Annotated in this window: 49 protein-coding genes and 2 tRNA genes (2 of these 51 running past the window's edge); 31 read left to right on the top strand and 20 right to left on the bottom strand. The window is 68.7% G+C overall.

All coding sequences use genetic code 11. The features are described from left to right. Positions 1–5,318, bottom strand: partial view of an apolipoprotein A-IV repeat region-like domain-containing protein gene (locus KHC28_RS21615; RefSeq protein WP_214010437.1) — the 5' portion only. The gene continues 784 nt to the left of window position 1, outside the view; the window shows 5,318 of its 6,102 coding nt (coding positions 1–5,318); it begins with the start codon at positions 5,316–5,318; the stop codon falls past the left edge of the window. A 358-nt stretch (positions 5,319–5,676) separates the two neighbouring features. Between KHC28_RS21615 and KHC28_RS21610 the strand changes: the two genes are divergently transcribed. Beyond that, positions 5,677–5,997: a 2Fe-2S iron-sulfur cluster-binding protein gene (locus KHC28_RS21610; protein WP_214010436.1), complete on the top strand. Its 321-nt coding sequence runs from the start codon at positions 5,677–5,679 to the stop codon at positions 5,995–5,997. A 512-nt stretch (positions 5,998–6,509) separates the two neighbouring features. Here KHC28_RS21610 and KHC28_RS21605 read toward each other — a convergent pair. Genes KHC28_RS21605 through KHC28_RS21595 form a run of 3 tightly spaced genes read right to left on the bottom strand, consistent with a single transcriptional unit; the run spans position 6,510 to position 9,542 of the window. After that, a complete protein-coding gene (locus KHC28_RS21605) occupies positions 6,510–7,559 on the bottom strand; it encodes a YcjF family protein (RefSeq protein ID WP_214010435.1) in 1,050 nt (349 codons plus the stop codon). Between the two features lie 2 nt (positions 7,560–7,561). Beyond that, complete coding sequence (locus tag KHC28_RS21600) at positions 7,562–9,025, bottom strand: YcjX family GTP-binding protein (RefSeq protein WP_214010434.1); 1,464 nt, start codon at positions 9,023–9,025, stop codon at positions 7,562–7,564. Positions 9,026–9,029: 4 nt separating this feature from the next. Beyond that, positions 9,030–9,542 carry a SixA phosphatase family protein gene (locus tag KHC28_RS21595; RefSeq protein ID WP_214010433.1) on the bottom strand — a complete coding sequence of 171 codons (513 nt, stop codon included), beginning with the start codon at positions 9,540–9,542 and terminating at the stop codon, positions 9,030–9,032. A gap of 173 nt (positions 9,543–9,715) precedes the next feature. Between KHC28_RS21595 and KHC28_RS21590 the strand changes: the two genes are divergently transcribed. Next, a complete protein-coding gene (locus tag KHC28_RS21590) occupies positions 9,716–10,579 on the top strand; it encodes a MipA/OmpV family protein (RefSeq protein ID WP_214010432.1) in 864 nt (287 codons plus the stop codon). A gap of 350 nt (positions 10,580–10,929) precedes the next feature. Beyond that, the gene (gene dksA / locus KHC28_RS21585; RefSeq protein WP_214010431.1) at positions 10,930–11,346 is read left to right on the top strand and encodes an RNA polymerase-binding protein DksA; all 417 of its coding nucleotides are present in this window, start codon (positions 10,930–10,932) and stop codon (positions 11,344–11,346) included. 81 nt (positions 11,347–11,427) lie between these two features. Here the strand turns inward: dksA and KHC28_RS21580 are convergent, their stop codons facing one another. Then, the gene (locus KHC28_RS21580; protein WP_214010430.1) at positions 11,428–12,327 is read right to left on the bottom strand and encodes a flagellar biosynthetic protein FliO; all 900 of its coding nucleotides are present in this window, start codon (positions 12,325–12,327) and stop codon (positions 11,428–11,430) included. 294 nt (positions 12,328–12,621) lie between these two features. Between KHC28_RS21580 and cckA the strand changes: the two genes are divergently transcribed. Genes cckA through KHC28_RS21565 form a run of 3 tightly spaced genes read left to right on the top strand, consistent with a single transcriptional unit; the run spans position 12,622 to position 18,451 of the window. After that, positions 12,622–15,126 carry a cell cycle histidine kinase CckA gene (gene cckA, locus KHC28_RS21575; protein ID WP_214010870.1) on the top strand — a complete coding sequence of 835 codons (2,505 nt, stop codon included), beginning with the start codon at positions 12,622–12,624 and terminating at the stop codon, positions 15,124–15,126. A gap of 32 nt (positions 15,127–15,158) precedes the next feature. Beyond that, complete coding sequence (pgi, locus tag KHC28_RS21570; RefSeq protein ID WP_214010429.1) at positions 15,159–16,805, top strand: glucose-6-phosphate isomerase; 1,647 nt, start codon at positions 15,159–15,161, stop codon at positions 16,803–16,805. A 17-nt stretch (positions 16,806–16,822) separates the two neighbouring features. Next, positions 16,823–18,451: an alpha-D-glucose phosphate-specific phosphoglucomutase gene (locus KHC28_RS21565; protein WP_214010428.1), complete on the top strand. Its 1,629-nt coding sequence runs from the start codon at positions 16,823–16,825 to the stop codon at positions 18,449–18,451. An 81-nt stretch (positions 18,452–18,532) separates the two neighbouring features. On the opposite strand, the gene KHC28_RS21560 is transcribed toward KHC28_RS21565, so the two are convergent. The 7 genes from KHC28_RS21560 to KHC28_RS21530 form a co-directional block, all read right to left on the bottom strand. Then, positions 18,533–19,081, bottom strand: coding sequence for a MarR family winged helix-turn-helix transcriptional regulator (locus KHC28_RS21560; protein WP_214010427.1), 549 nt, complete (start codon positions 19,079–19,081; stop codon positions 18,533–18,535). Between the two features lie 347 nt (positions 19,082–19,428). Further along, positions 19,429–19,917: a DNA starvation/stationary phase protection protein Dps gene (dps, locus tag KHC28_RS21555; protein WP_214010426.1), complete on the bottom strand. Its 489-nt coding sequence runs from the start codon at positions 19,915–19,917 to the stop codon at positions 19,429–19,431. A gap of 141 nt (positions 19,918–20,058) precedes the next feature. Next, on the bottom strand, positions 20,059–21,015 hold the full coding sequence (gene speB, locus KHC28_RS21550; protein ID WP_214010425.1) for an agmatinase: 957 nt from the start codon (positions 21,013–21,015) through the stop codon (positions 20,059–20,061). Continuing rightward, complete coding sequence (gene speB / locus KHC28_RS21545) at positions 21,015–21,986, bottom strand: agmatinase (protein WP_214010424.1); 972 nt, start codon at positions 21,984–21,986, stop codon at positions 21,015–21,017. Before speB (KHC28_RS21545) ends, speB (KHC28_RS21550) begins: the two co-directional genes overlap by 1 nt. Positions 21,987–22,005: 19 nt before the next feature. Continuing rightward, entirely contained in the window at positions 22,006–22,782 is a 777-nt protein-coding gene (locus KHC28_RS21540) for a creatininase (protein ID WP_214010423.1), read from the bottom strand. A 23-nt stretch (positions 22,783–22,805) separates the two neighbouring features. Further along, the gene (locus KHC28_RS21535) at positions 22,806–23,528 is read right to left on the bottom strand and encodes an SDR family NAD(P)-dependent oxidoreductase (protein WP_214010422.1); all 723 of its coding nucleotides are present in this window, start codon (positions 23,526–23,528) and stop codon (positions 22,806–22,808) included. Beyond that, positions 23,522–24,289 carry an SDR family NAD(P)-dependent oxidoreductase gene (locus KHC28_RS21530; protein WP_246565090.1) on the bottom strand — a complete coding sequence of 256 codons (768 nt, stop codon included), beginning with the start codon at positions 24,287–24,289 and terminating at the stop codon, positions 23,522–23,524. The genes KHC28_RS21535 and KHC28_RS21530 overlap by 7 nt, the downstream gene beginning before the upstream one ends. Positions 24,290–24,410: 121 nt before the next feature. Here KHC28_RS21530 and KHC28_RS21525 point away from each other — a divergent pair, with 121 nt between their 5' ends. Further along, on the top strand, positions 24,411–25,331 hold the full coding sequence (locus KHC28_RS21525) for a LysR family transcriptional regulator (protein WP_214010421.1): 921 nt from the start codon (positions 24,411–24,413) through the stop codon (positions 25,329–25,331). Positions 25,332–25,567: 236 nt separating this feature from the next. On the opposite strand, the gene KHC28_RS21520 is transcribed toward KHC28_RS21525, so the two are convergent. The 5 genes from KHC28_RS21520 to KHC28_RS21500 all read right to left on the bottom strand — a co-directional run bounded on the left by KHC28_RS21520 (position 25,568) and on the right by KHC28_RS21500 (position 30,506). Further along, on the bottom strand, positions 25,568–26,665 hold the full coding sequence (locus KHC28_RS21520) for a serine/threonine protein kinase (protein ID WP_376772778.1): 1,098 nt from the start codon (positions 26,663–26,665) through the stop codon (positions 25,568–25,570). Beyond that, positions 26,662–28,089 (bottom strand): methylenetetrahydrofolate--tRNA-(uracil(54)-C(5))-methyltransferase (FADH(2)-oxidizing) TrmFO, encoded by a 1,428-nt coding sequence (trmFO, locus tag KHC28_RS21515; RefSeq protein ID WP_214010419.1) that lies wholly within the window; start codon positions 28,087–28,089, stop codon positions 26,662–26,664. The genes KHC28_RS21520 and trmFO overlap by 4 nt, the downstream gene beginning before the upstream one ends. Positions 28,090–28,286: 197 nt before the next feature. Continuing rightward, positions 28,287–28,448, bottom strand: coding sequence for a DUF1127 domain-containing protein (locus KHC28_RS21510; RefSeq protein ID WP_214010418.1), 162 nt, complete (start codon positions 28,446–28,448; stop codon positions 28,287–28,289). 195 nt (positions 28,449–28,643) lie between these two features. Further along, on the bottom strand, positions 28,644–29,939 hold the full coding sequence (locus KHC28_RS21505) for an O-acetylhomoserine aminocarboxypropyltransferase (protein ID WP_214010417.1): 1,296 nt from the start codon (positions 29,937–29,939) through the stop codon (positions 28,644–28,646). Between the two features lie 126 nt (positions 29,940–30,065). Then, a complete protein-coding gene (locus KHC28_RS21500) occupies positions 30,066–30,506 on the bottom strand; it encodes a CoA-binding protein (RefSeq protein WP_214010416.1) in 441 nt (146 codons plus the stop codon). 204 nt (positions 30,507–30,710) lie between these two features. Between KHC28_RS21500 and KHC28_RS21495 the strand changes: the two genes are divergently transcribed. The 4 genes from KHC28_RS21495 (at position 30,711) to KHC28_RS21480 (ending at position 33,637) form a co-directional block, all read left to right on the top strand. Beyond that, positions 30,711–31,130 carry a PaaI family thioesterase gene (locus tag KHC28_RS21495; protein WP_214010868.1) on the top strand — a complete coding sequence of 140 codons (420 nt, stop codon included), beginning with the start codon at positions 30,711–30,713 and terminating at the stop codon, positions 31,128–31,130. A gap of 162 nt (positions 31,131–31,292) precedes the next feature. Further along, complete coding sequence (gene rplM / locus KHC28_RS21490; protein ID WP_214010415.1) at positions 31,293–31,754, top strand: 50S ribosomal protein L13; 462 nt, start codon at positions 31,293–31,295, stop codon at positions 31,752–31,754. A 2-nt stretch (positions 31,755–31,756) separates the two neighbouring features. Then, positions 31,757–32,233, top strand: a complete 477-nt coding sequence (gene rpsI / locus KHC28_RS21485) for a 30S ribosomal protein S9 (protein WP_214010414.1) — start codon at positions 31,757–31,759, stop codon at positions 32,231–32,233. 186 nt (positions 32,234–32,419) lie between these two features. Next, the gene (locus tag KHC28_RS21480) at positions 32,420–33,637 is read left to right on the top strand and encodes a GGDEF domain-containing protein (RefSeq protein WP_214010413.1); all 1,218 of its coding nucleotides are present in this window, start codon (positions 32,420–32,422) and stop codon (positions 33,635–33,637) included. Between the two features lie 183 nt (positions 33,638–33,820). On the opposite strand, the gene glnA is transcribed toward KHC28_RS21480, so the two are convergent. Together glnA and KHC28_RS21470 are read right to left on the bottom strand one after the other, a co-directional pair. Beyond that, positions 33,821–35,230 (bottom strand): type I glutamate--ammonia ligase, encoded by a 1,410-nt coding sequence (gene glnA / locus KHC28_RS21475; RefSeq protein WP_214010412.1) that lies wholly within the window; start codon positions 35,228–35,230, stop codon positions 33,821–33,823. Between the two features lie 78 nt (positions 35,231–35,308). Further along, positions 35,309–35,647 carry a P-II family nitrogen regulator gene (locus KHC28_RS21470; protein WP_213355983.1) on the bottom strand — a complete coding sequence of 113 codons (339 nt, stop codon included), beginning with the start codon at positions 35,645–35,647 and terminating at the stop codon, positions 35,309–35,311. Between the two features lie 282 nt (positions 35,648–35,929). Here KHC28_RS21470 and KHC28_RS21465 point away from each other — a divergent pair, with 282 nt between their 5' ends. The 20 genes from KHC28_RS21465 (at position 35,930) to KHC28_RS21370 (ending at position 56,287) form a co-directional block, all read left to right on the top strand. Beyond that, entirely contained in the window at positions 35,930–37,462 is a 1,533-nt protein-coding gene (locus tag KHC28_RS21465) for an NAD(P)H-hydrate dehydratase (protein ID WP_214010411.1), read from the top strand. A 144-nt stretch (positions 37,463–37,606) separates the two neighbouring features. Further along, positions 37,607–37,691: transfer RNA gene (locus tag KHC28_RS21460), tRNA-Leu, on the top strand. Between the two features lie 134 nt (positions 37,692–37,825). Next, on the top strand, positions 37,826–39,175 hold the full coding sequence (gene tig / locus KHC28_RS21455) for a trigger factor (protein ID WP_214010410.1): 1,350 nt from the start codon (positions 37,826–37,828) through the stop codon (positions 39,173–39,175). Between the two features lie 181 nt (positions 39,176–39,356). Continuing rightward, positions 39,357–39,989: an ATP-dependent Clp protease proteolytic subunit gene (locus tag KHC28_RS21450; RefSeq protein ID WP_214010409.1), complete on the top strand. Its 633-nt coding sequence runs from the start codon at positions 39,357–39,359 to the stop codon at positions 39,987–39,989. Positions 39,990–40,439: 450 nt separating this feature from the next. After that, positions 40,440–41,711 (top strand): ATP-dependent Clp protease ATP-binding subunit ClpX, encoded by a 1,272-nt coding sequence (clpX, locus tag KHC28_RS21445; RefSeq protein ID WP_214010408.1) that lies wholly within the window; start codon positions 40,440–40,442, stop codon positions 41,709–41,711. 387 nt (positions 41,712–42,098) lie between these two features. Further along, a complete protein-coding gene (gene lon, locus KHC28_RS21440; protein WP_214010407.1) occupies positions 42,099–44,537 on the top strand; it encodes an endopeptidase La in 2,439 nt (812 codons plus the stop codon). Between the two features lie 337 nt (positions 44,538–44,874). Beyond that, positions 44,875–45,153 (top strand): HU family DNA-binding protein, encoded by a 279-nt coding sequence (locus tag KHC28_RS21435; RefSeq protein WP_018386927.1) that lies wholly within the window; start codon positions 44,875–44,877, stop codon positions 45,151–45,153. A 487-nt stretch (positions 45,154–45,640) separates the two neighbouring features. Next, positions 45,641–45,716 (top strand) — tRNA-Val (locus KHC28_RS21430). Between the two features lie 130 nt (positions 45,717–45,846). Beyond that, complete coding sequence (locus KHC28_RS21425; protein WP_214010406.1) at positions 45,847–46,545, top strand: HAD-IA family hydrolase; 699 nt, start codon at positions 45,847–45,849, stop codon at positions 46,543–46,545. Further along, on the top strand, positions 46,542–47,264 hold the full coding sequence (locus KHC28_RS21420; RefSeq protein WP_214010405.1) for an ATP12 family chaperone protein: 723 nt from the start codon (positions 46,542–46,544) through the stop codon (positions 47,262–47,264). The genes KHC28_RS21425 and KHC28_RS21420 overlap by 4 nt, the downstream gene beginning before the upstream one ends. Positions 47,265–47,277: 13 nt before the next feature. Continuing rightward, the gene (locus KHC28_RS21415; RefSeq protein WP_312893299.1) at positions 47,278–47,997 is read left to right on the top strand and encodes a metallophosphoesterase family protein; all 720 of its coding nucleotides are present in this window, start codon (positions 47,278–47,280) and stop codon (positions 47,995–47,997) included. 200 nt (positions 47,998–48,197) lie between these two features. Then, a complete protein-coding gene (gene glyA / locus KHC28_RS21410; protein WP_214010404.1) occupies positions 48,198–49,499 on the top strand; it encodes a serine hydroxymethyltransferase in 1,302 nt (433 codons plus the stop codon). Between the two features lie 72 nt (positions 49,500–49,571). Then, positions 49,572–50,090: a transcriptional regulator NrdR gene (gene nrdR, locus KHC28_RS21405; RefSeq protein WP_246565087.1), complete on the top strand. Its 519-nt coding sequence runs from the start codon at positions 49,572–49,574 to the stop codon at positions 50,088–50,090. 46 nt (positions 50,091–50,136) lie between these two features. After that, the gene (ribD, locus tag KHC28_RS21400) at positions 50,137–51,231 is read left to right on the top strand and encodes a bifunctional diaminohydroxyphosphoribosylaminopyrimidine deaminase/5-amino-6-(5-phosphoribosylamino)uracil reductase RibD (protein ID WP_214010866.1); all 1,095 of its coding nucleotides are present in this window, start codon (positions 50,137–50,139) and stop codon (positions 51,229–51,231) included. Position 51,232: 1 nt separating this feature from the next. After that, on the top strand, positions 51,233–51,823 hold the full coding sequence (locus tag KHC28_RS21395) for a riboflavin synthase (RefSeq protein WP_214010403.1): 591 nt from the start codon (positions 51,233–51,235) through the stop codon (positions 51,821–51,823). 91 nt (positions 51,824–51,914) lie between these two features. Then, positions 51,915–52,397 (top strand): 6,7-dimethyl-8-ribityllumazine synthase, encoded by a 483-nt coding sequence (gene ribH / locus KHC28_RS21390; protein ID WP_214010402.1) that lies wholly within the window; start codon positions 51,915–51,917, stop codon positions 52,395–52,397. A 7-nt stretch (positions 52,398–52,404) separates the two neighbouring features. Continuing rightward, positions 52,405–52,905, top strand: coding sequence for a transcription antitermination factor NusB (gene nusB / locus KHC28_RS21385; protein WP_214010401.1), 501 nt, complete (start codon positions 52,405–52,407; stop codon positions 52,903–52,905). 7 nt (positions 52,906–52,912) lie between these two features. Beyond that, positions 52,913–54,043, top strand: coding sequence for a thiamine-phosphate kinase (thiL, locus tag KHC28_RS21380; RefSeq protein ID WP_214010400.1), 1,131 nt, complete (start codon positions 52,913–52,915; stop codon positions 54,041–54,043). A gap of 106 nt (positions 54,044–54,149) precedes the next feature. Beyond that, positions 54,150–54,914, top strand: a complete 765-nt coding sequence (locus tag KHC28_RS21375; RefSeq protein ID WP_214010399.1) for an ABC transporter substrate-binding protein — start codon at positions 54,150–54,152, stop codon at positions 54,912–54,914. Between the two features lie 116 nt (positions 54,915–55,030). Next, the gene (locus KHC28_RS21370; RefSeq protein ID WP_214010398.1) at positions 55,031–56,287 is read left to right on the top strand and encodes an NAD(P)/FAD-dependent oxidoreductase; all 1,257 of its coding nucleotides are present in this window, start codon (positions 55,031–55,033) and stop codon (positions 56,285–56,287) included. An 84-nt stretch (positions 56,288–56,371) separates the two neighbouring features. Here KHC28_RS21370 and KHC28_RS21365 read toward each other — a convergent pair whose 3' ends face one another. Further along, positions 56,372–56,687, bottom strand: the 3' portion of a protein-coding gene (locus KHC28_RS21365; protein WP_376772777.1) for an outer membrane protein assembly factor BamE. Its footprint extends 236 nt past the window's final position; the window shows 316 of its 552 coding nt (coding positions 237–552); the start codon falls outside the window, past its right edge — the gene reads right to left on this strand; its stop codon occupies positions 56,372–56,374.

The raw sequence follows: 56,687 nt of genomic DNA, 5'->3' as shown, positions 1-56,687 counted from the left end.
TGGCGAGCCACGATGTCGTTGAGCTCGGCCAGCGCCTTGATCTGGTCGCCGACGGTGCGGCGCAGCGTGGCCGCGCTCGCCTCGGTCTCCTCCGGCAGCGCGAGGATGCCGCGCTTGAGCTCCTCGCGGGTGGTCTCCAGCAGGCCCTGGATGTCGTTGGCGGAGCGACGCAGCTCATCGGCGGTGCCGGTGAAGTTGTCATGCGCCTTGGCCATCAGCTCGCTGACCTCGCCCACCGCCTGCTCATAGGTGCGGTGGAGGTCGGCGAGGGTGCGTTCGCGTTCCGTCTCGACGGTCTTGCGCAGCTTCTCCTGCTGCGTGACGACCGCGTCGGTGGAGGAGGTGGCGCTCTCGACGATGCTGCGGGCGAGCTCGGCGGCCCGATTCTCGGCGCGGGCGAAGGTATCGTCCAGCGCGCGGGCGTAGTCGGCGAGCGCGCCGTCGATCTCGCCGGTACGGGCCTTCAGCGTGTCGGCGAGGGCGAGCAGCGCCTCGTGGCGACCGCCGAGCGTCTCGTCCAGCGTGCTGTGTGCCGAGCCGAGGGCACCGGCGACATCGGTGATGATGCCGGCCTGCTCGGTGAAGGTGCGGCTGAGGGTGGCCACGTCCTGCAGCACGTCGGTCGCGACCGAGCGCAGCTCGCGGATCTGCTCGTCCATCCGCCCGGAGGCGAGCTGGCTCGTCTCCTCGAGGTTGGTGACGGTGGAGCGGAAGCTCTCCAGCCGCGCGGAGATCGTGTTCTCGATTTCCACGAGGTTGGAGGTGGAGCCGGCGAGCACGTCCTGAAGCTGGACGTTGACGTCGCCGAGCCGGTCGAGCAGGCCGACCATGTCGCCGTGCAGCGCATCCTTGGTGGCGGCGATCTCCGCCAGCGCGGTACGGCCGCTCTCGGCGATCGCGTCGACGATGCCGGCGCCACGCCCGTCGAGGGTGGTGGTGATCTCCTCGCTGAGGCGGGCCAGCTCGGTGGAGGCGAATTCGGCGGTCTGGCGGGCGGCGTCGACGATGGCGCCCCCGCGACCGTCGAGATCGCTCACCAGCTGTTCGCTGATGCGGGCCAGCTCGGCGGCGGCGGTCTCCGCGGTCTGGCGGGCGGCATCGACCACCGCGTTGCCGCGGCCGTCGAGGGTGCCGGCCAGATCCTCGCCGATGCGCACCAGCTCGGAGGAGGCGAACTCGGCGGCCTGGCGGGCCGCCTCGACGATGGCGTTGCCACGTCCGTCGAGGGTACCGGTCAGTTCCTCGCCGATGCGGGCGAGTTCGGCGGCCGCGTATTCCGTGGTCTGGCGGGCGGCGCCGACAATGGCCTCGCCGCGTCCGTCGATCGAACCGAGGAATGCCTCGCTGACGCGGGCGAGCTCGGCCGAGGCGTAGTCTGTCGTCTGGCGGGCGGCATCGACGATGGCCTCGCTGCGACCGTCGAGCGCCTGCACCAGCTCGTCGCTGAGCCGGGCGAGCTCGGTCGAGGCGGCCTCGGCGGTTTGGCGCGCCACCTGGACCATGGCTTCGCCACGGCCGTCGAGCGAGGCGACGAATTCGTCGCTGACGCGGGACAGCTCGGAGGTGGCGGCCTCGGCGGTCTGGCGGGCCGCGCTGACCATGGCTTCGCCGCGTCCGTCCAGCGAGACGGCGAAGTCCTCGCCGACCCGGGCAAGCTCGGCGGCGGCGAATTCGGCGGTCTGGCGGGCGGTGTCGACAATGGTGCCGCCGCGCTCGTCGAGCTCGCGAACGAACTGCTCGGTGAGGCGCAGGAACTCGGCGGAGGTGACGTCGCTCGACTGGCGGAGAACCTCGACCAGCTGGGCGCTGCGGCCGTCGATGTCGCCGACCAAGGTGGCGGAGTTGCGGGCGAGCTCGTCGGCGAGCTGGCCACCGGCCTGCTGCAGGGCGGCGACGGCCTCGCCGCTCTGGCTGCGCAGGTTGGAGATCAGGTCGTCGCCGACGCGCGCCATGTCGCCGGCCGCGCCGGCGGTCGAGCGCTGGAAGGCGTCGAGCAGGCCGATGGTCCGGGCCTCCACGGCGCCGAGCACCTCGTCACTGACACGGATGAGCTGCTCGGAACGCTCGCTGGTGCTCGCCTCGAAGGCCGAGACGATGACGCCGGAACGCGATTCCAGCGTCTGCAGAAGCTCTTCGCTGGCCCGCAGAATGTCTTCCACCGCCCCGGTGCGGGTGCGGTCGAGCGCCTGCGCCAGCGTGTCGCGGTGATCGTCGATGGCGGCGAGCATCTCGTTCGAGGTGCGGCCGATCTCGCTGGTGATGCCGACGGTGCGGTCTTCCAGCGCCGCGAGCAGGCCGTTGCCGCGCTCGTCGAGCAGGCGGCCGATCTCCTCGGTGCGGGCATCGAACAGCGAGGCGACGTCGCCGGCACGGTCCGCGAGGGAGCGGCTGACATTGTCGATGAGAGTGGTGAGGTTCTGCTCGATGTCGGTCGCCTCGCCGCGCAGCTGGCCGGCAACGGCGCCGATGCGCTGGCCGAGCAGGTCCGCCATGGCGGCGCCACGCACCTCGACCGAGGTGGCGACGCTTTCAAGCCGGCCGACGACGCTCTCCTCGAAGCGGTTGACCCGGACGTCCAGCACCTCGGCGATGTCGCGCGAGTGATTGGCGAGCGTGCGGTCGACGAGCTCGATGCGCTGGCCGATCTCCTCGGTGACGCCGCGGGAGCGCTCGTCGAAGAAGCCGCTCAGCACCGCCAGCGACTGGCTCATGGCGTCGTTAGCGGAGTTCGCACCGTCGGTGAGGGTACGGGTTGCCGCGTCCAGTCGCTCGGTGAGGGAGTCGGTGACCTGGCGGGCACGGTCGGAGAAGAAGCCGTCCAGCGTGCCCAGCGACTTGTCCATCGCGTCGGTCGCGAGCTGGGCGCCGTCGGTCAGGGTCTTGGCGAATTCGACGGTGCGGCCGGACAGCGTCTCGTTCAGGCCCTCGAGGCCACGGTCGAGCACGCCCTCGATATGGACGAGGCGCTGATCGAGGGCCGCCGTGACCTGCTCGGTCTTGGCCGACACCTGATCGTCGAAGCCGGAGAGGTTGGCGTCCATCGCGCGGGAGATGGTCTCGACCCGCTCGGTGATCCGCTCGACGATGTCGGAGCCGTGCGTCTGCAGCACGGTGTCGAAATCGCGCAGGCCATCGGTGATCTGGCGGCCGAGCAGGGCGGTGTCGGAGCCGATGCGGTCGGCGAGCTCGTTGCCGCGGACCGACAGGGTCTCCTCGATCGACTTGATGCGCGAGGTGAGCAGGTCGCGCACCTCGTTGCTGCGCGAGGCGAGGGCGGTGAGCGCCGCATCGGTGTTCTCGCGGAACTGCCGGTCGGCATGCTCGCTGCGCTCGGCGATGCTCTGCGACACCTCGACGCCGACCAGCGACAGCTGCTGGCTCATCGAGCCGCCGCGCTGGGCGAGGTCCTGGCCGAACTGCTCGACCGAGGCGGCCAGCGTGTCGTGCACGCCGGCGCTGGCAAGGGTGATCTGGTGGACGACGCGCTCGCCGGTTTCGCCGAGCAGGCGCTCGAGGTCGCCGCCGCGCACCGCGATGGTGTCGTAGATGCGGTTGCTGGTATCGGCGATGCGGTCGGCGAGATCGTCGCCGCGCACGGTGATGGTGTCGGCGACGCGCGAGCCGGTTTCTTCCAGCTTGCGCACCACTTCGCCGCCACGCACCGACAGGTCGAGCACCAGCGAGTCGCCGGTGCTCTTCAGCGTCTGGTTGACCTCGCTGGCGCGCACCGCGATCTCGTCGGCAAGGCGGGTGCCGGTGCCGACCAGCGCATCGGTGATGTCGTTGGAGCGGGTGGTCAGGGTCTCGGTGAGGTTGAGCGTGGTGGCGGTGAGCTTGGCGCCCATCTCGTCGGTGCGGCTGGTCACCACGTCGGCGAGTTCGCTGGCGGTGCGCATCAGCCGGTCGCCGATCTCGTCGGTGCGGCTCGTCAGGGTGGTGGCGAGCTCGCCGGTGATGCCCGACAGGCGGGTGCTGATCTCGTCGGTCTGGGTGGAGAGGGTCGAGATCAGCTTGTCGCTGGCGGTGGACAGGTTCGAATTGACGTCGGCGCCGGTGGCCTGGAGGCGGTCGATCAGGTCGCCGCCCTTGTCGGACAGCGCGTCGATGATGGTGTCGCCGACGCGGCCGAGCGCCAGGGTGATGTTCTCGCCCTTGTCCGACAGCGTGGCGGTGACGCGGTCGGCCGCCTCGGAGACGGTGGTGTTGATGCGCTCGCTGACCCCGTCCACCTCGTGGGTGAAGGAGAAATGCGCGGCGGCGATCGCCTCGCGGATGTGCTCGGCATGCGAGAGCACCATCTCGCGTTCGCCCTGCAGCCGCTCGATGAGCTGGCGCATGCGCGTCTCGTTCGCCTCATAGGCGCGCTCGAGCTCGCCGACCTCGGCGCGGACCAGCGATTCCAGCTCGCCGGCGCGGCTGAGGTTGCGCTGGATCTCCTCGTCGATCGACGGCAGCTGGCTCTGGAAGCGTACCGGCTGGGGCGCCTCGGCGACGGGCGCCGGCGCGGCGGCCGGCTCGGCGAGGCGCATGGCGACCTGCGCCATCGACTGGGCGACGATCCGCATCTCCTGCATGCGGCGCGACATCGCCGCCAGCGAGAAGAAGAAGGCCGGCGGAATGATGAGGCCGGCCGCCACCGCGAGGGCGGCGGGCGAGGTCAGCATCTGCGACAGGTCGAGCCCGCTGCCACGGAACGCCGAGGAAGCGAGGAAGCCACCGGCCGCGACCCAGGCGGCCGAGGCGCCGGCGGCAAGGTAATAGGGCGTGGCGGAAGGCCGGCGCTGCAGCGCCGCCAGCAACTGGCCGATGGACTGGCGATCGTCATTGGCCGCGCGCGGCCCGGTCGCGACGGCGGCGGCCGGCTCGTTGCGAACGGCAGCACGCGAGACCGGCGCCGGCTCGGCGAAATCCGGGCGGGGAATGTCGAGGATCGGCGGCGGGCCGAGGCGATTGGCGACCGGCTCGTCGTCGGTGTCGGACAGCGAGGCGTCGAAATCGCCGAGATCCACATTGCGCGCGAGCGGGCTCTCGGTGCCGAAATCGATCTCCTCGTCGAAATCGTCGTGCTCGCGCACCTCGATGCGCGGCCCCTCCGGGTCGCGGGCCGGCGGCAGGTCGACAGGCTCGCCCGTCGCGGCGTCGGCAGCCTCGGCTGTCTCCGGTCGCGCCGCATCCGCGGCGTCATGTGCCGCGTGCGAGGGGTCCGTCCGTCCGGTGCGTGCCTCTTCCTCGGCGAGGTCAAGGCTCAGGGCCTCCTCGATCGCCGAAAGCGCCGCTTCGGCGGGATCCTGATGCACCTTCTTCGTGCTCGTCGACATAGGCTGTCGCCTCCGGTCCTTACGCAACTCCGAACGGCTTGCGCCGCCGTGCCGGGGTAAGCGGTCCTGCCGCCCCCCAAGGGTTCAGGCAAATAGGCCGAAAACCCTTATCGGAACGTCAGTTCACCGCACCCGTATCCTACGCTTGTGGGATAAGAAAATGGAACTGGGGTTAATCGGCTGATTGAGGTTATCGTTAACGGCCTGTTCACCATGCCCGTTAACGCATTGTTTTCAAAGCATTGCGCCGCAACATACCCTACGCAGGACGAAGGGTCCGATGGCTGGCTTTCGCCCGCAGGCGAGTCTATCAAGGCTGCCTAGCCTGAATTTGTTCTTTTTCTACGAACGGTCTGCCATGCCGAAAATCACCTTTATCGACGCTGCCGGCACCGAGCGGGCGGTGGATGCGCCTGTCGGCTCCACGGTGATGGAGGCGGCGATCCGCAACGGCGTGCCCGGGATCGACGCCGAATGCGGCGGCGCCTGTGCCTGCGCCACCTGCCATGTCTATGTCGACGATGCCTGGGTCGCGACGGTGGGCGAGCCGGGGCCGATGGAAGAAGACATGCTGGATTTCGCCTCCGACGTTCAGCCCACGTCGCGCCTGTCCTGCCAGATCAAGGTCTCCGACGCGCTGGACGGCCTCGTGGTGCGCACGCCCAGCCATCAGGGTTGAGGACGGCGCTTTTACGGTGAGGGGCGGGCGCGCTGGTTCGGCCGCCCGTTGGCGCCGAGCAGCCCTTGAATGAGACGGTCGCGTCGGGCGGATGTGCCTGACGGGGGCGCCTTCACGTGCGGCGTCGCAGCATCCGCTCGCGAGAGGACAGAGCGCCACGCGGTCGCCGGGGATGCTTCCCGGACGATGCACGCGTGTGACGGCCGTGGTCTCTGGCCTCGGGCGATGCCGATGTGAGGTCAGGCTGAACTGGTGCTGATCGTTATCCGAGTCGTGTCAGTGGGTTGCGGACGGATCCGCAGAGGGCGATTCATCTGTCTCATGGATCGGTTCATCCGGATCGGGCGGCGTGATCGACGTGGCCGGCCGGATGGCAGCGCGGTCGTCGAGGACGGTCAGCGGCCGATTCCGCTTATCGGCCGATCCTACAGAAAGATCACGGATTTCGTGGGGCGTTGCCGCGGTGCGTGACGGTTCGGCCGAGCTCGCGTCCTGATTCAGCTAGCGATTCGTTAACCTTGTTTCGGCTCGTCTTTTTCGCTGTCCCTGCGCGTGATCAGCCCGGAGGCGACGTCCGACAGCGCCGGCGCGGGCAGGGCGGCGAAGGGCAGCGGCCGCGTCACCTCGATGGCGGCGAGGCCGAGCCGGGCGGTGAGCAGGCCGTTCACCACGCCTTCGCCGAGCCGGGCCGACAGCTTGGCGGCGATGCCGTGGCCGACCAGTTGCTGGAGGAGGGAGTCGCCCGCCGCCATGCCGCCGGTGACGGCGAGATGGGCGATGACCTGCCGGAACAGCCGGAACATGCCGAGAGCGCCGGGCCTCCCGCCATAGAGCAGGGCAAGCCGGCGCACGAGGCCGACTGCGGTCAGCAGCACGAAGATGAGGTCGACCGCCGCGCGTGGCGAGACGGCGGTGACGACGGAGACGCGCTTGGCGGCGTCCGACACCAGGCGGGTCGCCTCGCTGTCCAGCGGCGCCATCAGATGGCGCTCGGTGAGGCGCACCAGATCGGCGCCGTCGATGATGGCGTCGAGATGGCCGGCAAGCTCGGTGCGGGCGCGGAACAGGCGGGGCGAGGTCTTGGCCAGCGCCATGAGCTCGCGCGTCACCGCTTCGGCCTGCTTGCGGTCATCCTTGGCGATCGCCTCCGCCGCCTGCTCGCGCAGCGCGTTGAGGGTGCGCAGCCGCATCAGGCCGAACAGTTCGCGCCCGAGAATGGCGAGGGCGCCGACGACGAACAGCGCCGCGAAGGTGAGGCCGGCATAGCCGAGCCAGTCGGCGCGGGCGAACAGGTCCTCGATCAGCTTGGAGACGGCGAGGCCGAGCCCGAGCGAGACCAGGCCACCCAGGCCGCTCCAGAACAGCGTCGTCCAGCGCGAGGCGGACGGCGGCGGGGCCGGCAGCGGCGGGGTCTCCTCGGCCTCCGGCACGGCGAGGCTCGGAGTGACGACGATGGCGCCGCGCGGCGCCGGGCGGCCGTCCTCGGCCACCACGACATCGGGGTCGTCGAGGCGGAAGGCTTGCGGGCGGCGATGCCCGCTCGCGGGGGATTTGTCGGTCATGGTCACCTCAGCCGGTCGCCGAGCAGGAAGTCGAGGGCGCGATCGAGCCGGATATGCGGCAAGGCGAGGGGAAGGCCCTCGGCGTTGCGCATCACCAAGGGCGGCCGGAAGCGCAGGAAGCGGAAATCGCCGCCCTCGGCATCCGACAGGCCGCGAAAGCCGAGCGTCGGGTCGAACAGCGCGGCCGGGTTGTCCGGCAGGTCGCCGGGAAACACGGCGGCCTCGGCGAGGCCGTCAAAGGCGTCTGCTCCGTGCTGGCCGGCTTCCGGCACGCCGATGATGGCGGGCATCGTCGTCCGGCCGCGCTTGACGCTGGCCTCGCGGGTGGCGCGCACCGCGGCGAGCGCCACCACGTCGATCTCGGTGCCGGTGCTCTCGGCGCGGGCTAGCGCCCGCTCGACGAGACGGCGCAGGATCGCCTCCAGCCGGTCGTGACTGGCATGGTGCAGATGGTCGGCCTTGGTGGCGGCGAACAGCACCTTGTCGATGCGGTGGCGGAACAGCGCGCCGAGCCAGCTGTCGCGCCCGATGCGGAAGGCGGCGAGGATGCCGTCGAGCGCCGCTTCGAGATCGGCCAGCGCCGCCGGGCCGGCATTGAGCGCGGCCAGCACGTCGATGAGCACGATCTGCCGGTCGAGCCGGGCGAAGTGGTCGCGGAAGAACGGGCGGACCACCCGCTCCTTATAGGCCTCGAAGCGCCGCGCCATCATGGCGTGCAGCGAGCCGGGCGGGGCCTCGGTTCCCGGCGACAGATCGACCGGCGCGAAGGTGAGGGCGGGCGAGCCTTCGAGGTCGCCGGGCATCAGGAACCGGCCGGGGGGCAGCAGGCTCATCGACACTGCTTCGGCGCGGCAGGCGGCGAGATAATCGGTGAACAGCGCGGCGAGCTGGCGCGCCTGCGCCTCGTCGGCCGGCACCTCCGGTGCCGTGGCGGCCAGCGCGGCGAGGAACGGGGCGGCGAGCGCGGCGCGGGCCGGCGCGCGGGCGAGGTTGAGGCTCTGCGCGGCGAAATCGGCATAGGACTGGCCGAGCAGTGGCAGGTCGAGCAGCCATTCGCCGGGATAGTCGACGATGTCGAGCGTCAGGCTGCGCTTGCCGCCGCGCGCGGGCGCGTAGTCGACGACGAGGCGCAGCTCGCTGATGCGGCGCGTGGATTCCGGCCAGCGGCGCTCGTTGACCAGCGTGGCGAGATGGCCCTCATAGTCGAAGCGCGGCACCGCGTCGTCCGGCTGCGGTTCGAGGCTGGCGCGGGCGATGCGGCCTTCGTGCATGGCGCGGAACACCGGCATCCGCTCGCCGCGCATCAGCGCATGGACGAGGGCGGTGGTGAACACCGTCTTGCCGGCCCGCGACAGGCCGGTGATGCCGAGGCGCAATGTGGGGTTGGCCAGCTCCTCGGCGCGGTCGAGCAGGGTAAGGGCGGCGAGCCGGGCCTCCTCCACCAGCGATTCGTACCAGGACGGCAACGCCTCAGTCCTCCTCGGCTTCGACGCCGCGTGGGGTGACGAAGCGCTCCAGTGTGCCGGTGCCGGTACCGACCTTGGACCAGGCCTCGGCCGGCAGGTCGATGACCGCCAGCCCGCCGGTGGGGAACTTCACCGGCAGCCGGGCGCGGTCGGCGGACGAGACCAGCCGGGCGGTGAGCGATTCGAGGCCGGGATTGTGGCCGACCAGCATGAGGGGGGAGGCATTGCCGCGGCGGCGGATGACGTCGAGCAGCATTTCGGGGGCGGCCTCGTAGATCGCCTCCTCATAGGTGGTGGCGGGCGGCGAGGCCCAGGCGTCGCAGGCCGCCGCCCATGTCTCCAGCGTGCGGCGGGCCGGGGAGACCAGCACCTGCGAGGGCGTGAGGCCGGAGCTCACCATGTAACTGCCCATGATCGGCGCCGCCTTGCGGCCGCGCGGCGCGAGCGGGCGCTCGCGATCGGCGACCCCGGCGGGCCAGTCGGACTTGGCGTGTCGGAACAACATCAGACGCAGCATGGCGAGAACCCGAACCCGAAAAAAGGACGCCGCCCCTATATAGGCGCCGCCCGGCCGATTGCCCGTCATTGTGGTATTGTGACAAACGACTTCCGTTAAGTGACTTTTCCGCAACCAAAGTTCGGCTAGGCTGAGCTATGAACGGACTGCAACGCGGGCATAGGGTTGGGTAAATGCGGTCGATCGGTGTGACGGGACTGGCAGTCGCGGCGGGTGTGCTGGGATTCGCGACGCTGGCGCAGGCGGCTGATTTGTCCGCCGTTCAGCCGGTGACCATCCAGACGGAGACGCCCACCGATCGTCAGTGGACGCTGACGCTGGGCGGCTATGTCATGGCGCAGCCTGAATATTTGGGCTCCGGCGACTATGAGTTCGGCTTCATGCCGATCATCAGCATCGACCGCGCCAACGAGCTGAGCCGCTTCAGCAGCTTCAACGACAGCCCGAGCATCGCGCTGTTCAATGTCGGCACCTTCGAGCTCGGCCCGGTCGCCAACATGGTCTGGAAGCGCGACGAGGGCGATTCGTCCAATCTGCGCGGCCTCGGCGACATCGACTATGCGTTCGAAGTCGGCGGCTATCTGCAGTTCTACCCGCTCGACTGGCTGCGCTTCCGCACCGAGGTGCGCTACGGCTTCGGCGGCTATGACGGCGTGGTGGCTGACTTCGCGCTCGACGCCATCCATTTCGCGCCGGAATGGGGCGAACTCACCATCTCCGGCGGCCCGCGCCTGAAGCTGGCCAGCTCGGGCTTCGTCGACACCTATTTCGGCATCACGCCGGAGCAGTCGGCGGCGGCGACCGCGCTCGGCAACAACCTCGCGCCCTACCAGGCTGGCGGCGGCATCTACTCGGTGGGTGTCGGCGGCCAGGTCATGAAGCGCTTCAACCCGAACTGGACCGGCTCGATCTTCGCCGAGTACGAGTATCTGACCGGCGATGCCGCCGACAGCCCGCTGGTGGTGCAGAACGGCGACCGCAACCAGTTCCAGGCCGGCGTCTCGCTGTCCTACACCTTCTTCCTCGGCTTCCAGTGAGCGAGCGCCCTTCCGTGGGCACCCCTCTGGCCTGATCGACCCCGCCCGGCGGCCGCCGGGCGGGTTTTTCATTTTGACAGGGGAGCGAGCGCGCCCGGAGAGGGGCGCTGGCGGGGGCCGTTTCGAATCGCGCGAACGCAGGCTTCGCGCCGGTCGTTTCCGCTCGGCTGCCGGTTTGCCGCAAACCGAGGCCGGCAAGGCGAGCTTGCCTGCAATTTCCACGCAAGCTGCTGAAAAATCCGCCATTTCATGTCGTGTGGATGACAATCAGGACGGTTGTACGGTGCCGTTTGGAACGCTATAAGCTGCGCCCGAAAGGGGCATACCCTGCAACACGAGGACGAAGGCCGATGTCGGTAGTTATCGACGAGGAGTATCGCCCCCGCGAGGACGAGCCTTTCATGAACGAGCGGCAGCGGGAATATTTCCGCCACAAGCTGCTGCAGTGGAAGGACGACATCCTGCGCGAGGCGAAGGAAACCCTTCAGCATCTTCAGGACGAAAACCAGAATCACCCGGACATTGCCGACCGGGCCTCTTCCGAAACCGACCGCGCTATCGAGCTGCGGGCCCGCGACCGCCAGCGCAAGCTGATCGCCAAGATCGACGCCGCGCTGGAGCGTATCGACGATGGCAGCTACGGCTATTGCGAGGAAACCGGCGAACCGATCTCGCTAAAGCGCCTCGAAGCCCGGCCGATCGCCACGCTGTCGATCGAGGCGCAGGAGCGCCACGAACGTCGCGAGCGCGTCTACCGCGACGACTGATCCGGCTTCTCGTGTCAGCCCAATAAAAAGAGCGGTCCGCCTTGCTGGCGGGCCGCTCTTTTCTTTTCTACAGATGGTTTTCTACGGGCGGCGCGTGCGGCCGAGCAGGCTTGCCATCTCGTTCTCGAAATCCGGATCGACGGCAGGGCGCTGGGCCGGCTGCACCGGCGGGGCGGCCGCGCGCGGCGCCTCGTCGGCGGGCTCGGCCGGGGCGACCGGCGGCACGGTGCGGGACGGCGTCTCCGCCGGCGCGGCGCGGGCAGGAGCTTCCGGCGCCGCGGGACCGCGCAGCGTCGCCTCCAGTTGATCGGCTATGCCGGCGAATTGCGGATCGAGCTTCACCGCCACCCGCCGGATGCCGCCCGTCGGCCGGGTGCCGGAGGTCTCCACGAGCGAGGCGGTCTCCGCCTCGATGCCGGGCGCGTCGAGTACCGGCACTGGCGTCTCGGCCGGCCGGGGCGGGGCGGGCGGTATGGCGGCGGGCGCCGCGACGACCGGCGCCGCCGCCACAGGCGTTACCGAAGGCGTTGCCACAGGCTGGGGGGCGGCAGGAGGCTTGGGCGCGGCAGGCGCCGGAGCGGCCGCGACCGGCGTCTCGTCGCGCACCGGTGCCGCCGGGCGGGGCGCCGGGGCAGGGGCTGCGGCGGGACGGGCGCGCTCTGGGATCGGGGGCAGCTCCGGCGGAGCGGCCTGTCGCGCGGGCGCGCGGCCGATACCGGCCTCCACCAGGAAATCGCTGCCGCCGCCGAGGATGACGAGGTGCTGGACGTCGTCGCGCTGGATCAGCACCAACCGACGGGTCTCGTCGATCGCCACCTGGTCGAGCACCGCCAGCCGGTGACCGCCCACGCCGGAATGACGATGGCGGCCGCGCCGGCCGAGCCGGATCACCAGTACGACCAGAAGGACGAGGCCGATGCCGATGGCGGCCAGAACGCCGGTGCCGGTCAGGCTGCCATTGGCGAAGAGCGTGTCGAACATAAAGCTTGTCTCCGTGGTGCCACGGCCGCCGCCAAGCGGCTTCCGATGGCATCGTGCCTCTTTCTGGAGCGGAACCGGGCCGGCGGCAACCCTTCCGCTGGCGTTCCGCTGGTCCCGGATCCGCTCAAGCCTACAGGCGAACCGGTCCGCAATTGGGGCAAATCCGGCAGGGCGCCAAATCCACCCTTGCCCCTGTCGGCGTGCTCGGGCACCAAAGGGAATCAGTGACTCGCCTTCCGGCGCGTCGGCGGTACCCTGAGTGGCCGCGGATGCAGGACGGCTTCTGGCATGGACATGGCGGACAGCGGACCCGACGATCACCCCCTCGACCGTCGCGAAATCGGCGGCAGCATCCGCCTGGTGCTGGCGGTCGCGCTGGCGCTCGTCGGCGCGGTGGTGTCGCTGCTGCTGCTCGGGCGCGAGAACGCCGATCCCTGGATCGTCGGCCTGCTCAGCGCGCTGGCGGTGATCGGCGTCTTCGCGCTGTTCGCCTATGCCGCCGGGCTGCTGCGCTTCGGCATGCCCGACCCGTCCGACGAACTCGCCCGCCGCATCGTCGACAGTGCGCCGGAAGGTATGAGCCTTGTCGACGCACTCGGGCGGGTGTTGCACGCCAATGCGAGCTATATCGCCATCACCGGCGCGACGTCGATGGACGATGTGCGTCCGGTCGAGCGCCTGTTCACCGCCGACCCCGACGCCTCGGAGGCGGTCTATCGCCTGGCGCAGGGCACGCGCGACGGGCGGGCGGTCTCGGAAGAAGTGCGCATCGCCGGCCTGCCCGGCGCGCCGGTGCGCTGGCTGAAGCTCGGCGCCCGCCCGGCGCCCGGCCGCACGGTGATCTGGACGGTGACCGACCTCACGCGCGAGCGGGAGCGGCAGGAGACAGCCTTCCTCGAGCTGCAGCACGTCATCGACTATCTCGACCATGCGCCGGCCGGCTTCTTCTCGGCGGCCGGCGGGGCGATCCACTACATCAACGCCACGCTGGTCGACTGGCTGGGCTACGACCTCGCCGAGTTCGGGCCAGGCGGGCTTACCGTTGCCGACATCGTGCCCGGTCCGTCCGCCGCGCTGCTCACCGGCATGACGCCGATGCCCGGCGGCGTGCGCACCGAGGTGTTCGATCTCGACCTCAAGCGCAAGAACGGCCAGCGGCTGCCGGTGCGCATGTGGCACCGGGTCTCCTTTACCGCCGACGGCACGCCAGGCGCTTCGCGGACATTGGTCGTCAATCGTTCCCGCGCCGACAACGAGGCGGACCCGCTGCGGGCGGCGGAGGTGCGCTTCGCCCGCTTCTTCCACAATTCGCCGATCGCCATCGCCACCATCGACCGCAAGGGGCGGATCGTGCGCGCCAACGCCATGTTCGCCCGCCATTTCGGCAGCGGCGACACCGGACAGGCGCGCCGGCTGGTCGAGGCCGCCGCCGACGCCTCGCGCCCGGCGCTGGTGGTGGCGCTGGAGCAGGTGCTTACCGGCCATGCGCCGCCCGGCCCGGTGGATGTCGGCTTCGCCGGCGACGCCGCCCGCTCGGCCCGCTTCTACCTCGCCCCGGTCGAGGATGGCGGCGAGGAGGCGGAGGCGGCCATCGTCTATGCCACCGAGACCACCGAGCAGCGCACGCTGGAAGCCCAATTCGCGCAGTCGCAGAAGATGCAGGCGGTCGGCCAGCTCGCCGGCGGGGTGGCGCACGACTTCAATAACGTGCTCACCGCCATCATCGGCTATTCCGACCTCCTGCTCGCCAATGCGCGCCCGACCGACCCGTCCTTCCAGGACGTGATGCAGATCAAGCAGAACGCCAACCGCGCCGCCGGGCTGGTGCGCCAGCTGCTCGCCTTCTCGCGCCGGCAGACGCTGCGCCCGCAGGTGCTGAACCTCGGCGACGTGATGAGCGACCTCTCCATGCTGCTGCGGCGCCTGCTCGGCGAGCGGGTGAAGCTGGAGGTCAAGGAGGGGCGCGGCCTGTGGCCGGTGAAGGCCGACCTCAACCAGTTCGAGCAGGTGATCGTCAACCTGGCGGTGAATGCCCGCGACGCCATGCCGGACGGCGGCACGCTCAGCATCCGCACCGCTAATGTGACGGCGGCGGAGGCCGCGCAGTACATCCGCGCCGGCCTGCCGGAAGCGGACCACGTGCTGGTCGAGGTGGCCGACACCGGCACCGGCATTCCGGCTGACATCATCGACAAGATCTTCGAGCCGTTCTTCTCCACCAAGGAGGTCGGCAAGGGCACCGGCCTCGGCCTGTCGACGGTGTACGGTATCGTCAAGCAGACCGGCGGCACCATCGACCTCGAGAGCGCGCCGGGACGCGGCACGGTGTTCCGCGTGTTCCTGCCGCGTCATGTGCCGGCGGTGGATGAGGTGCCGGTCAAGCTGGCCGAGCCGGAGGTGGCGGCCAAGCCGGCCGATCTCACCGGGCGCGGCACGCTGCTGCTGGTCGAGGACGAGGAGGCGGTGCGCGCCTTCGCCGCCCGCGCGCTGATCTCGCGCGGCTACCAGGTGCTGGAAGCCGGCTCGGGCATCGAGGCGCTGGAGGTGATGGAGGAGCACGGCAAGGCGGTGCAACTGGTGCTGTCCGACGTCGTGATGCCGGAAATGGACGGGCCGAGCCTGCTACGGGAGTTGCAGGTCTCCTATCCCGACATAAAAGTCATATTCATGTCGGGTTATGCCGAGGAAGCCTTCGCCAAGAACCTGCCGGAAGGCGCGGATTTCGGCTTTTTGCCGAAGCCATTTACGTTGAAGCAATTGATCGAAGCGGTAAAGGACAGCCTTGCGCCGACATCCTAGGCTGTCGTCCATTGCCAGAGCCGGAGATATTTATGAGCGCCGACGTCGACCGGATTTTTGAGACGCTTGCCGACCATCGCGCCCGGGAAACCGGGGCAACCCTTGCCAGCCTGTTTGCCGCCGACCCCGATCGTTTTTCTCGCTTTTCCCTGCGCTTCGACGACCTCCTCCTCGACTATTCCAAGACCTCGCTGACCGAGGCCACCCGCGCCCTGCTGTTCGACCTCGCCCGCGCGGCGAGGGTCGAGGCCAAGCGCGACGCCATGCTGGCGGGCGAACGCATCAACATCACCGAGAACCGCGCCGTGCTGCACACCGCGCTGCGCCGGCGGGCGGGCGAGACGGTCCTCGTCGATGGCGAGGACGTCATGCCGGAGGTCGAAGCCGTGCTCGCCGCCATGGGCGTGTTCGCCGAGGGTGTACGGGCCGGTACGGTGACCGGTGAGGGTGGCGAGCGGTTTACCGACGTGGTCAATATCGGCATCGGCGGCTCCGACCTCGGGCCGGCCATGGCGACGATCGCGCTGGCGCCCTATCACGACGGGCCGCGCCTGCATTTCGTCTCCAATGTCGACGGTGCGCATCTCTACGACACGCTGAAGTCGCTCGACCCGAAGACGACGCTGTTCATCGTCGCCTCCAAGACCTTCACCACCCAGGAGACCATGGCGAATGCGCGCTCCGCCCGCGCCTGGCTCGCCGGGGCACTGGGGGAGAAGGCGGTCGGCTCGCATTTCGCCGCCGTGTCGACGGCGCTCGACAAGGTGGCGGCGTTCGGCATCGCCTCCGACCGGATCTTCGGCTTCTGGGACTGGGTCGGCGGGCGCTACTCGATCTGGTCGGCGGTCGGCCTGCCGCTAATGATCGCCATCGGCGCCGAGGCGTTCCGCTCCTTCCTCGACGGGGCGGCCGATCTCGACGCGCATTTCGCCAGCGCGCCGCTGGAGGAGAACCTGCCGGTGCTGCTGGCGCTGACCGGCATCTGGCATCGCGACATCTGCGGCTACTCCACCCGCGCGGTCATTCCCTACGACCAGCATCTCGCCCGGCTGCCTGCCTATCTCCAGCAGCTCGACATGGAGAGCAACGGCAAGCGCGTCACCCGCGACGGCAAGCCGGTGTCGCATGACACCGGGCCGGTGGTGTGGGGCGAGCCGGGTACCAACGGCCAGCACGCCTTCTTCCAGCTGATCCACCAGGGCACCAGCCCGGTGCCGGTCGAGTTCCTGATCGCCGCGCGCGGCCACGAACCGGGCCTCGAAAAGCACCACACCATGCTGATGGCCAACTGCCTCGCCCAATCCGAGGCGCTGATGCGCGGGCGCACGCTCGAGGAGGCGCGCGACCAGCTCGTCGCCAAGGGCGTGGCGCCGGCCGAGGCCGACCGGCTGGCGCCGCACCGGGTGTTCCCCGGCTCGCGGCCCTCGGTGACGCTGGCCTACGGCATTCTCGACCCCTACGCGCTCGGGCGCATCATCGCGCTCTACGAGCACCGGGTGTTCGTCGAAGGGGCGATCTGGGACATCAACAGCTTCGACCAATGGGGCGTCGAGCTGGGCAAGGAACTGGCCGACACCCTGATGCCGGCGGTGGAGAGCGGCGTTGCGCCGCCCTCGCTGAGTGGCTCCTCGGCCGGACTCTTGCAGCATCTCACCGCGCACGGCGTTTCCGCGAAGTAAGCGTATCTGGGGGTAAAATGATCCGTACCGTCGCCACCACGCCCTTCGACGGGCAGAAGCCGGGCACGTCCGGCCTGCGCAAGAAGGTGCCCGTCTTCCAGCAGCCGAACTATGTTGAGAATTTCGTCCAGTCGGTCTTCGACAGCCTGGAGAGCTACGAGGGAGAAACGCTCGTCGTCGGCGGCGACGGGCGCTATTTCAACCGCGAGGCGATCCAGAAGGTGATCAAGATGGCCGCCGCCGCCGGCTTCGGCCGCGTGCTGGTCGGCAAGGGCGGCATCCTGTCGACGCCGGCCGCCTCCTGCGTCATCCGCAAGCACGAAGCCTTCGGCGGCATCGTGCTCTCGGCCAGCCACAATCCCGGCGGCCCGCACGGCGATTTCGGCATCAAGTACAATATCGGCAATGGCGGGCCGGCGCCCGAGCGCATCACCGACGCGATCTTCGAGCGCACCAAGACCATCACCGAGTACAAGATCTCCGACGCCGACGACATCGACCTCGACGTGGTCGGCATCGCTCGCATCGAGGACATGGTGGTCGACGTCATCGATCCCGTGGAGGACTATGCCGAGCTGATGGGCTCGCTGTTCGACTTCGGCGCCATTCGCGACCTGTTCGCCAGCGGCTTTGCCATGCGCTTCGACGCCATGAGTGCGGTGACCGGGCCCTATGCCAAGGCGATCCTGGAAGGCGAGCTCGGTGCGCCGGACGGAACGGTGATCAATTTCGTGCCGCTGCCGGATTTCGGGGGGCATCACCCGGACCCGAACCTCGTCCACGCCAAGGACCTCTACGACCTCCTGATGTCGGACAAGGCGCCCGATCTCGGTGCGGCCTCGGACGGCGACGGCGACCGCAACCTGATCATCGGGCGCGGCCAGTTCGTCACCCCGTCGGATTCGCTCGCCATGATCGCCGCCAACGCGCATCTGGCGCCGGGCTACAAGACGGGGATCGCCGGCATCGCCCGCTCCATGCCGACCTCGGGCGCCGCCGACCGCGTCGCCGAGAAGCTGGGCATCAAGAGCTACGAGACGCCGACCGGCTGGAAGTTCTTCGGCAACCTGCTCGACGCCGGCCTCGCCACCGTCTGCGGCGAGGAAAGCGCCGGCACCGGCTCCAGCCATGTGCGCGAGAAGGACGGGCTGTGGGCGGTGCTCATGTGGCTCAACATCCTCGCCGCCCGCCGGCAGGGCGTCGCCGAGATCGTCCGCGAGCACTGGGCGACCTATGGCCGCAACTACTACACCCGCCACGACTATGAGGAGGTCGACAGCGCCGCCGCCGACGGGCTGATGGCCGATCTGCGCGGCCGCCTCGACGGGCTCGCCGGCACCACGGTGGGCGGGCTCACGGTCGAGAAGGCGGACGATTTCGCCTATCACGATCCGGTCGACGGTTCGGTGACGACGAAGCAGGGCGTGCGGGTGTTCTTCACCGACGGTTCGCGCATCGTCTATCGGCTGTCCGGCACCGGCACGGCCGGGGCGACGCTGCGTGTCTATATCGAGCGCTTCGAGCCGGATGCCGGCAAGCACGCGCTGGAGACGCAGGCGGCGCTGGCCGACCTGATCGCGGTGTCGCGCAGCCTGCCGGACATTGAAGGCCGCACCGGCCGCAGCGCGCCGGACGTCATCACCTGACGATCCCGGCCTGCGGCTGAAAAGAAAAAGGGCGCCTCGGCGCCCTTTTTGCTGTCGGCATAGGTAGGGAAGGGCGGCGCCTCAGGCGCCTTCGCCGTAGCGCAGCGAACCCGTCCACAGCATTTCGAGCTTGCGCAGCACGTTATAGGCGGTGACGAGGTCGCGGGAATCCGCGTCGTCGCGGGTGTTCTGCCGATGCACGGAATCGTGGATGGCGCGGATGCGCTCGCACAGATCGACCGCCTTCGGCGTCAGCTTGAGCCGCGCCGAGCGCCGGTCACGCTGCGAGGCGGTGCGGTTCACATAGCCCGCATCCACCAGCTGCTTGAGATTGTAGGAGGCGTTGGAGCCGAGATAGTGGCCGCGCTCCAAGAGGTCGCGCACCGACAGCTCGTCCGCGCCGATGGTGAACAGCAGCATCACCTGCGAGGGGCTGATGTCGTCGGTCGACAGCCGGGTGAGCTCCATGCGGAGAAGGTCGAGGAAGCGCCGGTGGGCCCGCTCGATCAGCCGGGCGATCTCAAGATGGGTGATGACCGGATCGCCCGCATCGGGGTTATCCGGCGGCAGGAGGTCGCGATCAAACTCGTTCTCCGGCGATTTGCCGGACGAAGCCGCGTTACCAGCCATGCGATACTGTCCCCCCAATTTCCAACGCAATACAGCTGTTTTCCAGCAGACCTGCAAGGCGCCGGACCGATTCTCTAGCCATTGGATCCTAAATGCTGATAGGAAAAAGACAATTATGAGGTGAGGCGCAACGTTAGCTTGCACACGGGAGATTTCGGCCAAGTAGTGGTTCGGGTGCCTCCCGGTTTCCTTGCGCCCTATCCTGCGCCGCCTTCCGGACCCTCCCGATTGCCACGGATCTACGTCCAAGGGGCCACGGCGGGACCGGAGGATGCCGGTCCGGCCGTGGTCATCCGAGGGAGCGGCGCGCCGGGCGGAACCCGGCCTCGGCTCACGCGAGCCCCGACTTAGGCAGGTTCCTGGACATGCGCTTCAAGGAACCACAGCGCCTTGTCGAGGTCGCGCGAGGCGGCCGTGAAAATGTCGGCGGTGGTGGCATCGCCGGCCTCGTCGGCCTCGTCGATCGACTTGCGCACGGTGTTGGCCACCTTGGCGTAGCGCTCGATCAGCGCCCCGAGATGGTCCTTCACCTTGTAGATGTCGGTCGGATAGGCCTCGAGCGAGGTGGCCTTGGCGACGACCTGGGTGGTGCCGAGCGCGGTACCGCCCAGCTGTACCACGCGTTCGGCCATGGTGTCGACGTGGTCGTCGAGCTGGGTGCGGAAGCCGTCCAGCATTTCGTGCACGGCGATGAACTGCGGCCCCTTCAGGTTCCAGTGCGCCTGCTTGGTGGCGAGCGCGAGGTCGATCGACGCCGCAACATTGCTGTTGAGCAGGTCGATGGCGACCTTCTTGGCGTTGGAGGGCACGTCATTGCTGGTGCTGTGGTCGCTCATATGTGTCTCTCTCGTTCACGTTCCCGGCGCGGCGCATCATGGCACCGCCCCGGCGCGGGAGGCCACCCCCCGCGTCGCGTCGATGAGAGGAAATCGGGCGCGACGGCCCGACTTCAAGAGCCGGCGCGCACCGCGCGACCCTCAGGCGGCGCGGTTGTGCAGGATGCGGCCGATGAAATTCAGCAGCACCTGCGCCGCCAATATGCCGGTGACGCCGCCGGGATCGTATTCGCGGGCGACCTCGACGAGGTCGACGCCGACCACCGTGCCGCGCCTGGTCAGGCCGTCGAGCAGTTCCAGCACCTCGTAATAGGCAAAGCCGCCATGGCTCGGCGTGCCGGTGCCCGGCGCGATGGACGGATCGAAGCCATCGATATCGATGGTGACGTAGTAGCGCTTGCCCTCCGGGATGCGGGCCAGCACCGCCTCTGTGCCGAGCTTGCGGATCTGCCGGACGCTGAGGATGTCCGAGCCCATGGCTCGCGCCGCCTCGTAGCCCTCGCGGGCGGTGGAGGAGACGTTGCGGATGCCGAGCTGGGTGAGGCCGGTCACGTAGTCCTTCTCGGCGGCGCGGCGCAGCGGGTTGCCGTGGCCGAAGCGCACGCCGTGGCGCTCGTCGACGAAGTCGAGATGCGCGTCGAACTGCACGATGTGGATCGGCTCTTCGTCGGAGAAGGCGTTGATGCAGGGGATGTTGATCGAATGGTCGCCGCCCAGCACCACCGGCAGCGCGCCGGCCTTCAGGATGGCGCGTACGCCGGCCTCGATATTGGCGTGGCTTTGCAGCGTGTCGGTGTGGACGATGTCGGCGTCGCCGATGTCGACGATGCGCGTCGTCTCGGCGGCGAGATAGGTGACGTCGTCCTCATGGTCATAGGCGCCGGCATGGCCGAAGGAGAACAGCGTCGAGGCCTCGCGGATGGCGCGCGGCCCGGTGCGGGTGCCGGTGCGCCACTGGGTGCCGAGATCGAACGGCGCGCCGAGGATGGCGACGTCGGCGTCGATCTTCGACCAGTCCAGTTCGAGCGGGTATTTGCCGAAGGTGCAGATGCCGACGAAGGGCAGGTCGAGCCGGCCGCCTTCATAACCGTGGGCCATCACTTGCCTCCCAAATCATCTGCCTGCCTGGAGTCGACGACGCCGGCGAGCACGCAGAGCAGCTCGAAGAAGATGGTGGCGCCGGTCAGCGCCGTGAGGCCGGAGGGATCGAGCGGCGGGGCGACCTCGACGAGGTCGGCGCCGATGAGGTTCAGCCCTTCCAGCCTGCGCACCAGAGACTGCGCCTCGCGGGTGGAGAAGCCGCCGATCTCCGGCGTGCCGGTGCCGGGGGCCTGCGAGGGGTCGATGCAGTCGATGTCGAAGGTGACATAGGTCGGCTTGTCGCCGACGATCGCGCGCGCCTCGGCCATGACGTCGGCGACGCCGCGCTCGATGAATTCCTCGATGAAGATGATCCGCACCCCGGCGGCGGTGGCGAAATCGTAATTGCCGGCGTCGGAGATGGCGCCGCGCAAACCGATCTGCACGAAGCGCTTCGGGTCGACCAGCCCTTCCTCGATGGCGCGGCGGAACGGCGTGCCGTGATTGTAGCGGCTGCCGCCGAAGAAGCTGTCATAGGTGTCGGAATGGGCATCGAACTGGATCAGCCCGACCGGACCGTCGGCTGCCAGCCCGCGCAGGATCGGCAGCGAGACAAGGTGGTCGCCGCCGGCGGTCAGCGGCAGCGCGCCGGCCGCCTTCACCCCGGCATAATGTGCCGAGATGAGGTCGAGCGTGCGCATCAGGTCCATCGGGTCGAACGGCACGTCGCCGCAATCGGCGATGCGGGCGCGGTCATAGGGCGACAGGCCGGTGACATGGTGCACGCGGCGCATCAGGCTCGACTGGTTGCGGATCTCGCGCGGTCCGTGGCGGGTGCCGACGCGGTTGGTGGCGCCGCCGTCATAGGGAATGCCGAGGAGGGCGATGTCGACCTCGGCCGGCTCGGCCTGCGGCAGCCGCATGAAGGTGGGGATGCCAGCGTAGCGCGGCACGGTGCCGGAATCGAGCGGCTCGAAACGTCCTGTCATGATCAGACCTCGGCCGGGCTCAGAGCCCGAACTCCTTGGTTATGGCGGCGGAGATGTGCGTGAGATAGTCCGCCATCAGCAGCTCGCCCTTCTCGGTGGTGGAGCCCACCGCCACGGCGAGCACGCCGGAGGGCGGCAGGCCGAAATCGGCGGGGATCGGGAAGCGGTCATAGGTCGGGAAGGTTGCCGGGCCATCGTTCGGCACCTTGTCCATCTCGACGAGTTCGGGCCGGAACAGCAGCATCAGCGAGGTCTCGAGCAGGCTCGCATGTTCCAGCTCGATACCGGGGAAGCCGGCCGGGAACAGCTTGTCCAGCGTCGGGCGGGTGGCGAAGTCCCAATATTCGAGACGCATCACCTGCATGTCGTCGATGCCGTCGCGCTTCAATTCGCGCAAGGCGAGGTCGAGGCCCTCGACCGACGGCCAGAGATTCTCGTAATGGCCGTTGACGACCACCAGCCGGCGTACGCCCTGGCGACCGAGATTGCGGATGACGTCACGCACCACCAGCGCGAAGGTGTGGGCGTCGAGGCTGAGCGTGCCGGGGAACTGCTCGCCGCCGCCGGAGCGCGGCATCGACTTGCAGCCGTAGTTGACGGTGGGGGCAACGATGCCGCCGACCGCCTTCGCCACCCGCTCACACACGCCGGTGGGCAGCACGACGTCGACCCCCAGAGGCAGATGCGGGCCGTGCTGCTCGGTGGAGCCGAGCGGCAGAAATACCGGGGCGCCGGCCGCGACCTTCGCCGCGAATTCCGGCCAGCTCAGTTCGTCGAGACGCACGCTGTCGACCATGATCTTCCTCTGGTGTTGTCGTTTCAGTGCATTGCCGCGCCGCCGTCGACGCTGATGCATTGGCCGGTGATGAAGCCCGTCGCCCGGCTGGCGAGAAACAGTACCGCCTGCGCCACTTCCTCGGGCCGGCCGACGCGGCCGAACGGATTGCCGGTCTCCAGCCGCTTGAGGTCCTCGGGCAGGTTCTCGAAGTCGAGCAGCGGGGTGTCGACCGGGCCGGGCGCGATGGCGTTGACCTGGATGTGCGGGGCGAGCTCGCGCGCCCAGGAGCGGGTGAAGGTGACGATGGCGCCCTTGGTGCCGGCATAGCCGGAATAACCGGCGCGCCCGAGATAGGCGAGCTCGGAGGCGATGTTGATGATGCGTCCCTTCGCCGGTCCTTCGCCGGCGAAATATTTCAGCGCCTCGCGGGCCATCAGGATCGGGCCGCGGATGTTGACGCTGGCCATGCGCTCATAGGCGGCGACGTCGAAGCTGGCGAGCGGCGTCTCGATGCAGATGCCGGCGCAGCTCACCACCACGTCGAGCCCGCCGAGATGGGCGGCGGCGGCCTCCATGCTGCCGGCGACGGCAGCCTCGTCGGCGACATTGGTGAGGATGGTCGGCCAGTTCGCCACTTCCGGCGGATGCAGGTCGAAGCCGACCACCTTGGCGCCGGCGGCTGCCAGCGCGTTGGCGCTCGCAAGGCCGATGCCGCTCGCCGCGCCGGTGACGACGACGCGCAAATCCTTGTGGGGCGCTACCATGGGAATTCTCCACGATCGACGCCGAGGCTCTGGCCGGTGATGTTGGCCGCGAGGTCGGACGCCAGGAACAGATAGGCGCCGGCCATGTCGTCCGGCTCCATGAGACCGGGGAGAATTTGCGCTGAAACGATCTCGCTGAGGAGGCCGTCCGGCGCAACGCCGCGTGCCTCAGCCATGCGATGGAGCGAACGCAGCGAGGCCTCGGTGCGCACCCAGCCGGGGCAGACGGCGTTGACGGTGATGCCGCGCGGGCCGAGCTCCTTCGCCCAGGTCTTGGTGAGGCCGATCACCGCGTGCTTGGAGGCGACATAGGCGCCGAACATCGCTTCCGACCCGCGCGACCAGATCGAAGCGGTGTTGACGATGCGCCCGCCCGCGCCCATGCCCGGCAGCAGGGCACGGGTGATGAGGAAGGTGCCGACGACGTTGATCTCGACGATGCGACGGAAGGCGGCCTCGTTCCCGGCGCTGCCGTCATCGAGCGGGGTGATCAGTTCGAGGCCGGCATTGTTGACGAGCACGTCGAGCCGGGGCAGTTCGGCGGCCAGCGCGGCGACGTCGCCGGAGCTGGTGATGTCGACCCGGTGCCCGGTGGCGCCGAGCCGCTCGGCCACCTCGAAGATCGCCTCGTCATCGGCCAGCATGTGCAGCCGGGCGCCGGCGGCGGCGAAGCCACGGGCGATGCCGAGCCCGATGCCGCGACTGGAGCCGGTCACCAGCACGGTGCGGCCGGCAAGGCCGGCGAGGCCGATATCGGTCATGCGTGTTCCCCCAGGAGCCGATCGATGCTCGCCCGGATTCACATTCACAAAAATCACATTTAATGAAAGTTTGTATCGATATTTATCGATGTGACGCCCTTGAGCCTTGCCTGGAGCCGCGATGCGCCGTCTCGACAATATCGACCTGCGGCTGCTGCGGGTATTCGTGGTGCTGGCCGACGAAGGCGGCTTCCACGACGCGCAGATCGCGCTCAACCTGTCGCAATCGACGCTCTCCACTCATCTCGCCGCGCTGGAGCGCAAGCTCGGCGGCCAGCTCTGCGAACGCGGGCGGGCGGGATTCCGCCTCACCCCGTTCGGCGAGGCGACGCTCATGGCGGCGCGGCGGCTGTTCGACGACATCGAAGGCTTCCATGCCCGCATCGGCCAGGACCGGCACCGGCTGGTCGGGCGGCTGCGCATCGGCATTCTCGATGGGGTGGTGACCAACCCGCATCTCGGCCTGCAGACCGCACTGTCGCGCTACATGGACTATGCGGCGGAGGTGTTCGTCGACCTGGTGCTCGGCACGCCGCAGGAGCTGGAACAGGCGCTGCTCGACGGCGAGCGCGACGTGGTGATCGGCGCCTTCTCACAGAAGGTGCCGGGCATCGCCTACATCCCGCTGCATCGCGAGCCGCAGGCGCTCTATTGCGGGCGCGGGCACAGGCTGTTCGAGCGGCCGGCGCGGGAGATCGGCCAGGCGGACATCGAGGCGGCGCTGTTCAGCGTGCGCGGCTACCGGCATTTCGACGACCTCTACCGGGTGAACCATCCGCGCGCCAGCGCCTCGATCGTGCAGATGGAGGCGCAGGTGATGCTGATTCTCTCCGGCCACTTCATCGGCTATCTGCCGCGCCATATCGGCGAGGACTGGGTGCGGCGCGGGCAGATGCGGGTGATCCGGCCGGAGAGCTACGGCTTCGAATCGGCGCATTTCGTCGCGACGCGCCGACTGAAGGGCGAGCGGCCGCTGATCGACGCCTTCGTGCGGGAATTGCGGGCGGTGGCGGGAGGCCTGCCGTCGGAGCCGGCGCGCTAGAGGCCGTCATTGCGGGCGCTGGCTGAGGGAAGCTGACTGCTCTGTCGCCCCGTGGAGAAGGGGGAGGGGCTCAATGCGGCCCAGCGTCCTCGCCCCGCAGTGCCCCCGCCACGCGGAGCCATCTCTCCGTCGAAGCCGGATGTTTCCGGCTTCGACCCTGCCGAATTCGAACACGGCGATAGCCGGGTTCGGGCGGGGAGAGGGAAGAAGGGCGCGGCCGATGTCGCGCCGGGGCTTCAAATGCCGCGCCGCACCCGGTCGCTGAGGTTCTTGCGCTCGCGGATGATGGCGTCGAGCGCCGCCTGCTGCGCCGGGGTGCGCGGCAACTGGTCCATCTGATCGAGCTGGTTCAACGCGACGAGGCGCAGGAGATCGTCGCGCACCTCGCCGGCGGCGTCGCGCGGCAGCTCGGACACCAGCTGGATATGCTCGGGCGGGGTGTGGCCGGGCAGGGTGCTCGCGAGATGGGCGCGCAGCGCCGCCTCGGGGGCCTCGGGGGCGGCCTCGACGAAGGCGTAGAGGCCGAAGCTGCCGCCGGGCGTCGGGAAGTCGCAGATATGCACGTCGCGCACGCCGGGGGCGCTGGCGAGCGCGGCGGCGAGGCGCGGACCTTCCTCCATCGCCCGCGGGCCGCGGCCCTCGGTGTCGTGGTAGTTCAACAGCTTGCGGGTGACGAAGTTGTAGACCTTCTTGCCGGTGGCCATCCACACCCGGTTGATCAGGCTCTTGCGGGCCAAGATCTTCCTTTCGCGCGCCGTCAGCGCCTCCGGGCAGAAGCTGCGCTTGTGCTTCAGGAGGTGGCGGATGTCCTCGTAGGCCGCGATGCGGAACAGCTTCGAGCGGCGGGAGAAGCAGACGGCGAGCTGGAAATCCATCAGCACCGCGCCGCCATCGGCGGCATAGAGCCAGTTCTGCGGCTTGGCGAGGTCGTTATGGGCGATGCCGCGCCGGTGCACCTGGCGCAGCCCCTCGCGAGCGGCGGCGAACCACGCGGCGTTGCCGACAGGTCGGGCGATCTGTAGCGGCAGACCGTCGACGAAGCCGCGCACCAGCCAGCCTTCCTCCAGCGCGAACACCGGCACGGTGTGGCCGCTGCCCTGCGCGCGGCGCAGCGCGCGGGCCTCGCGGCGGGCGAAATGCCGGGCGAGCGGCTTCACCCACCATTTCACCCCGGCATAGTGCCGGCGCACGGCGGGATGCTCGCCGTCGAGGTCGTGCCAGATGCCGCGCTCGATGGTGGAGAAGATGTCGCGCTTGAGCACGGTGTCGAGCTCGAAGCGGCCGCCGGCGCTGCGGGCGCTCGGAATCGGCGGATCGGCGAAGCGGCGGCTCACGCGGGTACCTCGCCGGGGATGGCGGTGCGCGCCCATTCGTCGATGTCGGCCAACGCCCGGCGGGCCATTTCCTGCTTCTTGGCGACGGTCTTCTGGGTGCCGCGCAGGCGGTTGCCCTCGGCGTCGCGGGTCGGGTTGGCGGCGAGCGGCGGGAACAGGCCGAAATTGACGTTCATCGGCTGGAAGGAGCGCGGCCCCGGTTCCACCGTCTCGATGTGGCCGCCGGTGATGTGGGCGAGCAGGGCGCCATGGGCGGTGGTGGCGGGCGGCGGGGCAAGCTCCACACCCAGCCGCCCGGCGGCGGTGAACAGGCCGGCGATCAGCCCCATGGCGGCGCTTTCCACATAACCCTCGCAACCGGTGATCTGCCCGGCGAAGCGCAGGCGCGGCTCGGCCTTCAGCCGCAGCGTGCCGTCGAGCACGCGCGGCGAGTTCAGATAGGTGTTGCGGTGCAAACCGCCGAGGCGGGCGAATTCGGCGTTTTCCAGCCCGGGAATCATGCGGAAAATGCGTACCTGCTCGGCATGGCGGGCCTTGGTCTGGAAGCCGACCATGTTGAACAGCGTGCCGAGCGCATTGTCCTGCCTGAGCTGGACGATGGCGTGCGACTTCACCAGCGGATCGCGCGGATTGGTGAGGCCGACCGGCTTCATCGGGCCGTGGCGCAGGGTCTCGGGGCCGCGCGCGGCCATCACCTCGATCGGCAGGCAGCCGTCGAAATAGGGCGTGTTGGCCTCGAACTCGCGGAACGGCACGGTGTCGGAGGCGATCAGCGCGGCGACGAAGGCGTCGTACTGCGCCTTGTCCATCGGGCAGTTGATGTAGTCGGCGCCGGTGCCGCCCGGGCCGGGCTTGTCGTAGCGCGACTGGAACCAGGCGACGTCCATGTCGATGGAATCGAAATGCACGATGGGGGCGATGGCGTCGAAGAAGGCGAGCGAGGTCTCGCCCGAGCGCTCGCGGATCGCCTCGGCCAGGGCCGGCGAGGTGAGCGGGCCGGTGGCGAGGATGACGCTGTCCCAGTCTTCCGGCGGCAGGCCGGCGATCTCGCCGCGCTCCAGCGTGATCAGCGGATGGCCGGTGATCGCCTCGGTGACCGCCTGCGAGAAGCCGTCGCGGTCGACGGCGAGCGCGCCGCCGGCGGGGAGCTGATGACGGTCGGCGCAAGCCATGATCAGCGAGCCGAGCCGGCGCATCTCCGCATGCAGCACGCCCACCGCGTTGGAGGTGGCATCGTCCGAGCGGAAGGAATTGGAGCACACCAGCTCGGCAAGGCCGTCGCCCTTGTGGGCATCGGTGCCGCGGGTGGGGCGCATCTCGTGCAGCACCACCGGCACGCCGCGACGAGCGAGCTGCCAGGCGGCTTCCGAGCCGGCGAGGCCGCCGCCGACGATATGGACGGGAGAAGGAGTATTCACGCTCATGCTGGGTAGGGTCCGCTTTTCCGGGCGGCCCCTTAGCACGGATCGCGTTCGGGCGCAGGATTATCGCGCGGGGGTTCTCGCGCCGGAAGAGAGGTGCCGGCATCGGCCGCGTGTGGCCTACAAACGAAAACGGCCCCGGAAGGCCGGGGCCGTTTAGTCCGCGTTCTCAGAAGATCCGCAGGCGGGGTAAGCCGCCATCAGGCAACAGCAGCCGCCTGACGGGCCACGCGGAAGATTTCCGAACGCGACACGTTGATGTCGGCGAGGGTGCGGTCGTCGAGCTGGGAGAGCTCGGTGACGGTGCGGCGATACGCCTGCCAGCGGCGGATCTGCTTGGCGATAAAGCCCCAGAGCAGCATTTTCAGTCTCCATCAGGTTGCGAATGCGGAGCGCTGACCCAAGATTGGTTGCACGCTCCGTAATCATTTCGCTGCCTATATATGCGACATACTGCTCACCTAGTAGAATGTATGTGGCATCCCAGCCATGCGGCGAACGCATGAGACGCCCATAATTCATTCATATTTGCACGGCTCGCCTTTGCTGCACCGCAATCAGGCTGATGCCAGCGCCTGATCGAGGTCGGCGATGATGTCGGCGGCGTCCTCGATGCCGACCGACAGCCGCACCACGTCCGGGCCGGCGCCGGCCGCCACTTTCTGCGCCTCGGAGAGCTGGCGGTGGGTGGTGGAGGCGGGGTGGATGATCAGCGAGCGGGTGTCGCCGATATTGGCGAGGTGTGAGAACAGCTTGACGTTCGACACCAGAGCCACACCGGCATCGAAGCCGCCCTTGAGCCCGAAGGTGAACACCGCGCCGGCGCCCTTCGGCGTGTAGCGCTGGGCGAGGTTGTAATAGCGGTCGCCCGGCAGGCCGGGATAGCTCACCCATTCCACCTTCGGGTGCTCGGCGAGGTATTTGGCCACGGCGAGCGCGTTGTCGCTGTGACGCTGGAGGCGCAGCGGCAGCGTCTCGATGCCGGTGAGAATCAGGAAGGCGTTGAAGGGTGACAGCGCCGGGCCGAGATCGCGCAGCCCGAGCACGCGGGCGGCGATGGCGAAGGCGAAATTGCCGAAGGTCTCGCCGATGACGATGCCCTCATATTCCGGCCGCGGCTGCGACAGGAACGGGTAGCGCCCCTCGCGAAGCCAGTTGAACGAGCCGCCGTCGACCAAGAGGCCGCCGATGGAATTGCCATGGCCGCCGAGGAACTTGGTCGCCGAATGGATGACGATGTCGGCGCCGTGCTCGAAGGGGCGAATGAGGTAGGGAGTGGCCAGCGTGTTGTCGACGATCAGCGGCACGCCGGCGCGCTTGGCGATCTTCGCGATGGCGGCGATGTCGGTGACGATGCCGCCGGGATTGGCGATCGATTCGACGAAGATCGCCTTGGTCTTCGGCGAAATGGCGCGCTCGAACGAGGCGACGTCGTCGAGATCCGCCCACACCACGTTCCAGCCGAAGCTCTTGAAGGCGTGGTTGAACTGGTTGATCGAGCCGCCATAGAGCTTGTTGGCGGCGACGAACTCGTCGCCGGGCGACAGCAGCGTCTGGAAGGCGAGCAACTGCGCGGCATGGCCGGACGCTACCGCCAGCGCGGCGGTGCCGCCCTCAAGCGCCGCGACCCGCTCCTCCAGCACCGCATTGGTGGGGTTGCCGATGCGGGTATAGATGTTGCCGAACGCCTTCAGGCCGAACAGCGCGGCGGCGTGGTCGACATCGTCGAACACGAAGGAGGTCGTCTGGTAGATCGGCGTGGCGCGCGCCTTGGTGGTGGGGTCCGGCGCCGCGCCGGCATGCACGGCGAGGGTGGCGAAGCCGGGCGTCTGATCGGTGCTGTTGTCGCTCATTCTGGGCATCCTCCGCGGGCGGCCGCGCCGCCGACGGAGGTAGTTCACGCCGGGCGGATAAAAAACGCAACAGCGACGTATAGAATTTTTCAGTACGAAAAATTCATGTGATTTTAGGCGCCCGCCTCAATGCGGGCCGCCGAGACGCAGGCGCGGCATCTCGATCGCCGGGCAGCGATCCATGATGACGGCGACGCCGGCCTGTTCGGCGCGCCGGGCCGCTGCGTCGTCGCGCACGCCGAGCTGGGACCAGATCAGCTTCGGCTGTGGCGAGAGCGCCAACGCCTCCTCCACCACCTTCAGCAGATATTCCGGGGCGCGGAACACGTCGACCATGTCGATCGGCTCCGGCACGTCGGCGAGGTGGGCATAGGTCGGCAGGCCGGCAATGTCGCGCCCGGCCTGGCCGGGATTGATCGCGAACACCCGGAAGCCCTGCATGGCGAGATAGCGGGCGACGCCATGGCTCGGCCGGGCCGGATTCGGGCTCGCCCCGACCACGGCGATGGTGCGGATGCGGCCGAGCTGCTCGGCGATATAGGCATCGGAATAGGCATCGTGATTCATGCGCGACCTCCGTCGATGGCCATCGGATATGGTGATGGCATCCATGAAATCTATCCGTCCCTCGCCGGGCTGACGGGAGCTGCCGGCGCGGCGATACTGTCGCGAACGATGAAACGGGAGGAGCCCATGGACGAGATGGCGGCGCGCGAGGCGCAGCGGAGCGTGGATTCGCGCGCCAGGCGGAGCCCGAGGCCGGGCGAGGGCATGGATGCCGGGCGGCTGCAGGCCTATCTGGTCGCCGAGTTCCCACAGGCCTTCGGCCCCGGCCGGCCACACGAGATCGCCGGCGTGGACGGCGAGGGCGTGGTTCTGCGCCTGCTCGCCGATGACGACCACCTGCGCCCGGGCGGCACGGTCTCCGGGCCGGCGATGATGGGACTCGCCGACATCGCCGCCTATGCGGTGATCCTCGCCGCCATCGGGCCGGTGCCGCTGGCGGTAACCACCAACTTCTCCATCAACTTCCTGCGCCGTCCGGCGCCGGGACCGCTGCTCGCCGAAGCCAGCCTCATCAAGCTCGGCCAGCGGCTCGCGGTATGCGAGATAGCCCTGCGCGGGGAGGGGGAGGAGGAGCTGTGCGCCCATGCGGTGACGACCTATTCGATCCCGCCGCGAGCAATTTGAGGGGTTTAGATACAGGTATTTTTATACCTATTTCGCAAGTTATTGATTTTGCTGTATTAATACGTGTGCCACGCGATTGACGTGTGCGTGCCGCTCGGTTAAAAGCCGCGCCAAGTGAAGTGCGGCCTCAAGGCGGCATCCTTACGCATATGGATACATCCCATGAAGACGTTTTCGGCAAAGCCTGCCGACATTGAGAAGAAGTGGGTGGTGATCGATGCGACCGACCTCGTGGTCGGCCGGCTCGCGACCATCATTGCCACGCGCCTGAAGGGCAAGCACAAGGCCATCTACACCCCGCACGTCGATTGCGGCGACAACGTCGTCGTCATCAACGCCGAGAAGGTGGCGCTGACCGGCAACAAGCGCAACGACAAGGTCTACTACCACCACACCGGCTTCCCCGGCGGCATCAAGGAGCGGACTGCGAAGTTCCTGCTCGACGGCCGCTTCCCGGAGCGCGTGGTGGAGAAGGCGGTGGAGCGCATGCTCGCCCGCGGTCCCCTCGGCCGCAAGCTGATGGGCAACCTGCGCGTCTATAAGGGCTCGGCTCACCCGCACGAGGCCCAGCAGCCGGTGGCGCTCGACGTCGCCGCGCTGAACCGCAAGAATGTGAGGAACTGATCATGGCCGAGGTTCTCCAGTCCCTCGACGCCCTCGACGCTCTGAAGGCTCAGGCCCCCGAGGCCCCCAAGCACGTTCAGAAGCTCGACAAGTTCGGTCGCGCCTATGCCACCGGCAAGCGCAAGGACGCCGTCGCCCGCGTGTGGGTGCGTCCGGGCACCGGCAAGATCACCGTCAACGACCGCACGCTCGAAGTTTACTTCGCGCGCCCGGTGCTGCGCATGATCATCCAGCAGCCCTTCGCCGCCGCGGCCCGTTCGGGCCAGTACGACGTGGTCTGCACCGTCTCCGGCGGCGGCCTCTCCGGCCAGGCCGGCGCGCTGCGCCACGGCATCTCCCGCGCGCTCACCTATTACGAGCCCGAGCTGCGCGGCCCGCTCAAGAAGGGCGGCTTCCTGACCCGCGACTCGCGCGTCGTCGAGCGTAAGAAGTACGGCCGTGCCAAGGCTCGCCGCAGCTTCCAGTTCTCGAAGCGCTGATCGGCGGATCTGTCCGCTGCGACATCGAAAGGGCAGGCCTCGCGGCCTGCCCTTTTTGTTTGCCGCGCATCCTGCCGCATTGCCCGCTGCGTTTCCCGTCGCGTTCCCTGCGGCGGGTCGCTAGGCACGGTGCTCGCATTCCGGTATCTCGAAGGTCCGGGAACCGCCCCGCTCGGTGCAGGCTGCATGTTCTACGACCCGCTCACCATCTGGTCCTTCACCACCTTCTCGACGCTGCTGATCGCGGGCGTGCTGCTGGTGTCGTGGATCATGTGGCCGGGAGAGAACGCGCTCGGCTATTGGGGCACCGCCTTCGTGCTCACCACCATGGGGCTGGCCGGCCTCGCGGCACGCGGCGTGGTGCCGGGCTTCGTCTCCATCGAGCTCTCCAATGCCGCACTGCTGCTCGCCTGGGGGCTCGGCTGGAACGGCTTTCGCGCCTTCGACCGGCGGCGGCCGGACAAGGTGCTGCCGGTGGTGCTGATCGCGGCATGGCTGGCGATCTGCCAGCTGCCCGGCTTCCGCGACGATGCGGTGGCCCGCATGTGGGTGATGCTGGGGTTCACCGCGCTGCTGGTCGTGCTGAGCATTCGCGAGCTGTATCGCCGCCGCGCCGACCGGCTGGTGTCGCGCCGCCTCGCCATGGGGCTGCTGGGGGTGCACCTTTTCACGATGCTCGCCCGGCCGGGGCTTTTGCTGCTCGGCTTCGCGACGGTGAATGTCGAGGGCAACGTCCTGCTCGATCCGAGCCTGATGGCCTATGCCTTCGAGCTCGTTGCCTTCCAGCTGCTGATGGCGTTCTGCGTGATCGGCATGGTGCGCGAGCGTCGCGAGCGGCATTTCGAGGAGGCGGCATTGGTCGACGACCTGACCGGGCTGCTGAACCGCCGGGGCTTCCAGGCCCGCACCCGCGATGTCGCCGCCGCCGGCGGGCCGGTGGCGGTGCTGGTGCTCGACCTCGACCGCTTCAAGGCGATCAACGACGTCTATGGCCATGCCGCAGGCGACGAGGTGCTGTGCCTGTTCGCCAAGGTGCTGCGCGACAATCTGCGCGGCACCGACATCGTGGCGCGCCTCGGCGGCGAGGAGTTCGGCATCGTGCTGCCCGGCGCCGATGTCGGCACGGCCCGGGAGATCGCCGAGCGTATCCGCCTCGCCTTCCGCCGGTCCGGCGAGGGGCTGCCGATGCACGGAGCGAAGCTGTCGGCCAGCATCGGCATCGCGCTTGGCGAGCTGCCGGCTTCCGCGTCGGTCGAGGCGCTGTCGGCGCTGCAGGGACGGGCGGATATGGCGCTCTATGCTGCCAAACAGGGCGGGCGTGACCGGGTGATGGTGCACCGCCCGGGCGACTGGAGTGCGGGCCAGATGGGCGGCGACCGGCGCGCGGCTTCGCCGCATTCCTGAGACGCCGACGATCCTGAAGCGCCCGCGCCATCGGCTGTCGGCAACTTCGAGGCACCCGCGATTTCCGAGCTGCGGGGCCCACGGGGCAGGGCATGGTCCGGAAGCCGGGCATGAAAAAGGGCGCCGGTGGCGCCCTTTCCCTTGTCGCGTCGTCGGGTCGGGAGGCCCCCACCCGCGATCCGGTCAGACCGAGTAGTACATCTCGAACTCGACCGGGTGCGGCGTCATCTCGAAGCGCATCACCTCGGTCATCTTCAGCTCGATATAGGCGTTGATGAAGTCGTCCTCGAACACGCCGCCCTTCTTCAGGAACTCGCGGTCCTTGTCGAGCGACGCCAGCGCCTCGCGGAGCGAACCGCAGACGGTCGGGATCTTCTTCAGCTCGCGCGGGGGCAGGTCGTAGAGATCCTTGTCCATCGCCGGGCCGGGGTCGATCTTGTTCTGGATGCCGTCGAGGCCGGCCATCAGCAGAGCGGCGAAGGCGAGGTAGGGGTTCGCGCCGGGGTCGGGGAAGCGGGTCTCGACGCGCTTCGCCTTCGGCGAGGTGGTGTAGGGGATGCGGCAGGACGCCGAGCGGTTGCGCGCCGAATAGGCGAGCAGCACCGGCGCCTCATAGCCCGGGACCAGACGCTTGTAGGAGTTGGTCAGCGGGTTGGTGAAGGCGTTCAGCGCCTTGGCGTGCTTGATGATGCCGCCGATGTACCACAGGCATTCCTGGCTGAGGTCGGCGTACTTGTTGCCGGCGAACTGCGGCTTGCCGTCCTTCCAGATCGACTGGTGCACATGCATGCCCGAGCCGTTGTCGCCATAGACGGGCTTGGGCATGAAGGTCGCGGTCTTGCCGTAGACGTTGGCGACCTGGTGGATGCAGTACTTGTAGACCTGCAGGTGGTCGGCCATCGTCACCAGGGTGTCGAACTTCAGGCCCAGCTCGTGCTGGGCGGAAGCCACCTCGTGATGGTGCTTCTCGACCTTGGCGCCCATGCGGGCCATCGCCGCCAGCATCTCGCCGCGCATGTCCTGCGCGCTGTCGACCGGGGGAACCGGGAAATAGCCGCCCTTGGTGCGCACGCGGTGGCCGAGATTGCCGCCTTCATATTCCGTGTCGCCATTGGTCGGCAGCTCGCTCGAATCGAGCTTGAAGCCGGTGTTGTAGGGATCGGCCTTGAAGCGGACGTCGTCGAAGATGAAGAACTCGGCCTCGGGACCGATATAGACGGTGTCGCCGATGCCGGTGCTCTTCATATAGGCTTCGGCCTTCTTGGCGATGCCGCGCGGGTCGCGCCCATAGGGCTCGCCGGTGGTCGGCTCCAGCACGTCGCAGACGACGACCAGCGTCGTCTCGGCGAAGAAGGGATCGATGCACACCGAATCGAGGTCCGGCTGCAGGTGCATGTCGGATTCGTTGATCGCCTTCCAGCCGGCGATGGACGAACCGTCGAACGCTTGTCCTTCAGCGAAGAAGTCCTCGTCCACCATCGAGATGTCGAAGGTGACGTGCTGCCACTTGCCGCGCGGATCGGTGAAGCGAAGGTCGACGTATTTGACGTCGTTGTCCTTTATAAGCTTCAGGACGTCCTTGGCCGTCGTCATAGTATCTTGCCTCTGATTGCGCTGCCCGGACGCGGGCAGCGGGGTTTGCCGGGCGAATACAGAGCCCGGCATCGCCCATCAGATGGCGTCGACGCCGGACTCCCCGGTGCGGATGCGGATCGCCTCTTCGATGTTGGAAACGAAAATCTTGCCATCGCCGATGCGGCCGGTCTGGGCCGCGCGCCGGATGGCATCGATCGCCGTCTCCACCATCTCGTCGCCTACGACGACCTCGATCTTCACCTTGGGCAGGAAGTCTACCACGTACTCGGCGCCACGGTAGAGTTCCGTGTGCCCTTTCTGCCGGCCAAAACCCTTGGCTTCGGTGACGGTGATGCCCTGCAGGCCAACTTCCTGCAGCGCCTCCTTCACCTCGTCGAGCTTGAAGGGTTTGATGATGGCCTCAATCTTCTTCATCTGATCTCGTCTCCCTGGCCCGGTCGTCACCGCGACTGAGCCACCCGCGTCAAAGCAGAACCCATGCCAAGCACGATAGCAGCGCCGAAAGCAGCATGATATCAGCTTGTTGTGTCGGTCGGGCCGGGCCGCGCCGATATCTTTGCGGCGGTATTGCTTAATTATTGATCGTAATGATCAATTTATAGGCGACGTTTTGTCGGAAATGCCAGTCTCGGCTGCGCGTAATTTGAGCAAAGTGTTTCGCTTTGCCGCTTATAAAAGCCGGGCAGGAGGATCGGGATGTCCACAGCCTCGCGAGGACCGGAGGGCGGGCCGGGCGGATTCGAGCTGCTCACCCCTGCCGAGATGGGGCGGGCGGACGGCCTGACCATTGCCGGCGGTACCCCCGGCACGGTGCTGATGGAGCGGGCCGGGGCGGCGGTGGCGCAGGCGGCGGCGCGGCGCTGCCTGCCGGGCGGGCGGGTGCTCGTGCTCTGCGGGCCGGGCAATAATGGCGGCGACGGCTTCGTGGCGGCGCGGCGACTCGCGGGGCAGGGCTACCGGGTGCGGCTGGCACTGCTCGGGGCTCGCGCGCGGCTGTCCGGCGATGCCGCCGCCATGGCCGATCTCTGGACCGGCGAGGTGGCCGATGCGGCCGATGTCGATGTCGGCGCGGCCGATCTGACCATCGATGCGCTGTTCGGTGCCGGGCTCGCCCGCGACCTCGACCCGACGGTGTGCGACCTCGTCGCACGGGTGAATGCCGCCGGGGTGCCGGTGGTGGCGGTCGACCTGCCCGCGGGCATCGACGGGGCGACCGGCGCGGTGCGCGGCGCGGCGATCCGGGCGGCGGCGAGCGTCACCTTCTTCCGGCCGAAGCCGGGGCACCTCCTGATGCCGGGGCGCGTGCATGCCGGCACGCTGGAGGTGGTCGATATCGGTATCGGCGCCGGGGTGCTGAAGGAAATCCGCCCGCGTGCCTTCGCTAATGTCCCGGCGCTGTGGGACGGGCAATTCCCGGTGCCGAGGGTCGACGGGCATAAATATGATCGCGGGCATCTCGTCGCGGTGTCCGGGCCGGCCTTCGCCACCGGCGCGGCCCGGCTCGCCGCCCGGGCGGCGCTGCGGGCCGGGGCGGGGCTGGTGACGGTCGCCTGCCCGGCGGAGGCGCTAGCGATCCATGCGGCGAATCTCTCCGCCGTGATGGTGCGTCCCGTCGAGGACGCCGACGGGCTGGCGCATCTGCTCGCCGACCGCCGGCTCGGCACGGTGGTGCTCGGCCCCGGTGCCGGGGTAGGGCCGCTGACCCGGGCCAAGCTGGAGGCGGCGGCGGAGCGGCGGCTGGTGGTCGATGCCGACCTCATCACCTCCTATGCCGGCGACGCACGCGGGCTGGCGCGCGTCCTCGCCAGCTCTCCCGCCGCGGTGGTGACGCCGCATGACGGCGAGTTCGCACGGCTGTTCGCGGACGAGCCCTCGGTCATGGGGCCCACTTCGAAGCTGGAGCGGGCGCGGGCCGGGGCGGCGCTTATCGGCGCGGTGCTGCTGTTGAAGGGGCCGGACACCGTGGTGGCGAGCCCGGACGGGCGCGCCGCCATCGCCTCGAACGCACCGCCCACCATCGCCACCGCCGGCGCCGGCGACGTGCTGGCGGGAATCATCGGCGGCCTGCTGGCGCAGGGCATGCCGGCCTTCGAGGCGGCGGCCGCGGCGGTGTGGCTGCATGGCGAGGCGGGGAGGGAGGTCGGCCCCGGCCTCGTCGCCGACGATCTCGTCGACGCGCTGCGTCCGGTCACGCGCCGGCTGTTCGTCTCGCTCGGCGTGGCCGTCTGAGCGCAGGGATCACGCGCATTTTGGGCTGGCGCGACGGCGGGGCCGTGCTATAAGCCCGCACCCGGCTGGCGGCACCTATTCGGGTGCGCGCGTCCGCGTGCCTTGGTCGATGGCATCTGCCGAGGACCGGGCGACGGCGCGCAAGCGGGCGTGGCGGAACTGGTAGACGCGCTGGATTTAGGTTCCAGTGACGAAAGTCGTGGGGGTTCGAGCCCCTCCGCCCGCACCAGTGTTTGCCCCTTCCGTTGCCGCCGAGCCAAACCCCATCGCCGAGGGCAGGGGCCGCTCCGCGCGGGCCCGCTCTCGCAACCGACGCTATCAGACACGCCGCCACGCGGCGCTCACGACGAAGGCCGAACGACAATGCAGGTCACCGAACTCCTCGCCGAAGGTCTCAAGCGCGAATATCGCGTGGTGCTGCCGGCCAGCGAACTGGACGCCAAGGCGAATGCCCGCCTCGACGAGATGAAGGACAAGGTCCGCCTCAACGGCTTCCGGCCGGGCAAGGTGCCGGTCGCCCATCTCAAGCGCATGTACGGCAAGTCGGTGCTCGCCGAGGTCATCGACCAGGCGGTGAACGAGGCCAACACCAAGATCGTCGAGGATGGCGGCTTCAAGCTCGCCATGCAGCCCAAGGTCGAGCTGCCGCAGGACGAGACACTGGTGAAGGAGGTCATCGACGGCAAGGCCGACCTCTCCTACACCGTCGGCATCGAAGTGCTGCCGAAGATCGAGCTCGGCGACTTCAAGACCATCTCGCTCGAGAGGCCGGTTCTCGCCGTGACCGACGAGGAAGTCGACGAGGCGGTGAGCCGCATCGCCGAATCCAACCGTCCGTTCACCGACAAGGACGCCGCCGCCGAGAAGGGCGACCGCGTCACCATCTCCTTCGTCGGCTCGATCGACGGCGAGAAGTTCGATGGCGGCTCCGCCGAGGACGTGCCGCTGGTGATCGGCTCGGGCAGCTTCATCCCCGGCTTCGAGGACCAGCTGGTCGGCATCAAGGTCGACGAGACCCGCACCGTGAAGGTGACCTTCCCGGCCGAGTACCAGGCCGCGCAGCTCGCCGGCAAGGACGCCGAGTTCGAGACGACCGCCAAGAAGATCGAGGCTCCCGGCGAGCTGACGATCAATGACGAGTTCGCCAAGACCCTCGGCATGGACGACCTCGCGGCTCTCAAGGAGACCGTGAAGAGCCGCATCGTGCAGGAGCACGCCAACGCCTCGCGCGCCAAGGTGAAGCGCCGCCTGCTCGACGCGCTCGACGGCCTGCACCAGTTCGACGTGCCCCCGACCCTCGCCGAGCAGGAATTCGAGGGCATCTGGGGTTCGGTGACCCAGGAGATGGAAGCTCAGAAGAAGAGCTTCGCCGACGAGGGCACCACCGAGGAGGCCGCCCGCGCCGACTACGAGAAGATCGCCAAGCGCCGCGTGCGTCTCGGCCTGGTGCTTGCGGAAATCGGTGAGAAGAACAACATTCAGGTCTCCGACGACGAAGTGACCCGCGCCGTCGTCGAACGTGCCCGCCAGTTCCCCGGGCAGGAGCAGCAGGTATGGGAGTTCTATCGCAAGAACGCCCAGGCTCTCGCCACCCTGCGCGCGCCGATCTTCGAGGAGAAGGTCGTCGACTTCCTGCTGGAGCTCGCCAATGTGACGGAAAAGCCCGTTACCCGCGAGGAGCTCTACGCCGAGGACGAGGTCGAGAAGGCCTGACGCTTTCGACAGATCGCCGAGATCCTGCGAAGCCGTCGGCCCCCCGGCCGGCGGCTTCCGCTTATGCGGGGACGCCCCGCGGCTTAATGGCCGGGCGGGCTGGTCGGCACGGCGTTTCCCATTATGGTGGGGCGGGACGAGATTCGGGGCGCGTTTCGCGCCGGCCTGTCGAGGATAAATTATGCGTGATCCGATCGATACTTACATGAACTATCTGGTCCCGATGGTGGTCGAGCAGACCAACCGGGGCGAGCGCTCCTACGACATCTATTCGCGCCTGCTGAAGGAGCGGATCATCTTCCTGACCGGGCCGGTCGAGGACGGCATGTCGACCCTGATGGTCGCGCAGCTGCTGTTCCTCGAAGCCGAGAATCCCAAGAAGGAAATCTCGATGTACATCAACTCCCCGGGTGGGGTGGTGACGTCGGGCCTCGCGATCTACGACACCATGCAGTTCATCAAGCCGGCGGTGTCGACGCTGTGCATCGGCCAGGCCGCCTCGATGGGCTCGCTGCTGCTCACCGCGGGCGAGAAGGACATGCGCTTCGCGCTGCCCAACGCGCGAATCATGGTGCACCAGCCCTCCGGCGGCTATCAGGGCCAGGTCACCGACATCCTGATCCACGCCCGCGAGGTCGAAAGCCTCAAGCGCCGGCTGAACGAGATCTATGTCCATCACACCGGGCAGGAACTCGCGAAGGTCGAGGAAGCGCTCGAGCGCGACAACTTCATGACCTCCGAGGCGGCCAAGGCGTTCGGGATTATCGACAAAGTGATCGACAAGCGTCCTGACGACGCACCTGCCAAGAGCTGAGGTCGATTAACCTGATTTTGCGATGGTGACGTGTTTTCCGGGCAACGCCCGCTTCCTATATGAGGCGAAGGGCGGGCTGTCCGGGAAACCGGCACTTGCACATGAGGCGGCATCGCGCTTGCATGGGTGACATGCACCGCGACGATTTGCGTGATGCGGCAGCGTGCGTGATTGTTGATCAGGAGGTGTGACGAGGTGAAGACGGGCAACGTTCTACCCTAGCGAAAGCGGGGACGGCACGATTGCCTTCTTGATCGCTCCGGCGAACCCATGCTTGGCTAGGACATTGGACTAGGCATGGTCGACTTGCCGGCGGATCGGACCCTCGGGTCACTTCCTGACAGACGGCCCTGATGCCGTCGCGTTTCTCCCTCTTGGAGGCCCGCGGCGGCCTGCGAGACTGAGGCGAGACCGGGCTTCCCCCGGGTCGCCGAGCGGACGGAGAGACGCATGAGCAAGGTTGGCGGCAGCGACAGCAAGAACACCCTCTACTGCTCGTTCTGCGGCAAAAGCCAGCACGAGGTCCGCAAGCTGATTGCGGGACCGACCGTGTTCATCTGCGATGAATGCGTCGAGCTGTGCATGGACATCATCCGGGAGGAGAACAAGTCCTCGCTGGTGAAGTCCCGCGACGGGATTCCTACCCCCAAGGAGATCTGCAAGGTCCTGGACGACTACGTGATCGGCCAGTTCCACGCCAAGCGCGTGCTCTCCGTGGCGGTGCACAACCATTACAAGCGGCTCAACCACGCCACCAAGCACGGTGACGTCGAGCTCGCCAAGTCCAACATCATGCTGATCGGGCCGACCGGTTCGGGCAAGACGCTGCTCGCGCAGACGCTGGCCCGCATCCTCGACGTGCCCTTCACCATGGCGGATGCGACGACGCTGACCGAGGCGGGCTATGTCGGCGAGGATGTCGAGAACATCATCCTCAAGCTGCTGCAGTCGGCCGACTACAATGTCGAGCGGGCGCAGCGCGGCATCGTCTATATCGACGAGATCGACAAGATCAGCCGCAAGTCGGACAACCCGTCGATCACCCGCGACGTCTCCGGCGAGGGCGTGCAGCAGGCGCTGCTGAAGATCATGGAAGGCACCGTCGCCTCCGTGCCGCCGCAGGGCGGGCGCAAGCATCCCCAGCAGGAGTTCCTGCAGGTCGACACCACCAACATCCTGTTCATCTGCGGCGGCGCCTTCGCCGGGCTGGACAAGATCATCTCCTCGCGCGGCAAGGGCACCTCGATCGGCTTCGGCGCCGTCGTCGCCGCCCCGGAAGACCGCAAGCCGGGTGAGGTGTTCCGCGAGGTGGAGCCCGAGGATCTGCTGAAGTACGGCCTGATCCCGGAATTCATCGGCCGCCTGCCGGTGATCGCCACGCTCGGCGACCTCGACGAGGCGGCGCTGAAGAAGATCCTCTCCGAGCCGAAGAACGCGCTGGTGAAGCAGTATCAGCGGCTGTTCGAGATGGAGAATGTCGAGCTCACCATCCATGAGGAGGCGCTGGGCGCCATCGCCCGCAAGGCCATCGAGCGCAAGACCGGCGCGCGCGGCCTGCGCTCGATCATGGAAGGCATCCTGCTCGACACCATGTTCGACCTGCCGGGCCTCGAAGGCGTCGAGGAAGTGGTGATCTCCAAGGAGGTCGTCGAGCAGAACGCGCGGCCGCTCTACATCTACGCGGACCGTGCCGCCGCTGGCGATGCGGGCGCGAGTGCCTGACGGCGCGCGCGAGACGGATACGGCCGGGCGCGCCAGCTTTGGCGTGCGCCCGGCCGAGGCTTCCGGAAGGAGCCGGACCGGTCGGGCCGCGCCGCGCGCGGCTGGCCGGCAGGGGGAAGGCGTTGCCCATGACGGTGCCGACCCCAGTACCATCGGCCGGGGCGCTCCCGCCCTTGACGCCGCCGGACGGCATCTCCATCTGAGATCCAACACCCGGTCCTCGATCGGATCGACCTGCCCCAAGCGGCCTAACCTCCCGCCATCGCAGAGAGATTTTCGTTCGCGTTCCGGCCGCATTGCGGCACGGTCCCACGGACAGCTGCGCGGATGCCTTCAGGGGTCCGCGCAAAGCTCCGGCAGCCGGCCGGCAACAGAAAGGAAAGAGCCATGACGAGCCCGAAGCCTCGCACCGCGCTCACGCCCGGCGTTTCGCAGACCTTCCCGGTGCTGCCGCTGCGCGACATAGTCGTCTTTCCGCACATGATCGTGCCCCTCTTCGTCGGCCGCGAGAAGTCGATCCGCGCGCTCGAGGAAGTGATGCGCAACGACACCTTCATCCTGCTGGCTACGCAGGAGAACGCGTCCGACGACGATCCCTCCACCGACGCCATCTACAAGATCGGTACGCTCGCCTCGGTGCTGCAGCTGCTGAAGCTGCCCGACGGCACCGTGAAGGTGCTGGTCGAGGGGATCTCGCGCGCCAAGGTCAGCCACTACACCGACCGCAGCGACCTCTACGAGGCCGAGGCAGTGGCGCTGGAGGAGGATGCGGGCAACAAGATCGAGGCGGAAGCGCTGGGCCGCTCGGTGCTGGCCGAGTTCGAGAGCTATGTGAAGCTCAACAAGAAGGTCTCGCCGGAAGTCGTCGGCGTCGTCACCCAGATCGAGGACCACTCGAAGCTGGCCGACACCGTCGCCTCGCATCTCGCGGTGAAGATCCCCGAGAAGCAGGCGGTGCTGGAGATCCTCAAGGTCCCGGCCCGGCTGGAGAAGGTGCTCTCGCTGATGGAGAGCGAGATCTCGGTGCTCCAGGTCGAGAAGCGCATCCGCACGCGCGTCAAGCGCCAGATGGAGAAGACCCAGCGCGAGTACTACCTCAACGAGCAGATGAAGGCGATCCAGAAGGAGCTGGGCGACGGCGAGGAAGGCCGCGACGAACTGGCCGAGCTGGAAGAGCGCATCAAGACCGTGAAGCTCTCCAAGGAGGCCCGCGAGAAGGCGACGCACGAGCTGAAGAAGCTCCGGCAGATGTCGCCGATGTCGGCGGAAGCCACCGTGGTGCGCAACTATCTCGACTGGGTGCTGTCGATCCCGTGGGGCAACCGCTCCAAGGTCAAGAAGGACCTGCCTTTCGCGCAGGGCCTGCTCGACGCGGAGCATTACGGCCTCGACAAGGTCAAGGAGCGCATCCTCGAATATCTCGCGGTGCAGAGCCGTCAGAACAAGCTGACCGGCCCGATCCTGTGCCTCGTCGGCCCGCCCGGCGTCGGCAAGACCTCGCTCGGCAAGTCGATCGCCAAGGCGACGGGTCGCGAATTCGTCCGCATGTCGCTCGGCGGCGTGCGTGACGAGGCCGAGATCCGTGGTCACCGGCGGACCTATATCGGCTCCATGCCCGGCAAGATCATCCAGTCGATGCGCAAGGCCAAGAAGGCCAACCCGCTGATCCTGCTGGACGAGATCGACAAGATGGGAGCCGATTTCCGCGGCGATCCGTCGGCGGCTCTGCTTGAGGTGCTCGATCCCGCGCAGAACTCGACCTTCAACGACCATTACCTCGAGGTCGACTACGACCTGTCGAACGTGATGTTCGTGACGACGGCGAACACGCTGAACATTCCGCCGGCCCTTCTGGACCGCATGGAAGTGATCCGCATCGCCGGCTACACCGAGGACGAGAAGGCCGAGATCGCCAAGAAGCACCTGATCGCCCAGGCGCTGACCAAGCACGGCCTGAAGCCCGAGGAATGGTCGATCGACGACGAGGCGCTGCTCACCCTGATCCGCCGCTACACGCGGGAAGCGGGCGTGCGCAACCTCGAGCGCGAGATCTCCAACCTTGCCCGCAAGGTGGTGAAGGACCTCATGCTCACCAAGAAGAAGAGCGTGAAGATCACCGTCGCGCAGCTGGAGGAGTATCTCGGGCCGCCGAAGTTCCGCTACGGCGAGGCCGAGCTTGAGGACCAGGTCGGCGTGGTGACCGGTCTTGCCTGGACGGAAGTCGGCGGCGAGATCCTGACCATCGAAGGCGTCATGATGCCCGGCAAGGGCAAGATGACGGTGACCGGCAATCTGCGCGACGTGATGAAGGAATCGATCTCGGCGGCGGCCTCCTATGTCCGCTCGCGGGCGGTGGATTTCGGCATCGAGCCGCCGCTGTTCGAACGCCGGGACATCCATGTCCACGTTCCCGAGGGGGCGACCCCGAAGGACGGCCCGTCGGCGGGCGTCGCCATGGCGACCGTGCTGACCTCGGTGCTGACCGGCATCCCGATCCGCCGCGACATCGCCATGACCGGCGAGATCACGCTGCGCGGCCGGGTGCTGCCGATCGGCGGCCTCAAGGAGAAGCTGCTGGCGGCGCTGCGCGCCGGCATCAAGAAGGTGCTCATCCCCGAGGATAACGCCAAGGATCTGGTGGACATCCCGGACAATGTGAAGAACGCGCTGGAGATCGTGCCGGTGTCGCGGATGGACGAAGTGCTCCGCCACGCGCTGATCCGCCAGCTCGAACCGATCGTGTGGGAAGAGAAGCCGGTCGATGCCCCCGCGCCGGTGGAGCCGGTGATCGCGCGCGAAGAGGGTGGCGGCGTTGCCGCCCACTGATCGTCGCACCATCTGAGACGCGAACGGCCCCGGTCATCCGGGGCCGTTTTCGTTTGTGCCGGCGCCCGGCACCCGATCGCCATGCAACCGAGAGGCGAGCGGTAAGGGCGGGCGGGAGCGGCGCGGCGGATGGACGCGGCGTCCCGCTCAAATTGGAGGCGTGCCAAACACTTCCATTTTGAGGTAATTTGATACTTGTGGATGCATAAAACCGTTTATTCATGCGGGTTTTGAAGCCGATCCTGCTTGCAATCGCCGCAATTTCGGGAAAGGTACGCGCCCGTCGTCCGTGCAACCCACTGACGATTCTTGTGCAATCAAGGGAAGGAACGGTCTCATGACCACGAAGAACGAACTCGTCGCCGCCGTGGCCGAGCAGGCCAAGCTGACGAAGGCGGCCGCCGCCGCCGCGGTCGACGCGACCTTCGATGCCATTGCCGCTTCGCTGAAGGCCGGCGAGGAAGTGAAGCTGATCGGTTTCGGCAGCTTCTCCGTCGTCACCCGCGCCGCCCGTGAGGGCCGCAATCCGCGCACCGGCAACCCGGTGAAGATCGAGGCCTCCAAGGCCCCGAAGTTCACGCCCGGCAAGGGCCTGAAGGAAACCGTCAACGGCTGATCCGGCCGGACGCGCGGGCCGGGGCGCGACCCACGCAAGTGGGCGCGCCCTGCCGCAGCCGGCGGCAAGCCGGCCGGCCGGCGGAACCGGCCCGCGGTTCCCGATCTCAGGTTTCTGATTTCGGGTTTCCGACTACTTCTCGGCCGGTTCCCCGGTGGGGGAGCGTGCCGACCGGGGATCCCGCCCATAGCGGCGTGCCCCCGAGGACGAAGGCGGGCCGGCTCCGGCCGCCTTCGTGCTTCATTGCCGTATCTCCGTCCGCAGCCCGTCCTGGTGGCCTGTCGCCAGGGACCATCCCAATGGTACCGGCCCGCCGCCGTGCCCGGCCGATCCGGCGGGAATATGCGGCAAGGCCGTTTACGTGGCCGACGATTCCGATTATCTCGCCCATGAGCCGGCCATGGCCGGTGGGGCGTTGCGCCCGGCGTCCGCTTCGGCGGCGGCCGGCCATGCCCGGACACGCAGCGGTTTGGCCGCGGGTCGGCAAGGGCGGTTAGCTCAGTTGGTAGAGCATCTCGTTTACACCGAGAGGGTCGGCGGTTCGAGCCCGTCACCGCCCACCACCGGCCGCGGCGGCGATCGCGACGAGCCGGTACCGCAGGCAAGGCGCCGCCGGCTTTCCTTCAGCTCCTGCAAGCCGGTCGCGAGCGGTCGCGTCCGGGCGAGGCCGGTGCTATGCCGGATGGGAAGAACGTGAAACTCGTCCTCTTCGATTGCGACGGAACGCTGGTGGACAGCCAGCACGTCATCGTCTCCGCCATGACCCGCGCCTTCGCCCGCGCCGGCATCGACTTGCCGCCGCGCGAGGCGATCCTCGGCATTGTCGGCCTGTCGCTGGTGGAGGCGATGCGCAAGCTCGGCGACCACGCGCCCGACTTCCCCGCCGAGGAACTGGCCGGCTTCTACCGCACCGCGTTCCACGAACTGCGCGACGAGGGCAATTTCACCGAGCCGATGTTCCCCGGCATGCGCGACCTCGTCGAGACGCTGCACCGGCGCGACGACGTGCTGATCGGCATGGCCACCGGCAAGTCGCAGCGCGGCGTCGCCTCGGTGCTGAAGCATCACGGCATGGAAGCCCGCTTCGTCACCATCCAGACCGCCGACGACGCCCCCTCCAAGCCGCACCCGGCGATGGTGCAGCAGGCGATGGCGGCGGTGGGCGCGCAGCCGCGCGACACCGTGCTGGTCGGCGACACCAGCTACGACATGATCATGGCGCGCGCCGCCGGCGCCGGCGCCATCGGCGTCACCTGGGGCTACCACCCGGCGGAGATGCTGGAGGAGGGCGGCGCCCATCTCTTGGTGAACGGCGCCGGCGAACTGGCGCAGGGGCTCGACGCGCTCTGGCAGCAGCTGGCGCGCGAGAGCGTCGAGGGGGCGGGGCGATGAGCCTCGGCAGCGCCGCCGCGCCGATCAAGCGATTCTACAAGGAAGCGAGCGCGGCGCCCGGCCCGGACGGGTTCCAGGTGCAGCTCGACGGCCGCCCGGTGCGCACTCCGGGCCGGCATCCGCTCAGCGTGCCCGGCGAGGCTCTGGCGCGCGAGATCGCCGCCGAATGGGCCGGGCAGGGCGAGACCATCGACCCGCTCTCCATGCCGATCACCCGCCTCGTCAACTCGGCCCAAGACGGCGTCGCCGGGGCGATGGAGGCGGTGGGGGCGGAAATCGTGCGCTATGCCGGCTCGGACCTCGTCTGCTACCGCACCGACGGTCCGGACAAGCTGGTTGCGCTCCAGGTGCAGCTATGGGACCCGGTGCTGGACTGGGCGCAGGCGCGTTTCGGCGCCCGCTTCCTGCTCGCCGAGGGGGTGATGCACGTCACCCAGCCGCCGGCTTCGCTGGAGGCGGTGGCGACGCAGCTGCCGGACGAGCCGCTGCGCCTCGCCGCGCTCAGCCTGATGACCACGCTGAGCGGCTCGGCGCTCATCGCCTTCGCGGTGCTGCACGGGCGGCTCACCGCCGAAGAGGCCTGGCGCGCCGCGCATATCGACGAGGAAGTGCAGGAACAGGCCTGGGGCTCCGACAGCGAGGCGGAACGGCGCCGGCAGGCGCGCTGGCGCGATTTCGCCGCCGCCGTCCGCATGCTCGACCTGCTCGCGGCACCCTAGGCGGGAGAGGCGCGTGGACGAGACCGCCGACACGACTTCCCGCTACCGCATTCCCGACGGGCTGCGGGTCTATGCCTTCGGCGACATCCACGGCCGGCTCGACCTGCTGGAGAGCCTGCTGGCGATGGTCGAGCGCGACGCGCAGGGGTATGCGGGCGTACGCTTCGTCTTCCTCGGCGACTATGTCGACCGCGGGCCGGACAGCCGCGCGGTGATCGAGCGGGTACTCGGGTTGCAGCGGGAGCGCGGCGCCCTCTGCCTGACCGGCAATCACGAGGCGATGATGCGGGCGGCGCTCGACGGCAGCGGCCCGCTCGACCGTTGGCTCGGCAATGGCGGGATCGCGGCGCTGGCGTCCTACGGGGTGGCGGCGGAGGAACTGGGCGGCAAGGCGCTGCGCAAGGCAGCGCGGGCGGCGATCCCGGAGGAGCATGCGGCGTTCCTGGCCGGGCTCGGTTTCAGCGCCGAGTTGGGCGATTATTTCTTCTGCCATGCCGGGGTGCGGCCGGGCGTCGCGCTGGAGCGGCAGGCCGCGCACGACCTGATCTGGATCCGCCGCGTCTTTCTCGATGCCACCGTCGATTTCGGCAAGCGGGTGGTGCACGGCCACACGCCGGTTGAAGAGGTCGACATCCGCGCCAACCGCATCAATGTCGACACCGGCGCCTGGAAGACCGGGCGGCTGAGCTGCGTGGTGCTGGAGGGGGCGGAGGTGCGGGTGCTGCACACCTAGGCATCCCGCGCGCCGGGAGAAGGGTGCGCGCCCGACGCCCCCGCGCCCCTGGAAGCGGGCGCGCTCATGACTGCCCTGCGCGGTCCTGCTTTGAAACGCCGACGGGGCTGTGCTAAGCGACCCCTCATGTCCGCACGGGCGCGCGCGGTCCGGCTTCTCTCGGCCACGCCCGACGCGCCCGGAGCCACGGAGGCCCCCTGATGTCGTCGCCCGTTTCCGCCGCGCAGTCGGCGAACTCCTTCTTTTCGGCGAGCCTCGCCGAGGCCGATCCCGAGCTCGCCTCGGCGATCGTTTCCGAGCTCGGCCGCCAGCGCGACGAGATCGAGCTGATCGCCTCGGAGAACATCGTCTCCCGCGCGGTGCTGGAAGCCCAGGGCTCGGTGCTGACCAACAAATATGCCGAGGGCTATCCGGGTCGGCGCTACTATGGCGGCTGCCAGTTCGTCGACGTGGCGGAGAACCTCGCCATCGAGCGCGCCAAGAAGCTGTTCGGCAGCGCTTTCGCCAATGTGCAGCCCAATTCCGGCAGCCAGGCGAATCAGGGCGTGTTCTTCGCGCTGCTGCAGCCGGGCGACACCTATCTCGGCCTCAACCTCGCCGCCGGCGGTCACCTGACCCACGGCTCGCCGGTGAACATGTCCGGCAAGTGGTTCAAGGCGGTGCCCTATGGCGTGCGCGAGGACGACCAGCGCATCGACTACGCCGAGGTCGCCAAGCTGGCCGAGCAGCACAAGCCGAAGCTGATCGTCGCCGGCGGCTCGGCCTACCCGCGCCATATCGACTTCGCCAAGATGCGAGAGATCGCCGATTCGGTCGGCGCCTATCTGATGGTCGACATGGCGCATTTCGCCGGCCTGGTGGCGGGCGGCGTGCATCCTTCGCCGATCCCGCACGCCCATGTGGTGACCACCACCACCCACAAGACCCTGCGCGGCCCGCGCGGCGGCATGATCCTCACCAATGATGAGGACATCGCCAAGAAGATCAATTCGGCGATCTTCCCCGGCATCCAGGGCGGTCCGCTGATGCATGTGATCGCCGCCAAGGCGGTGGCCTTCGGCGAGGCGCTGCAGCCCTCGTTCAAGGTCTATGCGAAGAACGTGGTCGAGAACGCCAAGGCGCTGGCCGAGAACCTGAAGGGCCACGGCTTCGAGATCGTCTCCGGCGGCACCGACACGCATCTGATGCTGGTCGACCTGCGGCCGAAGAAGCTGACCGGCAAGGTGTCGGAGATCGCGCTCGGCCGCGCCCACATCACCACCAACAAGAACGGCATCCCCTTCGATCCGGAGAAGCCGTTCGTGACCTCCGGCGTGCGGCTCGGTACCCCGGCCGGCACCACGCGCGGCTTCGGCGTCGCCGAGTTCCAGCAGATCGGCGACATGATCGCCGAGGTGCTCGACGTGCTGTCGCAGAAGGGCACCGACGAGGACAGCCTCGTCGAGGCGGCGGTGCGCGAGAAGGTCAAGGGCCTGCTGGCTCGCTTCCCGATCTACGGCTGAGACGGGCCTGCAAGGGAAACCGCCTGCAAGGGAAACCGCCCGAAAGGGAAACCGCCTTAAAGAGGAAACGACATGCGCTGTCCCTATTGCGGGAGCCTCGACACCCAGGTGAAGGACTCCCGTCCCACCGAGGACAGCGCCGCCATTCGCCGCCGCCGCATCTGCCCGGATTGCGGCGGCCGCTTCACCACCTTCGAGCGGGTGCAGCTGCGCGAACTGACCGTGCTGAAGCGCTCCGGCCGCCGCGTGCCGTTCGACCGCGACAAGCTGGCCCGTTCCATCGAGGTGGCGCTGCGCAAGCGCCCGGTCGACCCCGAGCGGGTGGAGCGGCTGGTCTCCGGCCTGGTCCGCCGGCTGGAGAGCCAGGGCGAGAGCGAGATCACCTCCGAGCAGATCGGCGAGCTCGTCATGGAGAGCCTGAAGCAGCTCGACGACGTCGCCTATGTCCGCTTCGCCTCGGTGTACCGCAATTTCCGCGAGGCCAAGGACTTCCACGCGCTGATCGGCGAATTGCAGACCCGCGAGAGCGTGGTCGGCGGCGTGCCGACCGGTGTGGCGGCCGATATCGATGCCGATCCCGACAAGGACTGACGCCACGGTGCCGGACCCTTCCGACCCGCGCCTCGACGCGGCGCTGATGGGCGCGGCGCTGGCGGTTGGCCGCCACCATCTCGGCCAGACCTGGCCGAACCCGGCGGTGGGCGCCGTAGTGGCGCGCTTCGACCGGCTGTCCGAGCACGGCAATCCGCTCATTCTCGGCCATGGCGCCACCGCCGCCGGCGGGCGCCCGCATGCCGAGCCGCAGGCGCTCGCGCAGGCCGGCGAGGCCGCGCGCGGCGCCACGCTCTATGTGACGCTGGAGCCCTGCTCGCATCACGGCCGCACGCCGCCCTGCGTCGACGCCGTCCGCGCCGCCGGCATCGCCCGGGTGGTGGCGGCGATCGGCGATCCCGACGACCGGGTGGCGGGACGCGGCTTTTCGATCCTGCGCGAGGCCGGCATCGAGGTGACCGTCGGGCCGGGCGCGGACGAGGCTCGGCTCGCCCATGCCGGCCATATCAGCCGCGTCGTGCGCGGCCGTCCGCATGTGATGCTGAAGCTCGCGGTCTCCGCCGACGGCAAGGCCGGGCTGGAGGGCCGCCGGCCGGCCGCCATCACCGGCGAACAGGCTCGGGCGCGGGTGCATATGATGCGCGCCACCCATGACGCGGTGCTGACCGGCATCGGCACGGTGCTGGCCGACGATCCGGACCTTACCTGCCGGCTGCCGGGCATGGACCGGCGCTCGCCGGTGCGGGTGGTGCTCGACAGCCAGTTGCGGCTGCCGGCGACGGCGCGGCTGCTCGCCAATCTCGACGTCGCCCCGGTGTGGGTGATCGCCGGCGAGGGCCCGCCGGCCGTGGCCGAGCGGGCGCTCACCGAGCGCGGCGTCGAGGTGATGCGGGTCGGTGCCACGCCGGATGGCGGGCTCGACCTCGAAGCGGCGCTGCGGCTGCTGGCCGCGCGCGGCATCACGCGGGCGATGGTGGAGGCGGGGCCGCGTCTCGCGAGCGCCTTCTTCACCGCCGGCCTCGTCGATGAGGCGAGCCTGTTCGAGGCGCCGGGCTTGCTCGGCCGCAATGCCGTCGATGCGCTGGAAGGGCTCGCGCTCGACGCCTTCGACGCCTATCTCACCACGGTTGAAACCGAGCGGCACGGGCCGGACCGGCTGCGCATATTGAGGCGACGCTAGCATGTTCACGGGGATCGTCAGCGATATTGGCGAGGTGGTGTCGGTGGAGCGTCGCAACGACGTGCGCCGGCTGACGGTTCGCACCGCCTACGATACGGCGGGCATCGATCTCGGCGCCTCCATCGCCTGCGCCGGCGTGTGCCTCACCGTGGTGGCAACACAGCCGGACAGTTTCGCGGTGGAGGCGGCGCCGGAGACGCTGGCGCTCACCACCGTCGCCCATTGGGGAGAGGGCGCGCGGATCAATCTCGAACGCGCGCTGAAGATCGGCGACGAACTCGGCGGCCATATCGTGCAGGGCCATGTCGACGGCCAGGCGGAGGTGGTCGCCCGCGAGGATCTCGGCGAGACCACGCGCTTCACCTTCGCGGCGCCGCGCGAATTGGCTCCCTTCATCGCCACCAAGGGCTCGGTGACGCTGGACGGCACCTCGCTCACCGTCAACACGGTGGACGGCGAGCGCTTCACCTGCCTGCTCATCCCCCACACGCTGAGCCACACCACCTGGGGGGCGGTGCAGCCGGGCGACAAGGTCAATATCGAGGTCGACATGATGGCCCGCTACGCGGCCAGGCTCGCCGAGTTCCGCTGAGGCGGGGGGCAGAGTTGCGCAGAGGCGTCTTGCGGAGTTCCGCCGGGCGGCGTACGTCGTCGCTTCGTTTCCGAATGCGAGGTTTCTTCCCATGGCGACCCCCCGCCGCGCCGTCGAGGCGGCCGAGCGTCTAGACGGCGCTCGCATCCTGATCGTCGAAGGCCGTTTCTACGACGACCTCAACGACGAATTGCTGGCCGGCGCCCGCGCCGCCGTCGAGGCCGTCGGTGCCAGCTGCGAGGTCGTCACCGTGCCGGGCGCGCTGGAGGTGCCGACCGCCATCGCGCTTGCCCTCGACAATGCCGAGGCGGACGGCAAGCCGTTCGACGCCGCAGTGGCGCTCGGCTGCGTGGTGCGCGGCGAGACCTATCATTTCGAGATCGTCGCCGGGGAATCCTCCCGCGCGCTGATCGATCTCTCGGTCGCCCGCAAGCTGCCGCTCGGCAACGGCATCCTCACCGTCGAGAATGACGAGCAGGCCTGGGTGCGCGCCCGCGTCTCCGACGGCAACAAGGGCGGCGGTGCCGTCGAGGCGGCGCTTGCGCTGCTGCGCCTGAAGCGCCGGTCGTGGTGAGGCTGTCATGAGCAATTCGACCGACGCCAAATCCGCCGGCAAGCCGGCGAACCACAAGCCGCTGCGCAAGAGCGCGGCGCGGCTCAACGCCGTGCAGGCGCTCTACCAGATGGACGTGGCGCAGACGCCGCTGCCGGAGATCCTCGCCCAGTTCGAGAGCCACTGGATCGGCCAGGAGATCGAGGGCGACGAGATCGCGAGCGCCGACCTCACCTTGTTCCGCGACGTGGTCGGCGGAGTGGTGCGCGAGCAGCGGGTGATCGATCCGATGCTCGACGCCGCGCTGGTGAAGGGCTGGCCGCTGAAGCGCATCGAGACGGTGCTGCGCGCGGTGCTGCGCGCCGGCGCCTATGAACTGCACGGCCGGCCGGACATTCCCGCCCGCGTGGTCGTCGCCGAATATGTGAACGTCGCCGCCGCTTTCCTCGACCGTGAGGAAACCGGAATGGTCAATGCGGTGTTGGATGGACTGGCGCGCGAGATGCGCGCGGGCGAATTCGGCAGCTGAGGCGACCATGGCGGATCGGCGGGAGGACGGCGGCTCCGGGACGGCCAAGGGTTCGGGGGGCGCGTCCTCCGGGGCCAAAGCGTCCGGCGCCAAGGCGTCGAGCGCCTCGCCTTCCGGGGCTGGCGCTTCCGCGGCCACGTCTTCGGGACGTAGGTCCTCCGGCGAGGACAAGCTGATCGCCCGCCTGTTCGGGCCGCTCGCCACCCATCCCGGCGCGCTCGGCCTCACCGACGACGCCGCCTTCCTCGCCCCGCCGCACGGTCACGACCTCATCCTGACCAAGGATGCGCTGGTGGCGGGGGTGCATTTCTTCCCCGACGACCCGCCGGCCAGCATCGCCCGCAAGGCGATGCGGGTGAACCTCTCCGATCTCGCCGCCAAGGGCGCCCGCCCGCTCGGCGTGCTGCTCGCCTTCGCCATTCCGCCCGACATGGACGATGCCGCGCTCGACGCCTTCGCGCGTGGCATCGGCGAGGACGCCCGCGACTATGGCGCGCCGCTGCTCGGCGGCGACACGGTGAAGACGCCGGGCCCGTTCACCATCTCGATCACCGCGCTCGGCGCCGTGCCCTACGGCACGATGGTGAAGCGCGCGGGCGCCAAAGCCGGGCAGGCGATCGTCGCGACCGGCACCATCGGCGACGGCGCGCTCGGCCTCGCGCTGCGGCTCGACCCGGACCGGCCGGGCTTCCGGGCGCTCGACGCGGCGGGAAAGGCCTTCCTCGCCGACCGCTATCTGCATCCGCGCCCGCGCCTCGCGCTTGCCGAGGCGTTGCGTGCGCATGCCAGCGCGGCGATGGACATATCGGACGGGCTGATCGGCGACGCGGAGAAGCTGCTGGCGGTGTCCGGCCTCGGCGGCGAGATCCGCGTCGGCGCGGTGCCGCTGAGCGCCGCGGCGCGCGCGGCGGTGGCGGCCGAGCCGGCGCTGATGGAGACGGTACTCGCCGGCGGCGACGATTACGAGATCCTCGCCGTGGTGCCGCATGACCGGCTCGACGCGCTGAGCATGGTGGCGACCGCCGCCGGCTTCGGCCTCACCGAGATCGGCGCCACCCGCACCGGTGCCGGGCTGGCGGTAATCGGGGCGGACGGCGCCGAGATGGTACTCTCCCGGCGCAGCTTCAGTCATTTCTGAGGGTGACGGGCCGTCTCGGCCTTTCCGCCGATTGCCCGTGACATCGCGCCGCCCTAGCTTGCGCGCAGACGGGCCTTCCGGCGCGTCCAACCGAGGGGCTTTCCCAATGAAGATCGCCAAACTATTCGCCGCCGCCGCCGTGTTCGCGCTGACCGCCGCCGCCGCGCAGGCGCAGACGAAGACCGTACGCATCGGCACCGAGGGCGCCTACCCGCCCTTCAACTCGGTCGATTCCTCCGGCCAGCTGGTCGGCTTCGACATCGATGTCGCCAAGGCGCTCTGCGAGAAGATGAAGGTGGAATGCACCTTCGTGGCGCAGGACTGGGACGGCATCATCCCGGCGCTGCTATCGAAGAAGTTCGACGCCATCGTCGCCTCGATGTCGATCACCGACGAGCGCAAGGAGAAGGTGGCCTTCACGGTTCCCTACTACCAGACACCCGGCAGCGTCATCGCGCCGAAGGACACCAAGATCACCGACATCTCGCCGGCCGGGCTGAAGGGCAAGACCGTGGGCACGCAGTCCTCGACGACGGCGGCGGTCTTCCTGGAAGAGAAGTACAAGGACTCCGAGATCAAGCTCTACCCGACCCAGGACGAGGCCAATGCCGACCTTGCCGCCGGCCGGCTCGACGCCATCCTCGCCGACAAGTTCGTGCTCTACGAATGGCTGGAGAAGAGCAGCGACGGCAAGTGCTGCAAGTTCATCGGCGCCGACCTGAAGGACGTCAATCCGCAGGGCACCGGCATCGCCGTGCGCAAGGAAGACAACGAGCTGCGCGAGGCGCTGAACAAGGCGATCCAGGAGATCGTCGCCGACGGCACCTACAAGAAGATCAACGCGAAGTACTTCCCCTTCGACATCTACTGAGCCGACAGGCTTTCGATCCGGCTTTCGATCATCGGCGCGGCGGCTCGCGGGTCGCCGTGCCGGCTTCCTTCTCGGCAATCCGGCGTGTCCGTGCCGGCCAGTGGACGGTGTCTCCCATGAAAGTCGATACGCTCGTGCTCGGTGCCGGCATTGTCGGCACCAGCGTGGCGCTCAATCTCAAGCTGCGCGGGCAGGCGGTGGCGCTGGTCGACCGCCGCGGACCGGGCGAGGAGACCTCCTACGGCAATGCCGGCCTCGTCGAGCGCTCCTCGATCTATCCGGTGGCCTTCCCGCGCGATCTCAAGGCGCTGATGGAGGTGGCGCTCGGGCGCAACCCGGCGGCCAACTACCACTGGGACGCGCTGCCCGGACTGCTGCCCTGGATGTACGCCTATTGGAAGGCCTCGGCGCCGCAGCGCATCCTCGCCTATGCCCGCACCATGGAGACGCTGCTGCGCCACAGCCTCGACGAGCATGCCCGGTTGGCGGCGCTCGCCGGGGCCGAGCACTATTTCCGCGAGGGCGGCTGGCTGAAGCTCTACCGCAGCCCGGAAGGGCTCGACAACGAACGCAAGGAATTCCCGCTGGCGCGGCAATACGGCCTGTCCATGCGCGAGCTCAGCGTGGACGAGGCGCTGGCGCTCGAGCCGGACCTGAGACCGGATTTCACCAGCGCGGTGATCTGGACCGATCCGCATTCGGTCTCCAGCCCCGGCGGCGTCACCGGCGCCTATGCGCGGCATTTCGCGGCGCTGGGCGGCGTGCTCCGGATCGGCGACGCCCGCGGCCTGGTACGCCTCGGCTCCGGCTGGGCGATGTCGACCGCCGACGGCCTCGTCGAGGCCCGCGAGGTGGTGGTGGCGCTGGGGCCATGGGCGGACGACGTGCTGCGCCCCTTCGGCGTGCGGCTGCCGCTGGCGGTGAAGCGCGGCTACCACATGCATTATCGCGGCGAGGGCGGGGCGAAATTGTCGCGGCCGGTGCTCGACGAGGAGGGCGGCTACGTCATCACCCCGATGGAGCTCGGCATCCGCCTGACCACCGGCGTCGAGTTCGCCCGCCGCGACGCCCGCAAGACGCCGGTGCAGCTGGAGCGCACCGAGGCGATCGCCCGCAAGCTGTTCCCACTCGGCGCGCGCGTCGAGGCCGAGCCGTGGATGGGGTGCCGGCCGGCCTTCCCGGACATGCTGCCGGCGATCGGCCCGGTGAGCGGGCCGGACGGCGAGAAGGTGAGGGGGCTGTGGCTCGCCATCGGCCACCAGCATCTCGGCTTCACGCTCGGCCCGATCACCGGGCGGCTCGTCGCCGAGATGATGAGCGGCGAGACGCCGGCGGTTGACCCGGCGCCGTTCGCGCCGTCGCGCTTCGGCTGAAAGCCTGCGCCGGGCGCTTCCGCGCCACAAGCTTCGGCGCCAGCAGGGCGTGCCCGGGCCGGAAAGGCCGGCCCGGCGCCGGTGTTAGTCGTTGCTGGGGCCGCCGAGCGCCGAGGTGAAGATCTGCCCGAGCACCGAGAGCTCCTGGCCGCCGGTCGGAGTGGTGCGCGACACGAAGTCGAACACCTTGCCGTCCTTCAGCCCGTAGTCGGCGATGCGGGTGACGCGCTTGTCCTTGGGGTCGAAATAGATCGCCAGCACCCGCTGCTCGATCACTTCCGGGCGCAGGAACATCACCTTCTTGGTCTTCTGCGAGATGTAGTAGAACACCTCGCCGTCGACGGTGGCGACGGTGGAGGGGGTGCCGAGCACCAGCAGCACCTGCTCCTGGCTCGAGCCG

Origin of the sequence: Ancylobacter sonchi, assembly GCF_018390695.1 — a bacterium.
Lineage (GTDB): Bacteria > Pseudomonadota > Alphaproteobacteria > Rhizobiales > Xanthobacteraceae > Ancylobacter > Ancylobacter sonchi.
Note: the sequence above shows the minus strand (reverse complement) of the source record. Positions and strands in the feature narration are given on the sequence as shown.

Bases quoted from the DNA above. Each gene is read 5' to 3' on its own strand.
- ribD (WP_214010866.1), top strand. From the start codon at position 50,137: ATGGGCGCGGCGCTGGCGGTTGGCCGCCACCATCTCGGCCAGACCTGG.
- KHC28_RS21595 (WP_214010433.1), bottom strand. From the start codon at position 9,542: ATGCTGCGTCTGATGTTGTTCCGACACGCCAAGTCCGACTGGCCCGCC.
- glnA (WP_214010412.1), bottom strand. From the start codon at position 35,230: ATGACGACGGCCAAGGACGTCCTGAAGCTTATAAAGGACAACGACGTC.
- KHC28_RS21495 (WP_214010868.1), top strand. From the start codon at position 30,711: ATGGATGCCGGGCGGCTGCAGGCCTATCTGGTCGCCGAGTTCCCACAG.
- KHC28_RS21525 (WP_214010421.1), top strand. From the start codon at position 24,411: ATGCGCCGTCTCGACAATATCGACCTGCGGCTGCTGCGGGTATTCGTG.
- KHC28_RS21470 (WP_213355983.1), bottom strand. From the start codon at position 35,647: ATGAAGAAGATTGAGGCCATCATCAAACCCTTCAAGCTCGACGAGGTG.
- KHC28_RS21395 (WP_214010403.1), top strand. From the start codon at position 51,233: ATGTTCACGGGGATCGTCAGCGATATTGGCGAGGTGGTGTCGGTGGAG.
- KHC28_RS21420 (WP_214010405.1), top strand. From the start codon at position 46,542: ATGAGCCTCGGCAGCGCCGCCGCGCCGATCAAGCGATTCTACAAGGAA.
- KHC28_RS21530 (WP_246565090.1), bottom strand. From the start codon at position 24,289: ATGACCGATATCGGCCTCGCCGGCCTTGCCGGCCGCACCGTGCTGGTG.
- KHC28_RS21535 (WP_214010422.1), bottom strand. From the start codon at position 23,528: ATGGTAGCGCCCCACAAGGATTTGCGCGTCGTCGTCACCGGCGCGGCG.
- tig (WP_214010410.1), top strand. From the start codon at position 37,826: ATGCAGGTCACCGAACTCCTCGCCGAAGGTCTCAAGCGCGAATATCGC.
- KHC28_RS21505 (WP_214010417.1), bottom strand. From the start codon at position 29,939: ATGAGCGACAACAGCACCGATCAGACGCCCGGCTTCGCCACCCTCGCC.
- cckA (WP_214010870.1), top strand. From the start codon at position 12,622: ATGGCGGACAGCGGACCCGACGATCACCCCCTCGACCGTCGCGAAATC.
- rpsI (WP_214010414.1), top strand. From the start codon at position 31,757: ATGGCCGAGGTTCTCCAGTCCCTCGACGCCCTCGACGCTCTGAAGGCT.
- thiL (WP_214010400.1), top strand. From the start codon at position 52,913: ATGGCGGATCGGCGGGAGGACGGCGGCTCCGGGACGGCCAAGGGTTCG.
- lon (WP_214010407.1), top strand. From the start codon at position 42,099: ATGACGAGCCCGAAGCCTCGCACCGCGCTCACGCCCGGCGTTTCGCAG.
- KHC28_RS21370 (WP_214010398.1), top strand. From the start codon at position 55,031: ATGAAAGTCGATACGCTCGTGCTCGGTGCCGGCATTGTCGGCACCAGC.
- KHC28_RS21435 (WP_018386927.1), top strand. From the start codon at position 44,875: ATGACCACGAAGAACGAACTCGTCGCCGCCGTGGCCGAGCAGGCCAAG.
- speB (WP_214010424.1), bottom strand. From the start codon at position 21,986: ATGACAGGACGTTTCGAGCCGCTCGATTCCGGCACCGTGCCGCGCTAC.
- KHC28_RS21590 (WP_214010432.1), top strand. From the start codon at position 9,716: ATGCGGTCGATCGGTGTGACGGGACTGGCAGTCGCGGCGGGTGTGCTG.
- dksA (WP_214010431.1), top strand. From the start codon at position 10,930: ATGTCGGTAGTTATCGACGAGGAGTATCGCCCCCGCGAGGACGAGCCT.
- KHC28_RS21610 (WP_214010436.1), top strand. From the start codon at position 5,677: ATGCCGAAAATCACCTTTATCGACGCTGCCGGCACCGAGCGGGCGGTG.
- nrdR (WP_246565087.1), top strand. From the start codon at position 49,572: ATGCGCTGTCCCTATTGCGGGAGCCTCGACACCCAGGTGAAGGACTCC.
- KHC28_RS21465 (WP_214010411.1), top strand. From the start codon at position 35,930: ATGTCCACAGCCTCGCGAGGACCGGAGGGCGGGCCGGGCGGATTCGAG.
- KHC28_RS21565 (WP_214010428.1), top strand. From the start codon at position 16,823: ATGATCCGTACCGTCGCCACCACGCCCTTCGACGGGCAGAAGCCGGGC.
- glyA (WP_214010404.1), top strand. From the start codon at position 48,198: ATGTCGTCGCCCGTTTCCGCCGCGCAGTCGGCGAACTCCTTCTTTTCG.
- nusB (WP_214010401.1), top strand. From the start codon at position 52,405: ATGAGCAATTCGACCGACGCCAAATCCGCCGGCAAGCCGGCGAACCAC.
- KHC28_RS21375 (WP_214010399.1), top strand. From the start codon at position 54,150: ATGAAGATCGCCAAACTATTCGCCGCCGCCGCCGTGTTCGCGCTGACC.
- KHC28_RS21500 (WP_214010416.1), bottom strand. From the start codon at position 30,506: ATGAATCACGATGCCTATTCCGATGCCTATATCGCCGAGCAGCTCGGC.
- KHC28_RS21450 (WP_214010409.1), top strand. From the start codon at position 39,357: ATGCGTGATCCGATCGATACTTACATGAACTATCTGGTCCCGATGGTG.
- clpX (WP_214010408.1), top strand. From the start codon at position 40,440: ATGAGCAAGGTTGGCGGCAGCGACAGCAAGAACACCCTCTACTGCTCG.
- ribH (WP_214010402.1), top strand. From the start codon at position 51,915: ATGGCGACCCCCCGCCGCGCCGTCGAGGCGGCCGAGCGTCTAGACGGC.
- KHC28_RS21580 (WP_214010430.1), bottom strand. From the start codon at position 12,327: ATGTTCGACACGCTCTTCGCCAATGGCAGCCTGACCGGCACCGGCGTT.
- KHC28_RS21480 (WP_214010413.1), top strand. From the start codon at position 32,420: ATGTTCTACGACCCGCTCACCATCTGGTCCTTCACCACCTTCTCGACG.
- KHC28_RS21605 (WP_214010435.1), bottom strand. From the start codon at position 7,559: ATGACCGACAAATCCCCCGCGAGCGGGCATCGCCGCCCGCAAGCCTTC.
- KHC28_RS21540 (WP_214010423.1), bottom strand. From the start codon at position 22,782: ATGGTCGACAGCGTGCGTCTCGACGAACTGAGCTGGCCGGAATTCGCG.
- dps (WP_214010426.1), bottom strand. From the start codon at position 19,917: ATGAGCGACCACAGCACCAGCAATGACGTGCCCTCCAACGCCAAGAAG.
- speB (WP_214010425.1), bottom strand. From the start codon at position 21,015: ATGGCCCACGGTTATGAAGGCGGCCGGCTCGACCTGCCCTTCGTCGGC.
- KHC28_RS21560 (WP_214010427.1), bottom strand. From the start codon at position 19,081: ATGGCTGGTAACGCGGCTTCGTCCGGCAAATCGCCGGAGAACGAGTTT.
- pgi (WP_214010429.1), top strand. From the start codon at position 15,159: ATGAGCGCCGACGTCGACCGGATTTTTGAGACGCTTGCCGACCATCGC.
- KHC28_RS21510 (WP_214010418.1), bottom strand. From the start codon at position 28,448: ATGCTGCTCTGGGGCTTTATCGCCAAGCAGATCCGCCGCTGGCAGGCG.
- trmFO (WP_214010419.1), bottom strand. From the start codon at position 28,089: ATGAGCGTGAATACTCCTTCTCCCGTCCATATCGTCGGCGGCGGCCTC.
- rplM (WP_214010415.1), top strand. From the start codon at position 31,293: ATGAAGACGTTTTCGGCAAAGCCTGCCGACATTGAGAAGAAGTGGGTG.